The 42891-nt window shown below is 41.4% G+C and carries 35 protein-coding genes; 25 read left to right on the top strand and 10 right to left on the bottom strand.

Annotated elements, in window-relative coordinates:
- The first annotated feature begins 168 nt into the window (after positions 1–168).
- The 4 genes from Q0058_RS05280 to Q0058_RS05265 all read left to right on the top strand — a co-directional run bounded on the left by Q0058_RS05280 (position 169) and on the right by Q0058_RS05265 (position 3013).
- Complete coding sequence (locus Q0058_RS05280; protein ID WP_298221700.1) at positions 169–726, top strand: fibrobacter succinogenes major paralogous domain-containing protein; 558 nt, start codon at positions 169–171, stop codon at positions 724–726.
- A gap of 245 nt (positions 727–971) precedes the next feature.
- Positions 972–1562 carry a TetR/AcrR family transcriptional regulator gene (locus Q0058_RS05275; RefSeq protein ID WP_298221699.1) on the top strand — a complete coding sequence of 197 codons (591 nt, stop codon included), beginning with the start codon at positions 972–974 and terminating at the stop codon, positions 1560–1562.
- Positions 1563–1622: 60 nt separating this feature from the next.
- Positions 1623–2510 carry a hypothetical protein gene (locus Q0058_RS05270; RefSeq protein ID WP_298221698.1) on the top strand — a complete coding sequence of 296 codons (888 nt, stop codon included), beginning with the start codon at positions 1623–1625 and terminating at the stop codon, positions 2508–2510.
- Between the two features lie 2 nt (positions 2511–2512).
- Positions 2513–3013, top strand: coding sequence for an acyl-CoA thioesterase (locus Q0058_RS05265; RefSeq protein ID WP_298221697.1), 501 nt, complete (start codon positions 2513–2515; stop codon positions 3011–3013).
- Positions 3014–3026: 13 nt separating this feature from the next.
- Here Q0058_RS05265 and nth read toward each other — a convergent pair whose 3' ends face one another.
- The 3 genes from nth to Q0058_RS05250 all read right to left on the bottom strand — a co-directional run bounded on the left by nth (position 3027) and on the right by Q0058_RS05250 (position 5086).
- Positions 3027–3668: an endonuclease III gene (gene nth, locus Q0058_RS05260; protein ID WP_298221696.1), complete on the bottom strand. Its 642-nt coding sequence runs from the start codon at positions 3666–3668 to the stop codon at positions 3027–3029.
- A gap of 168 nt (positions 3669–3836) precedes the next feature.
- Complete coding sequence (msrB, locus tag Q0058_RS05255) at positions 3837–4226, bottom strand: peptide-methionine (R)-S-oxide reductase MsrB (RefSeq protein WP_298221695.1); 390 nt, start codon at positions 4224–4226, stop codon at positions 3837–3839.
- Positions 4223–5086: an alpha/beta hydrolase gene (locus Q0058_RS05250; RefSeq protein ID WP_298221694.1), complete on the bottom strand. Its 864-nt coding sequence runs from the start codon at positions 5084–5086 to the stop codon at positions 4223–4225. The genes msrB and Q0058_RS05250 overlap by 4 nt, the downstream gene beginning before the upstream one ends.
- A 74-nt stretch (positions 5087–5160) precedes the next feature.
- Between Q0058_RS05250 and Q0058_RS05245 the strand changes: the two genes are divergently transcribed.
- The 6 genes from Q0058_RS05245 to glgB all read left to right on the top strand — a co-directional run bounded on the left by Q0058_RS05245 (position 5161) and on the right by glgB (position 14379).
- On the top strand, positions 5161–7095 hold the full coding sequence (locus Q0058_RS05245) for an alpha-1,4-glucan--maltose-1-phosphate maltosyltransferase (RefSeq protein ID WP_298221693.1): 1935 nt from the start codon (positions 5161–5163) through the stop codon (positions 7093–7095).
- 1 nt (position 7096) lies between these two features.
- Positions 7097–8734: a phosphotransferase gene (locus Q0058_RS05240; RefSeq protein WP_298221692.1), complete on the top strand. Its 1638-nt coding sequence runs from the start codon at positions 7097–7099 to the stop codon at positions 8732–8734.
- Between the two features lies 1 nt (position 8735).
- Positions 8736–10067 carry an APC family permease gene (locus Q0058_RS05235; RefSeq protein ID WP_298221691.1) on the top strand — a complete coding sequence of 444 codons (1332 nt, stop codon included), beginning with the start codon at positions 8736–8738 and terminating at the stop codon, positions 10065–10067.
- 116 nt (positions 10068–10183) lie between these two features.
- The gene (locus Q0058_RS05230) at positions 10184–11722 is read left to right on the top strand and encodes a T9SS type A sorting domain-containing protein (RefSeq protein ID WP_298221690.1); all 1539 of its coding nucleotides are present in this window, start codon (positions 10184–10186) and stop codon (positions 11720–11722) included.
- Between the two features lie 21 nt (positions 11723–11743).
- Entirely contained in the window at positions 11744–12406 is a 663-nt protein-coding gene (locus tag Q0058_RS05225; RefSeq protein WP_298221689.1) for a hypothetical protein, read from the top strand.
- A 68-nt stretch (positions 12407–12474) separates the two neighbouring features.
- Positions 12475–14379 carry a 1,4-alpha-glucan branching protein GlgB gene (gene glgB, locus Q0058_RS05220; protein WP_298221688.1) on the top strand — a complete coding sequence of 635 codons (1905 nt, stop codon included), beginning with the start codon at positions 12475–12477 and terminating at the stop codon, positions 14377–14379.
- A gap of 48 nt (positions 14380–14427) precedes the next feature.
- Here the strand turns inward: glgB and Q0058_RS05215 are convergent, their stop codons facing one another.
- Positions 14428–14586, bottom strand: a complete 159-nt coding sequence (locus Q0058_RS05215) for a hypothetical protein (protein WP_298221687.1) — start codon at positions 14584–14586, stop codon at positions 14428–14430.
- 277 nt (positions 14587–14863) lie between these two features.
- Here Q0058_RS05215 and Q0058_RS05210 point away from each other — a divergent pair, with 277 nt between their 5' ends.
- Together Q0058_RS05210 and Q0058_RS05205 are read left to right on the top strand one after the other, a co-directional pair.
- Positions 14864–17260: a glycoside hydrolase family 31 protein gene (locus tag Q0058_RS05210; protein WP_298221686.1), complete on the top strand. Its 2397-nt coding sequence runs from the start codon at positions 14864–14866 to the stop codon at positions 17258–17260.
- Positions 17261–17349: 89 nt separating this feature from the next.
- Positions 17350–18162 carry a M48 family metallopeptidase gene (locus Q0058_RS05205; protein WP_298221685.1) on the top strand — a complete coding sequence of 271 codons (813 nt, stop codon included), beginning with the start codon at positions 17350–17352 and terminating at the stop codon, positions 18160–18162.
- 53 nt (positions 18163–18215) lie between these two features.
- Here Q0058_RS05205 and Q0058_RS05200 read toward each other — a convergent pair whose 3' ends face one another.
- Both Q0058_RS05200 and Q0058_RS05195 read right to left on the bottom strand, forming a co-directional pair.
- Positions 18216–20705, bottom strand: a complete 2490-nt coding sequence (locus Q0058_RS05200) for a T9SS type A sorting domain-containing protein (protein WP_298221684.1) — start codon at positions 20703–20705, stop codon at positions 18216–18218.
- A gap of 119 nt (positions 20706–20824) precedes the next feature.
- A complete protein-coding gene (locus Q0058_RS05195) occupies positions 20825–22123 on the bottom strand; it encodes a serine hydrolase (RefSeq protein WP_298221683.1) in 1299 nt (432 codons plus the stop codon).
- Between the two features lie 161 nt (positions 22124–22284).
- Here Q0058_RS05195 and Q0058_RS05190 point away from each other — a divergent pair, with 161 nt between their 5' ends.
- The gene (locus Q0058_RS05190; RefSeq protein ID WP_298221682.1) at positions 22285–23613 is read left to right on the top strand and encodes an MFS transporter; all 1329 of its coding nucleotides are present in this window, start codon (positions 22285–22287) and stop codon (positions 23611–23613) included.
- A 33-nt stretch (positions 23614–23646) separates the two neighbouring features.
- Here Q0058_RS05190 and Q0058_RS05185 read toward each other — a convergent pair whose 3' ends face one another.
- Genes Q0058_RS05185 through Q0058_RS05170 form a run of 4 tightly spaced genes read right to left on the bottom strand, consistent with a single transcriptional unit; the run spans position 23647 to position 26557 of the window.
- On the bottom strand, positions 23647–24375 hold the full coding sequence (locus Q0058_RS05185) for a head GIN domain-containing protein (protein ID WP_298221681.1): 729 nt from the start codon (positions 24373–24375) through the stop codon (positions 23647–23649).
- 23 nt (positions 24376–24398) lie between these two features.
- On the bottom strand, positions 24399–25454 hold the full coding sequence (locus tag Q0058_RS05180) for a hypothetical protein (protein ID WP_298221680.1): 1056 nt from the start codon (positions 25452–25454) through the stop codon (positions 24399–24401).
- Positions 25438–25977: an anti-sigma factor gene (locus tag Q0058_RS05175; protein WP_298221679.1), complete on the bottom strand. Its 540-nt coding sequence runs from the start codon at positions 25975–25977 to the stop codon at positions 25438–25440. Before Q0058_RS05175 ends, Q0058_RS05180 begins: the two co-directional genes overlap by 17 nt.
- A 25-nt stretch (positions 25978–26002) precedes the next feature.
- Positions 26003–26557: an RNA polymerase sigma factor gene (locus Q0058_RS05170; protein ID WP_298221678.1), complete on the bottom strand. Its 555-nt coding sequence runs from the start codon at positions 26555–26557 to the stop codon at positions 26003–26005.
- A gap of 128 nt (positions 26558–26685) precedes the next feature.
- Here Q0058_RS05170 and Q0058_RS05165 point away from each other — a divergent pair, with 128 nt between their 5' ends.
- The 12 genes from Q0058_RS05165 (at position 26686) to Q0058_RS05110 (ending at position 42889) form a co-directional block, all read left to right on the top strand.
- On the top strand, positions 26686–28053 hold the full coding sequence (locus tag Q0058_RS05165; RefSeq protein WP_298221677.1) for a DUF6252 family protein: 1368 nt from the start codon (positions 26686–26688) through the stop codon (positions 28051–28053).
- A 206-nt stretch (positions 28054–28259) separates the two neighbouring features.
- On the top strand, positions 28260–29324 hold the full coding sequence (locus Q0058_RS05160; RefSeq protein ID WP_298221676.1) for a hypothetical protein: 1065 nt from the start codon (positions 28260–28262) through the stop codon (positions 29322–29324).
- A gap of 10 nt (positions 29325–29334) precedes the next feature.
- The gene (locus Q0058_RS05155) at positions 29335–30300 is read left to right on the top strand and encodes a hypothetical protein (RefSeq protein WP_298221675.1); all 966 of its coding nucleotides are present in this window, start codon (positions 29335–29337) and stop codon (positions 30298–30300) included.
- 177 nt (positions 30301–30477) lie between these two features.
- The gene (lon, locus tag Q0058_RS05150; RefSeq protein ID WP_298221674.1) at positions 30478–32928 is read left to right on the top strand and encodes an endopeptidase La; all 2451 of its coding nucleotides are present in this window, start codon (positions 30478–30480) and stop codon (positions 32926–32928) included.
- 89 nt (positions 32929–33017) lie between these two features.
- Entirely contained in the window at positions 33018–34043 is a 1026-nt protein-coding gene (gene porQ / locus Q0058_RS05145; RefSeq protein WP_298221673.1) for a type IX secretion system protein PorQ, read from the top strand.
- A 42-nt stretch (positions 34044–34085) separates the two neighbouring features.
- Positions 34086–34781, top strand: a complete 696-nt coding sequence (gene cmk, locus Q0058_RS05140; protein WP_298221672.1) for a (d)CMP kinase — start codon at positions 34086–34088, stop codon at positions 34779–34781.
- Between the two features lie 44 nt (positions 34782–34825).
- A complete protein-coding gene (locus tag Q0058_RS05135) occupies positions 34826–35605 on the top strand; it encodes a T9SS type A sorting domain-containing protein (RefSeq protein WP_298221671.1) in 780 nt (259 codons plus the stop codon).
- A 26-nt stretch (positions 35606–35631) separates the two neighbouring features.
- Positions 35632–36609 (top strand): protein-glutamine glutaminase family protein, encoded by a 978-nt coding sequence (locus Q0058_RS05130; RefSeq protein ID WP_298221670.1) that lies wholly within the window; start codon positions 35632–35634, stop codon positions 36607–36609.
- A gap of 124 nt (positions 36610–36733) precedes the next feature.
- The gene (locus Q0058_RS05125) at positions 36734–37987 is read left to right on the top strand and encodes a nucleoside permease (protein WP_298221669.1); all 1254 of its coding nucleotides are present in this window, start codon (positions 36734–36736) and stop codon (positions 37985–37987) included.
- A 94-nt stretch (positions 37988–38081) separates the two neighbouring features.
- Positions 38082–38522, top strand: coding sequence for a VOC family protein (locus tag Q0058_RS05120; protein ID WP_298221668.1), 441 nt, complete (start codon positions 38082–38084; stop codon positions 38520–38522).
- Positions 38523–38945: 423 nt separating this feature from the next.
- Positions 38946–40718: a 30S ribosomal protein S1 gene (rpsA, locus tag Q0058_RS05115; RefSeq protein ID WP_298221667.1), complete on the top strand. Its 1773-nt coding sequence runs from the start codon at positions 38946–38948 to the stop codon at positions 40716–40718.
- Positions 40719–40795: 77 nt separating this feature from the next.
- Positions 40796–42889, top strand: coding sequence for a T9SS type A sorting domain-containing protein (locus tag Q0058_RS05110; RefSeq protein WP_298221666.1), 2094 nt, complete (start codon positions 40796–40798; stop codon positions 42887–42889).
- Positions 42890–42891: the final 2 nt, after the last annotated feature.

Below are 42891 nucleotides of genomic sequence, written 5' to 3'. Positions count from 1 at the left end.
TACTTTTATAAAACCATAAAAACACTGCCATGAAAAAATACTACTTCACCATAGCGTCAATCTTAGTTTTAGCCAGTGGGATAACTTCATGTTCTAACGAAGAAACCAAAACCCAAAACACAAACTGATACGTCTTTAAGGCCAACCAAGCCTATATTTGATAATTCGATGGTACAGATTGGCACCCAAATCTGGATGACGAAAAACTTGAATGTGAGTAAGTATCGCAATGGCGATCCGATACCGCAAATAACCGACATGACACAATGGAGATATGCCACTACCGGAGCTTGGTGTTATTACAATAATGACCCTGCCAATGGAGCCAAATATGGCAAGCTTTACAATTGGTATGCTGTAAACGATTCACGGGGTTTAACTCCCGAAGGATGGCATATCCCTAATGATGACGAATGGAATGTCTTAAATACCTTTTTGGGAGGATCATCGATTGCAGGAGGTAAGATGAAAGAGGTAGGTACCACGCATTGGCTTAGTCCAAATTCTGGAGCAACCAACATCAATGGTTTTACGGCTCTTCCAGGAGGTAGTCGAGGAATCTGGGGAGAGTTTCAATACATTCGTGAAAAAGGGTGCTGGTGGAGTACGTCAACTTTTGGAACTGTTAACACTTATCGTTGGGAATTGGTATACCAGTATCAATTTTTTAACAAATACATTGGCAATAGAAGTACTGGTTTTTCAGTACGTTGTATCAAGGATTAAATTACTTTGCGTGAGGGATTACTTCGTCAGTTCGCTAAGCTCGGGTGAGCGATTGTCTGAGCTCTTTTTCAGTGACGTGTAACGGCGCTGAAAAAAGCGAGTGCGAAAGCCCGACGGCGCGCAATGATGTTCCTTTAAAGCCAGATGTTCTTGCGCCGGCACGCCCAAAAAAATAAAAAAAACACCAACAAACAATATACCGTTCGGTATTTTTATTTACATTAGCGTCAAAATTATCTTTTAAAATGTCGAAAGCAGAACGTACGAAACAGTTTATCATCGAGAAAACCGCGCCGGTATTCAATGCAAAAGGCTATGCTGGAACGTCAATCAATGATTTGACAGAGGCGACCGGACTCACAAAAGGGAGCATTTACGGCAATTTTGAGAATAAGGATGAAGTCGCACTCTTGGCATTTGATTATAATTTTAAGCAAGTCATTTCTTATATAAAAAATAAAATGGATCAACATGATTCTTCGATTGATAAGTTGCTCGTTTACCCTGAAACGTACCGTAATTTTTTAAAAAATCCCATTTTGCATGAAGGTTGCCCGATCAACAACACCGCAGTAGAATCGGATGATACCCATCCTTTATTGAAAGCAAAAGTGGCCAAGGCTTTGGAATTCTGGCGTGAAAGACTCGAGTACAGAATCAAAATAGGCATTGAGAATAACGAAATCAGACCCGATGTTGATACCAATGAATTTATTTCAGTACTGATCTCCCTGATTCAAGGCAGTGTCATGCAAGTCAAAGTCACCGGAAAAACCGCGCCTTTGAATGCCACAATGGACTTCCTCGAACAACTAATCCTCGACCTTAGAAAATAAAAAATTTTGAATAAAAATATACCAATCGGTATTTTATATATAAACCTTAATTTTAAAATCATGAAAAAAAATTATCAATGCTCACTTTTATTTTGCGTGTTCTTAGCATGGAATGGCATGGCTCAAATGACCAAAACGATTACAGGATTCCACCATGTGGAAAGTATCGCAATTGAAGGAAAATTTTTATACGCAGCTGATATCGGTAACGCATTAAATCCAACCGCCAAAGATGGTGACGGGCAAATTATCAAGCTCGATAAAAAAGGAAACATCCTCGATGCCTCTTTTGCAAAAGAAAAACTCAATGCTCCGAAAGGTCTGTCGATCAATGACGGCATTCTTTTTCTTAATGATATTGATAGGGTTGTCGCCATCGATTTAAACTCCGGAAACAAATTATACGAAATCGATTTTAGTAAAGACACTTCATTTTTAAACGATAGCGCCGTTTGGGACGACACCACTTTATTCGTTTCGGCTACCGATAAAAGCAAATTGTTTAAAATCAACTTAACCGACAAATCATACATTGAAATTAAAACCGACACTACCATTGCAGGCATTAACGGTTTGTTTTGCTACAAAAAAGCGAGTCGATTATACGTGAATGGTTTCGGAAGTGACAACCAGCCTAATGGCGTCGTGGGCTACGTCAATCTAAAAGACAACACGTTTACAAAACTCACGAATCTCGAAGGTTATTTCGACGGCTTGTTCATTAGCAAAGACATACTGTATTTCAGCAATTGGGTGGCCTTTGAAAAGAAAGGCGTCATCATGGGCATCAACCTGATCAACAACCACTGTACGAAAATCAAATCGATTGAACCCATCGCCGGCCCCGCAGATTTCACCATCAAAAACGATCAATTGATCTTGCCGGCCATGCTCAGTGGCGAAATTCATTTCATCAAACTCGACAGTGACCTGTCCTTAAAACTATAGCCATGGAAATTAATAAAACACCGAACTCCGTTTATAAAATCCGCTTCAGCGACTGTGACCTGTTGGGCCATCTGAACAACGCGCGGTATATCGATTATTTCATGAATGCGCGCGAAGATCATTTAAAAGAACATTATAAACTAAGCTTAGTCGAGTATTATCAGAAAGGCCTCGCTTGGGTGGTTACCGGTCATGAAATTGCCTATTTGCGAGCGTCGGTTTATGATGAAATGGTGACTATCGAAACAAGCTTATTGTCAGCCGAACCTGATGAACTTTGCGTAGAACTCATCATGATGAACGAAACGAAAACACATTTAAAAGCGATTATGCGCACTCTATTCACACCAATCAATCCTAAAACAGCAAAAAGGGAACCGCATACGCCCGAATTTATGGAATGGGCGAAAAGCATCGAAAACACTGCGGTCGACAAACATAAAAGTTTGCAAGACAGAATTAAGGAATTGCGCCCGATACTAAAAGAAAGGGAATCGGCCTAGCTTTTATTGAACATTAAGAATGTGCCTTACAATACGCACAAACCTTATTCATCACGCATTCGATGTGTTTCGGATTCGTAGGTCTACAAGTTTCCCTTCCTAAAAACGAGATCGCCATACCGACTTCGCCCCAGAGTTCCTGCGGAATCGCCGCCATCAGATCCTTTTCCATTTTGGTACCGTCTTTAGCTTGTGAAATACCTAATCTCGGAACGACACGCAAAACATGCAAATCACACATAATGCCTTCCGCTTTAACTTCGGCTTCGCGCATGATCACGTTCGCCGATTTTCTGCCGACACCTTTAAGCGCTGTAAGTTCAGTCATTGTCGTTGGAATGTTTTTGTCGTCTTGGAGTTCGCGTGCGATGTTGATGATCCAATCCGTTTTGGTGTTTGAATTCCGGACTTTTCCGATAAAAGGTTCAAGATCGGCGGGTTCCGCTTTGGCCAACGCTTTTAAGTCAGGGTATTTTTCAAACAACGCAGGTGCCAGTTTATTAATGTGCGCGTCAGAATCCTGAGCAGACAAAATCACCATAATGAGCAATTGATACAAATTCTGGTAATCGAGGGGATGCTTCTTGTCTTTATACTGGGCGATGAGCGGCTTGAGCGCCTTGCCCCAATCGGTATTTTGCATAAATAAATCCATTGCGTTGTTATTTTTTTTAGGAGCCGGGAACCTGCTATCCGTTACAATCTTTTGCTTCGAACCCCGAAGCAAAAGGATTTTCACTGCTATCAGGGCTAGGGCTCAGATTTCAAAGGAACGAATTATAAAATTAGGAAAATTACGGCTCGACTTCTGTTAAATTAAAAACTATTTTTTAAAATCAACCGACAGCGAATTCACACAATACCGTTGTCCGGTTTCCGTCGGACCGTCCTCAAACACATGTCCGAGATGGCTGCCACAATTCGCACAAAGGATTTCCACCCGCAGCATGCCATGCGATGTGTCGCGGATATATTCCACTTTTCCCGGAATTGATTCGTCAAACGATGGCCAGCCGCAATGCCCGTCGAACTTCGAACTGCTTTCAAATAAAGGTTCGCCACAAGCGCCGCAGCAATACGTTCCTTTTTCAAAATGCAAATTGTATTGCCCCGAATGCGGGAATTCCGTTCCTTTCTGGCGTAAAATTTTATAGCGTTCCAAGCCAAGTTGCGCTTTCCATTCGTCTTCGGTTTTTTCTACAGGATATTTCATGAGGTAATAAAATTAATCGTTTTTTGGATGACTTTCGCATCACCCAGAATTTTGCGATGGCCGAGATTTTGGGTAATCATCAGTTCGCCATTTTTAAGATTTTGATGAATGTGATGCGCACAACTTACAGGAACTTCATCGTCGTTTTCATCGTGAATCACCAACACAGGAATATCAATGATTTTAGCCGCGTGATAAGCCGAAAAACTATCCATCGAAAGCGCGTGTTTGTTTTCAAAATGTAGCCTAAGCAAGTCATTGTATTTTGGGTCGAGTTCGAGTTTATGCACAAATTCATTGATGATATCCTGCACTATATCGCCACTTCCGATAATGGTAAGCCGGTTGATCTTGAGCCCACTTTTAATAGCATTCAACAAAGACATGCCACCCAACGAATGCCCGATAGCGGCTTCAAACGGGCCAAATCGTTTGTCTATTTCGATAATGCTGGCGATGAATTCGGGCATTAAAGTCGTATTTCCCGGAGATTTTCCATGTGCCGGAGCATCAAAACTAATCGTCGAATAGCCCAGCTTTACTAATTCTTCCGCGAACTTCACGAGTTGCGTGCCTCTTCCGGACCAGCCGTGAACCAAAAGTATTTTCCTCGGACTTTCCCCAAAATGATACAAAACAATATTCTTATTGATTTCTGGGACAAGCATTATTTCCTGCCGGCTTCTGGCATCCATGTCGAGTTCGCGTTTTGGAATCTTATATTTTATTGGGGTGGTGAACAATCGGGCCGCAAATAACACCGTCAATTTTGTAGAAATAAACGACAAAAATTTACCGGTGATGAGTATTATCTCAGGAATTTTCAATGTTTGATTCGGTTTTCCGGATTTCTTTGCCATTTCGATAAATTTTACTGCAAGGTATTGTATTCTATATTTTTTACTAAATTTAGAAGTCATAAAATAAACTTAAAATGCAGCGTCAAACCCGAATCGTAATCGAAAATGTATTGCCACAACTCGACGGTGGCGCCTTTGCCATCAAACGAATTATCAACCAAAAAGTGACTGTCACCGCGGATGTTTTTTCAGACGGTCATGACGTTATCGAATGCCAAGTCCAATACAAACATGAAAAAGACAAGAAATGGCAGCAAGTGCGTATGCGACCTACGGAGAATGATGCCTGGACCGCCGAATTTATCGTCGATAAACAAGGAACTTACACTTATTTTGTAGAAGGTTGGGTCGATTACGCCCTGAACTGGCAACACGGAACAGAAAGAAAAATTCAGGATAACCAACACGTCAAATCGGAACTGCTTGAAGGCGCCGAATACGTCAAAGCGGTTCAGAAATTAGCCGACGCCACTGAAAAAGAATACCTCAAAAAAGTCGCGTCGTATTTCACTTCAGAAAAACAATACGACCAAGCCATTGAAGCCGCTATGTCGCACGAATTGACGGCTATCTTTAAAAAATATCCCATCTTATACATCGAAAACAAATCGCACGAACTTCAGGTTTATGTCGATCGTAAAAAGGCTTTGTTCAGTACTTGGTACGAATTTTTTCCGCGTTCCGCCTCTGAAATTGAAGGCCAGCACGGAACGTTTAAAGACTGCGAAAAATTGCTGCCACGCGTAGCTGCGATGGGTTTTGATACTTTGTATTTTCCGCCGATCCACCCTATTGGTGAAGTCAACCGCAAAGGAAAAAACAACGCGACTAATGCGCAAAAAGGCGATGTCGGTTCCCCTTGGGGCATCGGTTCCAAACATGGCGGGCACAAAGCGACACATCCCGATTTGGGCACTATTGAGGATTTCAAAAGGCTCGTCAAAAAGGCAAAAGATCTAGGCATCGAAGTCGCTATGGATTATGCTTTGCAGGCAGCGCCCGATCATCCGTATGTGAAAGATTTCCCGCAATGGTTCAAGTGGCGTCCGGACGGAACCGTGCAATACGCCGAAAATCCACCCAAAAAATACCAGGACATCCAACCGATTTATTTCGAATCGACCGACTGGAAAAACCTCTGGAAAGAACTGCTCGACGTAGCCTTATTCTGGATTGAAGAATGTGGCATCCGCGTTTACAGAGTCGATAATCCGCACACCAAACCGTTTTATTTCTGGGGCTGGCTTATTGCCGAAATCAAGAAAAAACATCCTGATGTGTTGTTTTTGGCCGAAGCGTTTACACGTCCGAAAATCATGAACGAACTCGCCAAACAAGGCTTCAGCCAATCGTATACTTATTTCACCTGGCGTGATTCCAAAAAGGAATTGACCGATTACGTGACCGAACTTACCCAAACCGAACAGAAAGAATTTTACCGCCCGAACTTCTGGCCGAATACGCCTGATATCAATCCGTTTTCTTTGCAAAGCGGTAATGAATCGGTGTATCTGCAAAAGTACTTTCTTGCCGCAACGTTGAGTTCCAGCGTTGGGATTTACGGACCGGTTTTCGAGTATCGTGTTTGCGAACCGATGGCAGCAGGAAAAGAGGAATACCTCAATTCTGAAAAATACGAAGTCCAGCATTGGGATTGGAGCATTCAGAATAAGTTGATTACTTTAATTACAAGAATCAATACAATTCGTAACGAGCAAACGTCATTGCAACAAACGAATAATGTTGTTTTTTGCCAAATGAATAACGAACAAGTCATGGCGTATTACAAATTTGATGATGCGCGCGATAATGAAACATTAATGGTCGTGAGCCTCGATGCGTTTAATAATGCGCAGGCTATGGTTCGCATCCCAATTGAAGAAATAGGCAATCAGCCTTTGAAAGTCGAAGACCTGATTACCGGAAATACTTACTATTGGGACAAGGAATGGAATTTCGTCGAACTCTCGCCTGCCTTGCCGTTCCATTTATTTAAAATCATACGTTAAGATGGAAAGTAAAATCAATGAAGACGGATTTCAAAATCCTTTCGTATTCAAAACAGACTGGAAAAATGCTTTCGAGGACAGCGATTTTGTCAAAGTATTCTCTTCAGACATTTTAGAAAATTACATCATCAACAAACGTTGGTACGGCGGAAAGGCAAGTACCTTAAAATATATCGAAGTCGTCGATTTCTTCAAGATCACTTCTAAGAAAAACACTTATTTCGGCGTCTTGCTCGAAGTCAATTTCAAGGAAGCGTTTTACCAGCATTACTTCATGCCAATCGCTTTCATGGCGCAGGAAGAACTCGATACGAACACGATTATTGCGCCTGTCAAAATGAACGGACAGCATGGTTTTCTCGTCGATGCGTTGCACCAGGAAGATTTCAGAAAACTGATTTTTGATAAGATTGCCCATGCGTCGAATGAGAAAAATGAAAAGGTAAAATTCCACAAAGGCGAAAAATTTGAGGACAAAGAATACAAGTCTTCTAAATTTATGGGCGTCGAGCAGAGCAATACTTCGATTATTTACAATGAAACCCAAGTATTAAAAATATTCCGCCGGATTTACATCAGCACCAATCCCGATTACGAAATCAGCCGCTTCCTGACCGAGCGCATGGATTTTCCGAGTTCCCCGGCTTACACCGGAAGCATCAGTGTAGCGCTTTCAGAAGGTAATATCACTCTTGGTATGATGCAGGAACTTGTGCCGAACCAAGGCGATGCGTGGCAATTTATGTTAGAAGAAGTCGATCGGATTTTCGAGAACCTAAAAACCAAGAAAATCAAGATTGGCAAACTGCCCGACATCGAATTGTTCCAGCGGTTGAAAATCAACGAAGTGCCACATGAAATTATCGATTGGGCCGGATTGAGCATTTTTCTTCGCATCAAAACTTTAGCGACGCGCACGGCTGAAATGCACATTGCACTTGGCGGCGACATCCACGATACGGCTTTCACGCCAACGACATACAACGGCGATTATACGGTTTGGCTTAAAAACCGATTAACATATCAGTTCCAGAACCGACTCAACATTCTCGAAAATAACTTGCACAAACTCGACGGTTTGGCGCTTCAGTTGGCCAACGAATTCCTCGACAACAAAAAAGAAATCCGAAAACTATTCCTAGATTTTGACTGGACGAAGATGAAATCCGAGCGCATCCGTATCCACGGCGATTACCATTTGGGGCAAGTTTTGGTCAACGGCGACGATTTCTACATCCTCGATTTTGAAGGCGAACCCGAAAGTACAATCCGTGACCGAAAAGTCAAACAACCGCCGCTGAAAGATGTGGCTGGCATGTTCCGTTCGTTCCATTATTCAATCTATGCGACGATTTTCAACAACAAAGACAAATATCCGTTTGAGCAGAAAGAGTTGTTTCAGGCTGGGGAAATTTTATTCAAATATTTCGTAGGCGTGTTTCTTCAAACTTATACTGAAGTAGCTCAGGCCGGCAATCTCAACATCGGTTATCGCAAGGAAATTGACTTTCTGTTGAAATATTGCATCCTCGAAAAAGCAGTCTACGAGCTTGGTTACGAACTCAACTCACGTCCGCGTTGGGCTGTCATTCCATTAACGGGAATTTCGAGCATCATGCAATTCAACAAAACCCTCTAACATGGAACAGCTCGCGCCGAAAACCAACCCGCTTCGCAAAGTTTTAGGCGTAGTCTTCGGACTTGCGGTGGTTGTGGGAAGTACCATCGGTGTTGGCATCTTGCGCACGCCGGGAACCATTGCAACCTTAATTCCCAATACTGCTTTAATCATGACTTGTTGGGTGGCGATTGGTTTATACATCATTCTCGCGGCGAGTTCTTACGCTGAATTGACGACGATGTTTCCTAAAGCTGGCGGCGCTTACAATTACATCAAGATTGCTTTTGGAGATTATCTTGGTTTTGTCAATGGTTGGTTTGATTTCTTGACTAATGCCATCGCTCCGGCGTATTTCTGTATCGTGCTCAGCGAATATTCGATACTGATGTTTCCGGAATTGGCGACAAGCAAAACCCTAATTGCGGTTGCTTTTCTAACCTTTTTTACGGCCATCAATTTGCCCGGCATTGCCACGGGAAGTTTCATCCAAAAAGTAACCAGCGCGATCAAAGTCGTTTTGTTTTTGATTCTGATTATCGGCTGTTTTTTGTTCAAACCAACAACTCAAATTCCCGCCCAAGAAACCATAATCACCGGCGGATTGCTGCTCGGTATTTTCAAAGCCTTGCAACTCATCATGGGCACTTACGACGGCTGGATGTCAGTCTCGTTTTTCGCCGAAGAAGACAGCAATCCCAACAAAAACATTCCAAAATCTTATCTGCTTGGCGCGTCCATGATTGCGGTGTTATACATTTTGATCAATGGCGCTATTCTATATGTTTTGCCTGTTGAAACCATTGCAAAATCACCACTGGCGGCTTCCGATGCTGCAAATATTGCGTTCGGCGGCTGGAGCGGCACTTTGATGACGGCGGTTGCGATTTTCTCGCTCGTGAGTATTCTCAACGCTTATATGCTGATTCCTTCGAGAATATTGTTCGGTTTAGGCCGAGATGGTTTTTTCATGAAGCAAAGCACTGTCGTTAATAAAGGCGGCACACCTTATTATTCGTTGTTAATCTGTTACGTTTTTGCATTAGTGCTGACGGTTTACAGTTCCTTCGAGCAACTTTTCGGACTCGCGACAATCATGATGACACTCGTGACCGGATTCGCTTTTGCCTCGCTGATCCGATTGCGCAACACAAAACCTGATTTTCCGCGCCCTTACAGAACTTTCGGTTATCCTTTTACGAGTTATCTTGCCTTGATTGTCACTATGGCTTTGTTTGTGGCGTTTGCCTTGAGTGACTTGCTGAGCCTTTTCATTATCATAGGAATTATTGCCGTGTCATATCCGGCGTATAAAATGTTTGTAAAACCCAATAATAATGATACTTTTGATTAGGAGCTGGTTCCCGCTGTCCACTATATCTTTTGTTCTGAACCCCAGAACAAAAGGATGTCGTTGCCATCGGGGCTAGGGTTATCGATTAAATGGAAATCAGGTTTAAAAACATTGAGATGAAAAAATTACTACTATTGATTACAGTACTTTCGACTATAATGTCGGCGGCCCAAGCCCAAGCTCCCGGGATACAATGGACAAAAGCATTAGGCGGCACCAATGCTGAGGAAGCCTATAGTATTCTGCAAACTGCAGATGAAGGTTACATTTTGGTGGGTAATACCAAATCGTACGACGGTGATATTATCGGGAACCACGGTGGTTATAGTGATGCTTGGGTAGTCAAACTGTCGAATTCGGGTGATCTGGAATGGCAAAAAACGCTCGGGGGTTCAGCTGAAGATGGTATTTATAGTATTCAACAAACAACAGATGGCGGTTATATCGTGGCAGGTTATACCACATCAAACGATGGCGATGTTATTGGAAATCATGGGCAATTTGATGCCTGGGTAGTAAAACTTTCTTCATCAGGTGCTATTGAATGGCAAAGGGCATTCGGAGGAACGGCCGATGAATGGATTAGTAGCATCCAACAGACGACTGACGGAGGCTATGTTTTTGCAGGTTATTCGTGGTCCATCAGCGGTGACATTCCAACATATATCGGAAATACAGCAGCTTGGGTGGTCAAAATCTCTGCTGCGGGAATTATTGAATGGCAAAAAGCTTTGGGAGGCGTTGCTGGCGACAGACTCTACAATATCCGGCAAACAGCAGATGGCGGGTATGTGACAGTGGGATATACAAACTCTGTTCACGCCGACGGATCGGCTGCCTATGGAGATTTTGATTGCTGCGTAACCAAACTATCCCCAACTGGTACAATCGTGTGGAAAAAAGGATTTGGAGGAACCGCAGATGATTATGCATATGATATTCAGCAGACTTCCGATAACGGTTACATTGTAGCAGGTTCTACCGAATCCAACGATTTTCAAGTATCCGGGAATCACGGTTATGAAGATATATGGATTTTCAAAATTTCCGATACCGGTGCATTGCAATGGCAAAAGACATTTGGAGGCACAGATCATGATCGTCCTTACAGCATTCAAAAAATAACTGAAGGCAATTATATTTTTGCAGGACAAACCTGGTCCGCCGACGGAGACATATCACTCAATCATGGGGCACAGGATGGATGGATTGTGGAAATTTCAGATTCGGCCGACATCATATGGCAAAAAACAGTCGGCGGCTATAGTATGGATATCCTTCAAAGCATACAGCCTACTGCAGACGGGAGTTGTGTTGCGGTTGGTTATGCCGCCTCATTAGATGGTGATGTGGCAGGAAATCATGGGTCATTTGATTCATGGGTGGTTAAACTGGATCCGAAATTAGCAACAGAAACATTTAATAATCAAGCTTTCAGGTTATTTCCAAATCCGGCGAACCAATTTCTTAACATCCAAAACCCAAACAATGAATTCATAGAGAAAATAACGGTTTCTGATTTGACAGGTAAGATTCTAATCGAGCAATCGGGAAATCTTTCAGAAATCGATGTGCTATTTTTACCGCAAGGAATGTATTTTATCCAAATACTATCCCAAGGAAAAACCACCACGCAAAAATTCATAAAAGACTAATCATAAAACCATTTCAACAATATGAAAAACGCAGTCTACTCTTTAATCTATTTATTGTTTTTTGCCAATGTCAATGCTGTCAATATTTCATCAGCAAAAGATCTGATTCCAATAACGATAACTATGAATGACGGGCAAATCAAAAAAGGAAGCGTCAATAACAAATTCGATCCCGAGAAAAAAATAACACTCATTCTCGACGATGGAAACGAAGAAACCCTTGCCAGTGGAGATGTGAAAGCGTTTACCATAACCAATCCAGACGGCGCACTAATTACTTATGAAAACGTACCATATTACAAAAACAATCGCAAGGATATCGCTGCCAAACCCATGTTTATGATGGTAATCATGCCCGCTCCGAGCCCATTGATTATGTATTATCGCCTACCATGGAAAGTTGCATACGGCGCAGGAGCAGCAGCTTCTATGTATAACACCACCGATTTCTACGCCAAAAGGGATGGCGAACCCGCAGCCACTTTGTTGTCCTCAGTGATGCAGGGCCAAGTCAACCCCAATTCGGTGTTCATACACGCGGCGCCCCAATATTTCTCAGACTATCCTGCGCTCGCCAAAAAAATCGAAAACAAGACCTATACTTACGCAGAAATTATGAATGTTGCCATCGAGTATGTCAAATGGAAAGTCGGCGAAGAAAATTTTAAAGAAGTCAAAAAATAAAACAACCATTAAAATCCGTTTAAATCCGCGCTGGCCATTCGTGTCATCTGCGTTCAAAAAATAAAACCATGAGCAAAGTACAACCTTATTCCTTATTCACCGATTTCGACATCAGCTTATTCAAAGCCGGAAAACATTTCCGGTTATACGAAAAACTAGGCGCGCACCTCACCGAAGTGGACGGTGTCAAAGGCGTTTATTTCGCAGTCTGGGCGCCGTCGGCAAGATCGGTTTCCGTGGTCGGCGATTTCAATTACTGGATCCAGGGCGAACACCAACTTCACGTGCGCTGGGACGCTTCAGGCATTTGGGAAGGATTCATTCCGGGTGTTGAAAAAGGATCGACCTACAAATACAAAATCCAATCGAACAACGGCGGCATCATCACTGAAAAAGCCGATCCGTTTGCTTTATACTGCGAACATCCGCCACACACCGCTTCGATCATTTGGGATTTAGAATACAAATGGAAAGATGACAAATGGATGAAATCCCGAAAAGATTCCAATGGGCTCGACAAAGCTTATTCCGTTTATGAAGTGCATTTAGGTTCTTGGCGCCGCAATGCGGAAGGTAAATTCCTAACTTATGTTGAGCTAGCCGACCAACTGGTCAATTACGTCAAAGAAACCGGTTTCACGCATGTCGAATTCATGCCGATTATGGAATTCCCTTACGATCCGTCGTGGGGTTACCAGCTCGTAGGCTATTTCGCGCCAACCTCGCGTTTCGGAAAACCGCAGGATTTTATGTTGCTCGTAGACAAACTGCACCAAGCCGGAATTGGAGTCATTCTCGATTGGGTGCCGTCGCATTTCCCAGATGACGCTCACGGACTAGGTTTCTTCGATGGTTCCAATTTATACGAACATCCCGACCGAAGAAAAGGCTATCATCCCGATTGGAAAAGTCTAGTGTTCAATTACGGACGCAATGAAGTGCGCTCGTTTCTGATCAGCAATGCGATTTTCTGGTTGCAGCAATACCACGCTGACGGACTACGCGTAGATGCGGTGGCTTCGATGTTGTATCTTGATTATTCGAGAAAAGATGGCGAATGGGAACCGAACATTTTTGGCGGACGCGAAAACCTCGACACGATCAGTTTCTTAAAAGATTTCAACGAAGCTGTCTATTCCAATTTTGAAGGCGTGCAGACGATTGCAGAAGAAAGCACTTCGTTCCCTATGGTGTCGCGACCAACCTTTGCGGGTGGTTTGGGCTTCGGCATGAAATGGATGATGGGCTGGATGCACGATACTTTACAATACTTCCAGAAAGAACCAGTTTACAGAAAATACCATCAGAACGATTTGACGTTTTCGATGACTTATGCGTTTTCGGAAAACTTCATGTTGCCGTTGTCGCACGATGAAGTTGTTTATGGCAAGAAATCCATCGCGGGAAGAATGCCAGGAGATGAATGGCAGAAATTCGCGAACCTAAGATTGCTTTACGGTTATATGTTCTCGCATCCGGGAACCAAACTTTTGTTTATGGGCGCCGAGTTCGGACAAAGCGGTGAATGGAATTTCGAAAGCAGCCTCGACTGGCATTTGTTGCAGTTCGATTACCACAAAGGCATCAAAAAACTCATTACCGATTTGAACGCTTTATACAAATCAAACCCGGCCTTGCACGAAAAACAATTTTCTCCCGAAGGTTTCGAATGGATCAATTATTCCGACCATCAGAACGCCGTGATGTCGTACATCCGGAAAGGAAACAACCCGAAAGAAGATTTGATTGTAGTCTGTAATTTCACGCCAGTGGTCAGAGAAAATTACAGAATCGGTTTGCCGAAAAAAGGCAAGCTCACCCAGATTTTCAACAGCGACGAAACCCAATATGGCGGCAGCGGCGTATCGAACCCGAAAGCCATCAAAATTGAAGCAGAACCTTGGAATGGACGCGAATTTTCAGCAGCATTAGTATTGCCACCGCTGAGCGTTGTGGTGTTTAAAATAGGATAACAGATATCATAAAGGATTAGGATAAAAACTTAATCCTTTATGATTTTATCAAATTCCGAAATCGGGATAGTAATCGTAATTGTCCTGAATGTCAACAGATTCTTTTGAATGTAGTACGTGAAGTTCCGTGTCTTCAAAAGCCGGATCGTGGTGCGGTTTTTCAATCAGCAGTCGGTGAACGACTTTTAGGTTTGGATTTGCATTCATAATAATAAGGTTTAAGATTTTGGTTAATCCAAATATAGAAATCATTTTTTCTGACGTGTTATTTTATCGATACAAAACCAAGATTTCAGATAAAAGGACTGGTTTTAAGTATTCTAGCCTTTTTTCGGGCTGAATTCACCATACTTTTGAACGATTTTATTAACGATAACGTTTGCGTGAAATTCCTGTTTTTTCATTTCCACAAATGAAATCATTTTGTAAGTTTGAAACCTTTGTGGCTTGCCAAATCAGCCACGACCAACCTATATAAAAAAGTATGATTACAAATACCGAACTGGAATATAAAGGCGATTTATATCCCTCGAATATCGTCGAGTTTAAAAAAGATGCCGACAGCGTTTATTTCTCCACCGACAACAATGTCATTCTCAAAATTACCGTATTGCGCGACAGTTTGATCCGTTTTCGTTATACGACGAAAGGCTATTTCAGCAAGGATTTTTCGTATGCCATCGACAAAACCCAATCGCATGGTTATAATTTTCTCGAAGTCACCGAAGAAAAAACTTGTTATAAAATAAAAACCAGTAAAGTCATCTGCTCGATCGATAAAGTCGATTTGCGCGTTGCGATCACCGACCTCGAAGGCACTTGCATTTTAGAAGACGAACTCGGTTTCCATTGGGAAGAAAGTTATCATTTCGGTGGCAATATCGTCAAGATGAGCAAAGCTTCCAAAGAAGGCGAATGTTTTTATGGCATGGGCGACAAGGCTTCGCACGCCAATCTTAAAGGCAAACGCGTCGAGAACTGGGCCACCGACCAATACGCTTTCCACAAAGATCAGGAACCGTTATACAAAGTCGTTCCGTTTTATATCGGCTTGCAAAACAAACAGGCTTACGGTATTTTCTTCGACAATACGTTCAAAACCACTTTCGATTTCTGTCATGAAAAAAGAAACGTGACGAGTTTTTGGGCGGACGGCGGTGAAATGAACTATTATTTCGTTTATGGCCCGCAAATGAATGATGTCGTGACGACTTACACGCATTTAACTGGAAAACCCGAATTGCCGCCTTTGTGGGCGCTCGGTTACCACCAATGCAAATGGAGTTATTACCCTGAAAGCAAAGTCAAAGAAGTCACTTCAAAATTCCGCGAACTTCAGATTCCTTGCGATGCGATTTATCTTGACATCGATTATATGGAAGGTTTCCGTTGCTTCACCTGGAATAAAGAATATTTTCCCGATCCGAAAAGAATGGTCGCAGAACTTGCCGAAGACGGATTCAAAACCGTGGTCATCATCGATCCGGGCATCAAAATCGATAAAGAATATTGGGTTTATAAAGAAGCTCTAGAGAAAGATTATTTCTGCAAACGTGCCGACGGACCTTATATGAAAGGAAAAGTCTGGCCGGGTGAATGCAATTTTCCTGATTATACCAATCCTGAAGTCCGCGAATGGTGGGCCGGATTGTTTAAAGAACTGATTTCAGATTTCGGCGTCAAAGGCGTTTGGAATGATATGAACGAACCTGCCGTAATGGAAGTTCCCGGAAAAACATTCCCGATGGACGTGCGTCACGATTACGACGGAAACCCTTGCAGCCACCGAAAAGCACACAATATTTACGGAACGCAAATGGCGCGCGCGACTTACGAAGGCGTGAAGCAGTTTGCGTATCCAAAACGACCTTTTATCATCACGCGTTCGGCTTATTCCGGAGCGCAGCGTTATACTTCATCCTGGACTGGCGATAATGTCGCGTCTTGGGAACATTTATGGATTGCTAACATTCAAATGCAAAGAATGTCGATTTCAGGCATGGGATTCACCGGTTCTGATATTGGTGGATTTGCCGAACAACCATCGGGTGAATTATACGCGCGCTGGATTCAACTTGGTGTGTTTCATCCGTTTTGCAGAACGCATTCTTCGGGCGATCACGGCGATCAGGAACCTTGGTCGTTTGACGAGGAAGTCATCAACATTACGAGAAAATTTGTGCAGTTGCGTTATCAATTGTTACCGTATTTATATACAATGTTTTGGGAATACATCAACGATGGCGTACCGATGCTGAAGCCTTTGGTTTATTTCGATCAGGAAGATCCGCAGACGCATTACCGCACCGATGAATTCATTTTTGGAAACCAGATTTTGGTTTGTCCGATCTTGGAGCCGAATGCACAAGGCAGAAGAATGTATTTGCCGGTAGGAAATTGGTACAACTACTGGACCGACGAAGTGGTTTCAGGCAGAAAAGAACTTTGGGTGAAAACCGATTACGACCAGATTCCGATTTTTGTCAAAGAAGGCGCGATCATTCCAAAATATCCGGTACAGCAATATGTTGGGGAACTCGATTTTGAGGAAATCAGCCTCGATGTTTATTTCAAAATTGGCAAAGAAAAATCAGTGTTGTATGAAGATGCGCAGGACGGCTATGATTACAACAAAGGAAGATTTAGTTTGGCAACTTTTACACTTAGAGGAAAAGAAACCGATTTGATCATCCAACAGCATAAGGAAGGAAAATTTGTGACGAATTATTCCAAATTCAAAATCAACCTGCATGGTTTGCCGTTCAAAATCAAAAAGATTGAAATCGACAACGAAGCCATCAGTTTTGATAAAGTTTCGTTTGATGGAAAAGGCAGCCTGACGATTGATAAGGATTTTTCAGAACTTCACATTATCGGATAACCGACTTTGTTTTGGAAACTATTATAGTAATTTTATAAGTCATAATTTGATATTGTATTGTACTTTTGTTACCATCAAAAATTGAGGCAATGAAAAAACATGTTGTATTCCTAGGTGTTACCTGCTTATTTTTGGCGTGTGCTACCAACCCATTTACAGGAAAAAAGAGTTTGAATTTCGTTTCGAACAGCGAAATATTCCCAGCCGCATTCCAACAGTATGGTGAGTTTCTCAAGACCAATAAAGTCATCACCGGAACCACGGATGCCAAAAGGGTAGAAACGGTCGGGATTAAAATCAAAAACGCCGCCGAACGCTGGCTTAAAGCTAACGGACAAGACCATTATCTCGATGGTTACCAATGGGAATACAAATTGGTAGAAAGCCCTGATGTGAATGCCTGGTGTATGCCCGGTGGAAAAATCGTTGTCTATTCCGGAATTTTACCGATTACACAAGATGAAGCTGGTTTGGCCACGGTTATGGGGCATGAAGTATCTCACGCCTTAGCCAACCACGGAGCACAACGTATGAGTGCGGCGCAGTTACAACAACTTGGCGCTGTAGGCGTTCAGGTTGCCGCAGGAGGTAAAAGCGAACAAACACAACAGATTTTGCAACAAGCATATGGTTTAGGATCGCAAGTGGGAGTGATGCTACCTTTCAGTAGAAGCCACGAAAGCGAAGCCGATCAGATTGGTTTGACGCTCATGGCGATTGCAGGCTATAATCCGGATCAGGCCGTTAATTTCTGGCAAAGAATGTCTGCGAAATCCGGAGGCAATGCACCGCCGGAATTTATGAGTACACACCCATCGGATGCTACAAGAATTGCCAACATCAAAAATTTGGTTCCCGAGGCGAAAGCCGAAGCCGCTAAGTTTGGTGTCAAATTCAAATAAGACTATTTCACGGATATTAAAAAAGCCACTCGTTTTGAAGTGGCTTTTTTATTTTAATTCTTAATCAGTTTCTTGGTAATGGTTCGATTTCCCTGATTGATGGAAATGAAGTAAACGCCTTTAGTCAAACCAGAAACATCAATTAGGTTACTGTTGTTTTTTTGCAGGATGACTTTGCCTAAGAGGTTGCTAATCTGAACTTCAAATTCCGGATCAGCTACATTCGAAATCTGAATCATGTCGTCAGCAGGATTCGGCGTAATAGTGATCGTATTTCCGAATTCGAAACTGTCATCGGCCAAAAGTTGCACCGCGGTGACCGCAGGTTCGGTATTAATCGGAGCATTAAAGTCAAAATAAATGCTGGCCGAATTGCTGAACGAATCTCCGGCACTAATCGTCGGATTGGTTTTGATTTTGAATGCTATGAAACCATCATTGTTCGCATCATCAAAAGGAAGGTTGATGTTTTCGAAGATAAATTCCACTTTGTTGGTGTCTGAAATTTTAGTGACAAACGGATGACTTCCTGCGATTGGAACCAAACTTGAGACATCGAATTTAGTAGTGTCAATTTTATCCTTTACGACAATGTTTTCGGCATTCGCGTTGCCGGTATTTTCAAAATGAATGACGTAATGCACATATTTACCAATCATTTCCGGGCCAATGGTATTGCCTTCGAGACAAATTTTATCGTTAGGGTCAAAAGAGTTCACGACGGTTTGATGCAGTACGAAAATGTTATCCGCCGGCGTTTCGTCGGTTGATGCGGAATTGATGCAAAGCGTATAATTTAATACGAAACCGCCATTTACTGGAGGCGTTTCAACGGGTGAATTGACATTGAATGTGATAAAAAATTCTTTGGTTTCAAAAGGTTGTAGATTGGTGAAATTCCAATTGATGTAATTCATAGGTTGACTTGAAGGCGCAATGCTTGCACTAACAAAATCTATAACCGCATCGTTATAAGCCAAACTTACGGTTCCGGATTGCGTTTGATTGCCTTTGTTTTTATAGACAATTTTATACTTCGCATCAAAACCTGGTCTGGTTTGGTTCATCGGGATGATATTCACCTCTAAATCGTTGTGGATGCCGTTGGGTGTGATGCAAAAATTTTGATTAAAAGGAGAAGTTTCCGCAGGAAAAGTTACGGTAGCACTTTCTGGAGAAACCAGAAAATAGCTTGGGTTTTCGAATATTGGTGTGACTGTATAAGTGTCAGCTTGCACAGGTATCGTATAATTTCCTGAAGTGTCGGTAATGATATTTGTTGTCGCTGTTCCGTCGTTAATGTCGAATTTCAGGAGTGGAAAATTGATGTCGCCAACATCACAACCATTTGCATCAGCGTCGAATTTCGCATGGCCTTCAATAGTATAAAAAGTACCTCCGGGGTTGAAAGAACAATACCCATTGGTGTGGCAATTCGCATAACCATATTGTGCTATTTTCCCTTGCACGTAGGTCGTTTCGATGTCATCCAGACAAATATATTGAAGGTTAGGATTGTCGTTAAACTCTAACTCGCCATACGTTGAGCCATGACTGCCCTGATGCACTTCGCCATCATAGAAATTATTTTTGAGATTCATCGACACCAAATTGTTCGCATTGCAGCGGATACTCAAGAAATTGGCGTTGCTGAAATCCAAATCCGTCAAATGGTTTTCTGAACAATACAAATAGGAAAGATGGGTATTGGCACTAATATCAAGTGCAGTCAATTGATTATTATCGCAAGCAATTCGGGAAAGGTTCGTATTCGTGCTTACATCGAGTGTAGGAAGCAGGTTGTCTTCGCATCTTAAATCCTCAAGATTAATAGCTCCATTGACATTCAGTGAAGTAAGGAGATTGCCGTTGCAAACTAAATCCGTTAGTAATGTCATGCCGCTGACATCTAATGTAGTAAACGAATTATTGATTAGAAACAATGTCTGCAGCGTATTGGTGAGCGGGCTTACATTGATTGAAGTTAGCAACGGGTTATTGGCTAGAAATATGTTTGTAATAGTGGTCGATACGCTCAAATCTATTGAGGTGAGTGCACATTCATCAAGGCTCAATACCTGAAGATTAGGCAACCCAGAGAGGTTTATAGTACCAAGCCTAAAGCCACGGACACTTATTTTCGTAAGATTGCTGAGGCCATTAACAGTCAGCGTGCCTGTCGTATAGGCGACACAGTTGAATGATTTGAGATTGGGCAATACGCTAATGTCGATATTGGCGGGATCGGTCATGTTTCCGTTGATGTGTAAAGTAAATTCTTCAAGATTAGTGAAATACTCAACACCTGATATCGATCTGATTGGAGCAGTGTAGGGGGAAACATATAAGCGTTGTATCTGTTGCGCTTCACTGACTTCTATTTCGCCGTTATTATTGGCATCAATGCTGATGAATTCCCCGGAGAAATTCCGCCCTAAAGACGATAATATTTCTGCTTTAAAATTGGCATCGGCAAAATTAATGCTCTGACTTTGGGTTGTCAGTGCGAAACAAAATGCGATGAAAAGATAATAATTCTTCATGGTAGATGGAGTTTAATTTTTTAAAGTTATAAATTAAACTTCCGTCACAATGAAAAGTAAAATTATTTAGATGTAACCTACTTTTTTATCGTTGAGAAACACCAATTCGCTGGCTAAAATCAATTTTTAAGGAACTTTTTGGTTTGAATTTTACCACCTTGAATGACTTTGATGAAATAAATTCCACGAGCCAGATTTGAGATGTCAATCGCATTTTCATTGCTTTTTTCGAGCATCAGTTTTCCGATGAAATTGAAGATTTTTACTTCATATTTCTCGTCGGACAAATGCGCAATCTGGATGGTATGATGCGCCGGATTCGGATAAATCGAAATCGGTTCTGAGGCATTTTCATTCACAGCAAGATTGCAATCAAAATTGTTGATGTACTGCCAAATCTGGTTGCATAAAATGAAAGGCACTTCCGAAGAATCCGGAGCGTCGCCCATACGAATCACGACAAGCCCTTTACTTGGAGCGATGCTAGCAATTTGTCCGTTTTTGCCAATAGCCGCAAACATATCGGCTGGGGCGTCAGGCGCGTAAGAACCCGGAAAAACGATTTGGCTCGTGGGCACCATAAAACTCTGTTTTCCGTTGAGCCACCAAAGATAGCCATACGATTTGTTGAGATCCTGCGAAGTGTTCAACATCGCATTGAAATAAGCGGTGTCATTCATTAAAGACGTTCCGTTCCATACTCCTTGACCTTGAATCAATAACCCGAAACGCGCCATGCTTCTGACATTGCTGAAATACACGTTGTCATAATCAATGGTTGTCCAAAATCCGTTCATCCCCGTAGGCGTTTTTAATTTTGACTGTGTGTAATTGTTGATGGTTTGCCCTGTGGCATTTTCCAAAACGCCTTCAAGTAAAGTATAAGGCGCGTTGTGATAAGCCCAGCGCGTTCCTGAATCTGCGAGATAACTGAGGCAGGTATTTGTCGTGCAATGGTTGTCGGTCACGCCATCGTCGAGTCCGGTGGTCATCGTCAATTGGTTTCTGACCGAGATGTTGTTTTCCTGCGCCAGCGTGCAATTGGTCCAGCCTTCGCCTAAATAAGTTGAGGTTTTGTTGTTGATTGACAGCAAATTTTCTTCCTGCGCTTTTCCGACCAAGAATGATGTAATCGTTTTTCCTGCCGACGCCCAATACCATAAACTTTGCGCGGTGAAAGTTCCGAAATAATGTTCCAGTACGATTTTCCCATCTTTGAGGATGATGAAACCTTTGGTGTTTTCCTGCTCCAGAAAAGTATATAGATTGTTGATGCGTTCCGGGCACCAACCTAACGAAGCCGGATCCGTAGTTTCCCATGTCGCATTATTGTCGACAGGTGGATAATAGAGACTTTGCGCTCGAATATTTAGATTCAAAAGCAAAATCAGTAGCGGAAGTAAACAGGTTTTTTTCATCATCAACTTTTTTAAATTTAGGCTAAGACCAAAAGACGTCCATTTCGTTTAACGGCAGCGGTCATAATCTTTTGATGTCCTAAATTTAATTTTAAAATAGCCATGATTTCACTTTTCATTTAAAAAAATGAATAAATTCGCCTAAACGAAAACCAAACAACATGGCTGACTTACCAAAAGGCGATAAGAAACTGCTGAACGCATGGGCGTTTTATGATTGGGCAAACTCGGTGTATCCGTTAGTGATTTCCTCGGCGATATTTCCGATTTTCTATGAAGCGTTGTTCAGCGACAGAAACCATTACATTCATCTATTTGGCACTGAAATCAAGAATTCAGCACTCATCAGTTTCGTTACGGCTGCTGCTTTTTTGGTCGTGGCTGTGATTTCTCCTTTGTTGTCGGGCATCGCAGATTATGTCGGAAATAAAAAGGATTTTATGCGTTTCTTTTGTTACTTGGGCGCGTTGTCTTGTATCGGTTTGAATTGGTTCAGCCTCGATTCGCTATATCTCGGGTTACTTTTTTATTTTTTGGGATTGATCGGTTTTTGGGCGAGTTTGGTTTTCTACAATTCGTATTTGCCTGATATTGCGTTTCCCGAACAACAGGATCGTGTGAGCGCCAAAGGATATTCTTTAGGATATATCGGAAGCGTCATTTTGCTGATCGTCAATTTGGCGATGGTCATGAAACCGCAACTGTTCCATATCACAGGAACGGAAGGCGAGGCTGCGATGAAAGCAATGCGTTATTCGTTTGTGATGGTCGGCATCTGGTGGATCGTCTTCAGCCAGTACACCTATTATTATTTGCCCAAAGGAAACAAAAGCAATGACCGAAAAGTATCCAAGCATGTCATTTTTAACGGATTCAAGGAACTCAAAAAAGTGTGGCATTTGCTCTCTGAAAACATAATTCTTAAAAGATATCTTTCAGGTTTTTTTGTCTATAGCATGGCGGTTCAAACCGTGATGCTGATTGCGACTTATTTCGGCGCGCAGGAAATCCAGTGGGAATCTAAAGCCCAAAGCACAACAGGTTTGATTATTTGCATTTTGTTGATTCAGCTTATAGCGATTGCCGGCGCGGTTTTGACATCGAGAGCTTCTGAGAAATTTGGCAACATTCCGACTTTGATTGCGATCAATTGCTTCTGGATTGTGCTTTGCATTCTGGCGTATTTTATGGTTTTGCCGATTCACTTTTATATTATGGCGGCGCTTGTCGGTTTGGTCATGGGCGGCATTCAGGCTTTGTCGCGCTCAACTTATTCCAAATTATTACCCGAAACCGAAGACACAGCTTCGTTCTTTAGTTTCTATGACGTTTCCGAGAAAGTTGGAATTGTGATTGGCATGTGCGTTTACGGCATCATCGACCAGATTACCGGAAGCCCGCGGTTTGCGATTGTTTTCCTTGCATCATTCTTTATTGTCGGCGTGATTTTACTACGCAGGATTCCAAAAAAAAGTGCCCTAAACCAATAGCGCACTTTTTAAATTAATAAAAACCTTTTCCTTTTATCCTTTCGAAATGTCACCCGAACCGGTCACTTTCGTATCTTTTTTCTTCGGATCACCATAATAATGGATGTCGCCCGAACCCACGACTCTCGCTTCGAGATTTTCGCTACAGTATACTTGGCAATCTCCGGAACCCGTTACTTTCGCTGAAACAATGTCGCTTTTTAAAGCCGAGGCGTTCATATCGCCCGAACCAACCACGCTGCATTTGAAATTATCCGCTGTACCTTTTAAGGTCATGTCGCCCGAACCTGTAACTTCGCTACTGACTTCTTTGGCATTCACTTCAAGATGAAGATCGCCCGAACCCGACAGTGTCGACTTGAATTCGCTCGCTTTGATGGCATTTCTGGTATTGATATCGCCCGAACCTGCGAGAGAAACTTCGTTGATGCTTTCAAAAGGAACCGTAATCAAAACTTTATAACCGCGGCTTGTGGCAATATTGAAACCTTTTTCGACGCCTATTTTCAAAGTGTTATTATCAACTTTGATTTCGATGTATTCGACTAAATTTTCTTCGGCTTTGAGCGTGATTTTTCCTTCTTCGCCCGAAACGAGTTCCACATCGAAAAAGCCACTGACGCGAATCGCATCATAATTTGCCGTTGAGATGTTTTTAGTAACCATCTTGCCGTTGCCTTTAATTCTGTCTTTTGAATTCCATTGCGCATTAACAAACAAAGGGAGAAGTAATGCGATTAAAATGATTTTTGTTGTTTTCATGTTGATTGATTTGATGATTGAAACTATTTTTTAAATAAAGAAACATTGCCATATTCCGAACGGATACTGATTTTATTGACGCCGCTTTTCTTGTAATAACCTTGATAATTTTTGGAAAAAGAGGTTTCCTGTTTGTTGCTGAACTCAAAATCGCGGTCGTATTTTAAGTTGGCGTATTTAAGGCTGATGTCAAAATTGAAGTAAAAATCCGGTGCGAAACCTATATCTACCGCAGTGTAATCGGAATCGATACTGACGTAATTGGCTTTCGCATCGATTTCATCAATATTGATTTTGCTGTAATCACCACTGATTCTGAGCGTATTCGAAACCTGTTTTACACGAAACGTCAGGTAATCGCCGTTGCCTTCCACAGTATTGATGTTGCCCAAATTCAGTTTGCCATAACTGCAGTCGTATTTGATGTCATTGCCGTTCCCGATGTTACAATCGGTATAATCGGCGTTGAGACTTATTTTGCCGAATTCGTTGAGTGTCAATCCTGAATAATCGGCGGAAATCGCTGCCGTTTTGAGATATTCAATCGTAGATTTCTGGCAATAATCGAACGAAATGACATTCGAGTTTCCGTTGAGTCGGCCTAATGACAATCGGCCGTATTCGCAGTTGAGGTTGGTGTTGGCATACAAATCTGTCGTAGTAATCGTGCCGTATTTGTTGTTGATTTTAACCGAACCGTTTTTCGGGATTTTGACTGTGTAATTGATCTCGAAATTGTTGTCTTTTCCGTTGAAGGAATACATCGATTTGGTCAGTTTGGTCTCGGCGGTCACCATCGATTTTAGCGCTTCGATGGTAACATCGATGTCATCGATTCTTTTTTGGACCCATTTTTCGTTGTCGCCGCTGACTTTGATGACGATATTCAATTCGATTTTGTCTTCATCCCAGGTTGTGACATACACGTTTCCGTACGAATTTTTGATCGATATTCCCGCGTCGGAATTGACGATGTAGGCTTTTTTGATTTCCTTTTGTTTGGTGAATCTGCCTAAGTCGATGTTGTTGCCGATGACCATCAAAGGCAATAGCAGCAGTAAATTATATAGTTTTTTCATCAGTAATGGTAATTAGTTTTTCAGTGTTATTGATTTGATCTAGCACATTTTCGAGGAATGAGATTCTGGTTTTGAGGTTTCGAATCATCGCAAAAATGATTTGTTTGTTCTCGCCATTTTTGTGCAGTTCCTGTTTGATTTTTTCATAATCGGCATCGAGTATTCTCATCTGCGCCATCGCATCGGCAATGATTTTTTCGTTGACCGGCGATTTTTTTTCTTTGATCTTATCGAGTTCCATTTTGATCATGCAGCTGAAAATCGAATCCGTTTGCTGCGTTTCCCGGGAGGCGAGCGATAAATTTTTCGCAGGTTCGTTTTTGTGGTTCAAAAAAGTGAAACAACCAATCAAAACTACAATTGAGGCCGCTACCGACAACGAATACCAATATTTTTTCTTGCTTTTTTTTGCGGCTCTTTTGGCGATAAACCGGTCGTAATGGTTTTCATCAAGGTCTTCGATGTCCCATTGGTGTTCGAGTTTTTTAAAAACGTCTTCTAACGTGTCATGCTTCTTTTCCATGTTCCTTTCTAAATTTATTGTCTTTTTAATTGAGTGTGACCATCACTTTCCGCAAACTTTCTTTGGCCCTGCTGATTGTAGTGCGGCAATTGGCGTGACTGATATTCAATATCTCAGTGATTTCCTCATGGTCGTAACCTTCTATGAAATGTAAAGTCAAAACCATACGGTAATTGTCTTTGAGCTGGTGCATGGCGTTTAATACCTGAGCCGCTTTGAGTTGGGTGAAATCTATTTCGTCGTTCTGAGGCGCATCGTCTTCCACTTTGTACAAAACCCTATCGATTTCGTCTGGCCGGAACGCGCTGTTTTTTTTGTAAAAATCAATGCTGTAATTGATGATGATGCGCTTGAGCCAGGCGCCGAAAGCCACTTCTTGGCGGTAATCGTTGATTTTGGTGAAAGCCCTCAGAAACCCTTCCTGCATCACATCTTCGGCATAATGTTCATCCTTTACAATACGGAAAGCCACGTTATACATCGCCTTGCAATAGCGGTTGTATATTTCGAATTCTGCCTTTTGGTTCTTTTGTTTGCAAAGGGCAATCAGATCTTCGATATTTTGGTGGGCTAGACTCAATATATATTTTTGATTTTAAACAAGGACAAGATCTTTTTTGATGTGTTACAGTTTCGGTAAAATAATATTTATTTTTTATGATTTTTCAATATAGTAATAATTATATTTGGCACTAAAATTAAAAACGGATGAAACATCTAAAATTTATATACGTCTTTTTTCTTTTCTCCATTGCCTTTCTAAATTCCTGTAGTGGTGACGATGAACCTATCGATCCGGCACTATTGACTCCTCAACCTGTGGGATGTGCGAAACCTTCCTTTTTTAATGTAAGCAACTTCATCAACGGCAATACCGTGAGAATTGATTGGGACAAAACCTCCGCTGATGCTTGGGAAGTGCAATACGGAACACGTGGGTTTGCTCCAGGTAGCGGCACCACGGTAGTCTTCACACCGACAAGCAGCTTAATTAGTGGTTTGGTTTCAACGACCAATTATGATTTTTATATCCGTTCCAGATGTAGCGATACTAATTTCAGTGGATGGGTAGGGCCGGTTTCTCCGGGTTCGAGTATTGCGGTTTGTGTAGATCCTACTAATGTGAGTGCCATCAGAATGGTTACAGATCCGACAAAAGCCACCGTAACTTGGTCTGCCAATGGCGATGAAAATTCGTGGCAAGTGCAGTATGGCCCTTCAGGATTTGTGATCGGAAGCGGAACGATACTGGCTTCATCAACGGTTACGAAAGAGATTTCGAGTTTGGTGGCAACGACCGGTTATGATGTTTATGTACGTTCGAATTGTTCAGCCAATCAGAATAGTGACTGGGTTGGCCCCGTAGTAATCAGTCCTGTTGGAGTAGTTATAGGGAGCTGTAATACGCCGACGAATCTATCAGCAGTAAGAAGTCAGAGTACACAGGCATTGCTGACATGGAATGCGGGAGGAACAGAAACTTCATGGGAAATTCAATATGGAAATGTTGGTTTTACAGTGGGTGCCGGTACTTCGGTAACTTCAACGGCAACAACAAAAACGATCACTGGTTTAGCCACTACGTCTTATGATTTTTATGTACGTGCCAAATGTTCGGCTACGCAAAACAGTGCTTGGTTTGGGCCGATTAATATGGCAGCGGAATCATCATCAGGAACTTATTATCTGAGGATGAAAGTGAATGGAGTCTTAGTGAACTTTCCGACAACGAATGTCACGGCATCTTATAATGCGCTCGATTTTATGGTGATGGCTCTCATTGTATCTCCTACTGATAATACGTCATTTCAAATGCAAATTGCTGATCCGCAGGGTATGGGTACCTATACTTATGCAGACCCTAATGTGGATGCTTTTTGCGTATACATCGAAAATAACCTTGCGAGTTTTTCTTCAAGCTATGATGATTTAACCGAGAGTCCGGGAGCTATTATTATCACGCAGCTTGATACTGCCAATCGTACCATTAAAGGGACGTTTAGTTTCATAGGTAAAGATGATACGATGACACAGTCCAGAACCATTACAGAAGGCGAGTTTTATTTGCCCTATTAACATAGTAAAGTATTGCTAGAAAACACTTCAACTTCATTAAAGATGCTGACGATAAAACCTAAATTCATGATTTAGGTTTTTTGTTTTTTCAACCAAGGTGTTTGGTGATTTGAATACAATAAATTTTATTTCGCCAAATTAATTTCATTTAGAATATTGGATTAAATATATTTGTTAACTGTCTCAAAAAAAATAAATTTCAAATCATGAATGCAAATAAATTCATTCTTTTCTTAGCGCTGTTCACCACATTTATTTTCACTTCTTGTGAAGACGAACCGATTGATCCGTTGTCAGCCACCGACCAACCCGTTGCCTGTGCAGCACCATTGTCATTCAGCGTAAGCCCTTTCATCAATGGCAATTCGGTCAGAATTGATTGGGATAAATCATCGGGAACAGGAGCTTGGGAAATCCAGTATGGCATTGATGGTTTCGCCATTGGCACAGGAACTACGGTTAATTTTTCTAACACCAGCAGCCTGATTGGCGGATTGGTGGCTACCATAAACTACGATTTTTATATCCGTACCCGTTGCAATGACGGTTATTATAGCAATTGGGTTGGGCCTATTTCTCCAGGCAGCGGCGTTTCGAGTTGCGCGAATCCTACCAATGTGACTGCCGTTCGTTCCGCTACAGATCCTACCACAGCTACGGTAAGCTGTACTTTAGCCGCAGATGGAAATTCATGGCAGGTGCAGTATGGACCAGCAGGTTTTACTGTGGGTTCAGGAGCGCAATTGTCTTCATCATTACCGACACGAATCATTTCTGGTTTGATCGCTACGGAAAGTTACGATGTGTATGTTCGTTCGAATTGCGACGCCAATCAAAATAGCAATTGGGTAGGGCCGATCAATATTCCTGCAACAGGTGCCAGTAATGACAATACGTTTTTTGCTTTGGTTGATGGCGTTGAGTTTGTGGATGTCGGACCGATTAGTGTGAATCCTAATGCCACTTTAAATAGCGCGCCCTCTATATATATTATCGCCACGGACGCCCAGAATAATGTCATTGAGATAAACATCAGCAATGATGCAGTTGTCGGGACGGAATATTTCAATAACAACTTACCGACGGATCTGTTCCGATTTGTTTATTTCAGACCTTTGCCTACCGAATTGGAAGTCGATACTGATGGATCGCTTACCATTACAGAGCGTACGGGAACGAGAATCAAAGGAATGTTTTATTTCAGCGCTACTGACGCCTTGAATAATCATAGCGATATCACGAGTGGCACTTTCGATGTAGCGATACCTTAAAAAATCTTTTATGACTGCAATGAATTTCCTGCGTACGTTGATGATCGCGATGACGATGGTGTTTTTTTCGTGCGAGGACGAACCTGTAGAGCCGCAACCTGCACAACCCGTATCTGCAGGAACCTGCAGCGAGCCGGAAAATGTTACAGCAACCCGATCAACAAACACCTCCATGGCTACCGTACTTTGGGACACGAACGCCGATCAGCATTCCTGGCAAGTGCAATATGGAAATTCGGGATTTGCTTTAGGTTCTGGAACTACATTTTATTCGAATGCGGCTTCCAAAATTTTTACAGGGTTGTCTGAGAATGCAGGTTATGATTTTTATGTGCGTTCGGTTTGTTCAGCAAATCAGTACAGCGAATGGATCGGTCCCATCACTATCCCGCCATTAGGAGTCATCACTACAGATGAATACTGGCCGATGGCGCTGCAGAACCAATGGATTTTTTCCATTGATAACAACAATGAATTGCCTTGGAAGATTGTTGGAACTGAAATTATTAATGACAACACCTATTATATTTTTCAATTGATTGATGGTGAACCCAGAAGGAAAATAAGAAAATCAGCAGTGGGTGATTATTTCGATTTATACGAAGATTACACAGGATTAGATTATACCATTTCAGGTAATGAAACTATTATATTGAAAGATTATTTACCAATCAACAGTTCCTGGACCAACACTTATATCGAAACTACCACAGAGATGGGCTTGCCGCCTGAAAATTCCAATGTAGAAATTGTCTCTACCATTACCGAAAGAGATGCAAGTCTTACGGTTCCGGGCGGTACTTTTAATAATGTAATTGTTGTCAAAAGGGTGAAGACCGTGACGAGTCTTTCGGCTCCAACAGCAATCACGGTTACCAAGTATTGGTTTGCCAAAAATCACGGACCCATACAGATTGAAACCGATGAAGATGGTGTCATTACCACCGAGAAACTGACGGCTCACATTCTTTATTAAGCCAAAGTCGATAGACCAAAACCATGACAAACAGGTTGAATGGCACAAAAGTTGACTTTTTAAAACAGCCAACGAGTTAATGTGTCGTACATCGATTTTATACCAATTTGTCGTTTTGTTCTGCTACATTTGTTACTCCAATTACCAATTTAATGTCATTTTGACCTACTAAAATATATGTCACATCGCAATATAATTTCCTTTGACAATTTGTCATTACAAGAATTCGACACCGATGCGGAATTAATCCCATTATTGACTCCCGAGGATGAAGAGGAAATGAATAATGAGGAATTGCCTGCTTCATTACCAATTCTCCCTTTACGTAATACCGTATTATTTCCGGGTGTCGTAATCCCGATTTCTGCGGGTCGTGACAAATCGATCAAGCTGATTAATGATGCCAATGCCGGCAATAAAATCATCGGCGTGGTGGCGCAGAAAAATGAAGGTGACGAAGATCCGACCAAAAACGATATCCATAAAATAGGAACTGTTGCCAGAATTCTTAGGGTTTTAAAAATGCCTGATGGCAATATTACCGTAATTCTCCAAGGGAAAAAACGTTTCGAAATCGATGCCGTCACTTCCGAAAAACCTTATCTCAATGCGATGATTAAGGAAGTCGAAGAGAAAAGACCGGGCCATCACGATTCTGAATTTCTAGCGATTTTAGACTCTATAAAAGAGTTGGCCATCCAGATTATCAAGGAAAGCCCGAACATTCCGACCGAAGCTACCTTTGCCATAAAAAATATCGAAAGCCAGTCTTTCCTGATCAATTTTGTACTGTCGAATATGAATTTGTCGGTCAGCGAAAAACAAAATTTATTAGCCATCAATGCTTTGAAAGAACGCGCACTCGAAACCTTGCGTTTCATGAATGTAGAGTTGCAAAAGCTCGAACTCAAAAACGACATCCAATCGAAAGTTCGTTTTGATCTTGATCAGCAACAACGCGAGTATTTCCTTCACCAACAGATGAAAACCATCCAGGAAGAATTGGGCGGCGTTTCGCAGGAAGAGGAAATCGATGAGATGCGCACCAAAGCCAAAGCCAAAAAATGGGACGAAAAAACGCAAAAATATTTCGATAAGGAATTGTCGAAAATGCAGCGCATGAACCCACAGGCGCCTGATTTTGGAATCCAGAGAAACTACCTTGAACTGATTCTCGATTTGCCGTGGAATGAATATTCCAAAGACAATTTCGATTTAAAAAGAGCCCAAAAAATTCTTGACCGCGACCATTTCGGACTCGAAGACGTCAAGAAAAGAATGATCGAACACCTCGCCGTTTTGAAATTGCGCAACGATATGAAATCGCCGATTATTTGTCTTGCCGGACCTCCGGGCGTTGGAAAAACATCTATCGGAAAATCGGTGGCGGAAGCTTTAGGCAGGGAATATGTCAGAATTTCATTAGGCGGTTTGCGCGACGAAGCAGAAATTCGCGGCCACCGTAAAACTTATATCGGCGCGATGCCCGGAAGAATTATTCAGAGTTTGAAGAAAGCGGGAACTTCCAATCCTGTTTTTGTTTTGGATGAGATCGATAAATTATCAAACAGCAACCAAGGCGATCCTTCATCGGCTTTGCTTGAAGTTTTAGATCCCGAACAGAACAATGCTTTTTATGACAATTTCCTTGAAATGGGATACGACTTATCAAAAGTGATGTTTATCGCGACTTCGAACAATATGCAGGCGATCCAACCGGCGCTTAAAGACCGTATGGAAGTGATTAAAATGTCGGGTTATACAATTGAAGAAAAAACTGAAATCGCCCGCCAGCATTTATTTCCAAAACAATTGAAAGAACACGGATTGACTTCAAAAGACGTCACGATTGGCAAAAAGCAATTGGAAAAAATCGTTGAAGGTTATACGCGAGAATCCGGAGTTCGTGGCCTCGAAACCAAAATAGCGCAAGTCATCCGAAATATCGCTAAGTCGGTTGCGATGGAAGAAGACTACAACAAAAAAATCACAGACGAAGATATCGTTAAAATTCTTGGTGTCCCAAGAATGGAGCGCGACAAATCCGAAAACAATGAAGTCGCCGGGGTTGTTACAGGTTTGGCCTGGACAGCCGTCGGCGGTGATATCCTTTTTATAGAATCGTTGCTGTCACCAGGAAAAGGAACCATGACGATTACCGGAAATTTAGGCACGGTCATGAAAGAATCCGCAACCATTGCACTCGAATACATCAAAGCCAACGCATCGTTATTAGGTTTAGATTCTGAAATGTTATCCAAATACAACATTCACTTACACGTTCCGGAAGGTGCTACACCTAAAGACGGGCCAAGTGCAGGAATTGCGATGTTGACTTCCTTAGTTTCCTTGTTTACGCAAAAGCGTGTGAAGAAAAGCATTGCGATGACCGGAGAAATCACGCTTCGCGGAAAAGTACTTCCGGTAGGCGGCATCAAAGAGAAAATTCTTGCGGCCAAACGCGCCAACATCAAAGAGATCATCATGTGCCACGAGAACAAACAGGATGTGGATGAAATCAAACCTGAATATATCGAAGGACTGACTTTTCATTACGTCAAAGAAATGAGCGAAGTCCTCAAATACGCACTCACCGACCAGAATGTCAAGAACGCTAAAAAACTATAACAAAAAACGGTTCATTTAATGGGCCGTTTTTTTATTAAAAATAATATCTTCGCATTTGCGTTATAGATACAGCAATAGCGACAGCCGATATGATCAGACCTTTCCTTTATTTTGCTTTTTTTTTATGTAACACTTTTGCATACAGCCAAGTAGGAGGTAAGTCGGTATACCAGTTTTTGAATCTAGTAACTTCGCCGAGGCAATCTGCTTTGGGAGGGAAAACACTTACGATATACGATCAGGATGTCAACCAAGGCCATTTCAATCCCGCAACCATCAATCCGGAAATGGACAATCATATGTCATTGAATTACGGAAGCTATTTTGGGGAAGTCACCTACGGAACCGCGGCCTACGCTTACACTTATGACCGTCACCTTCAAACTTTGCACGCCGGAATCAATTACGTTAATTACGGGAAATTTGACGGTTATGATGAAAACGGAACGCCGACTTCCACTTTTACGGGAAGTGATATCGCTTTGTCTGTCGGTTATTCCTATAATATTCCCAATACTGATTTTCATGTAGGTGCCAACGCCAAACTGATCAATTCCGCTTTGGAAAGTTACAATTCTTTCGGTGGTGCGATTGATTTGGGCATGATTTACATCGATGACGTCAACGCGATCAATTATGCTTTCGTGATCCGGAATATCGGAACCCAGTTTACGACTTATTCCGGAACGCAGGAAAAGTTGCCCATGGAAATTATGGCCGGGATTTCACAACAGATTCAAAATGTTCCGATTCGTTGGCATCTGACTTTGGAAAACCTTCAGCAATGGAATGTCAGTTTCTCGAATCCGGCACGTGCCCAGAATTCTATTGACGGCAGTTCCACGCCTGAAAAGACTTCCTTTTTCAACAACGCTTTGCGCCATGTTATTTTTGGAGCTGAATTGTTTCCCGATCGAGGCTTCAATTTAAGATTGGGTTATAATTTCCGCAGGGCCGAAGAACTTCGTTTGCTCGAACAAAGAAATTTCTCGGGAATTTCACTCGGTTTCGGTTTGAAAATGGGCAGGCTCAAATTTGATTATTCTTATTCAAGATATACTTTGGCGGCGAATACCAGTTTGTTCGGACTCACCATCAATTTTCAGGAACAATAAAAAACTAAACTTTGTGACTTAGCGCCTTTGTGGCATATCAATATGAAAAAAATCACCATTGCCATCGACGGTTATTCATCAACCGGAAAAAGCACTTTAGCCAAACAACTCGCGAAACATTTAGGTTATGTTTATGTCGATACCGGCGCCATGTACCGCGCAGTGACTTATTTTGCGATGCAGCACGGTTACATCAATGCCGAATCTTTCGACAAGCAAAGTTTGATTCTGGCTTTGCCTTCTGTACAACTCGAATTTCATTTCAATGCTGATTTGGGGTTTGCAGAAATGTATCTCAACGGAACCAATGTCGAGCATGAAATCCGAACCATTGAGGTTTCCAATTTCGTGAGCAAGATTGCTGAGGTTTCCGAAGTGCGTTCCAAATTGGTCGAACAGCAACAGCAAATGGGCAAAGGCAAAGGCATCGTGATGGACGGCCGCGATATCGGAACAGTGGTTTTCCCCAAGGCGGAACTCAAAATATTTATGACCGCAAGCCCCGAAACACGTGCGCAACGCCGTTTTGATGAACTCCAAAGCAAAGGACAAAACGTGCCTTACGAAGATGTTTTAAAAAATGTGCAGGAACGCGATTATATCGATACGCATCGTGAAGATTCACCACTCTTGATTGCCGAAGATGCGGTTGAAATCGACAATTCTTACCTGACCAGAGAAGAACAATTTGAGGCGGTTTTATCGCTTGTGAATGAGTATTTGCAGGACTTAAATTAGAATTCGCATGCCTAAATCATAAAAATTAAAGTTATATTTGATTTATGAGAATAGGGATACTTACATTTTTACTTGTTTCATTCGGTTTTTGTCAGGCCCAGATTGCTTTATCTGAAAATTTTGATGGTGTTCAATTTCCGCCTATCGGATGGGAAGTGATAAGCTCAAACCCTACCAACTCATGGAAACGAACCACTACCGCCATTAACGGAACCAGTTCAGCCACAGTAGACTGGATCGCAGAAGACCAAAGCGAACAACTCATTACACCTTTGATCAATTTAACGAATTACGCTACGGCCTACTTAAATTTCAAGATCAAACTGAATTACCGTTTTATGGTATCGCCGTTTCAGAATGGCAACTTTTATGTTTTTATCAGCAACGGTTCTTCCAATTATCAGTTGTGGGTTGAGGAAGATTATGGTTTTTTTGTGGATGAAGCCACTTTGGATATTCATGTTGACCTGCATAACTACGTGAATCAAACGGTAAAAATCAGATTTCATTATATTGCCAATGATGCTGATGCTGTGACCATCGATAATGTGGTTGTAGGTCCGAATATGAATACCGAAACTTTTGATTTGAAAAGTAAAGTCATCGTTGCGCCAAATCCTGTGCAGGATATTTTTAAAATACAGTTTAGTGATGGTTTGATTCCGGGAGATTGTGAGGTTTTCATCACTGATGTGAGAGGTATGTTGATTAAAAAAATCGATAAAGCCAGCTCGTATGATATTTCCGATCTTGAAAAAGGAATGTACTTTTTAAACATTGACTCGGATGCTGGCAGATCGACTTTTAAGATTATAAAAGAATAACCTTTGTTTAATTTAAGATTAGCAATATGAAAAAGCACTATGCAAACTTGAGATGGCTGTTGGGATGCATTTTTATGTTATGGCTCTTAAATTCCTGTAGTTCTGAAACCGCTTATGTCAGAGAAGACGTTAAAGAGGTTGAAGAAATTGCAAAATTTGCTCCATTCAATATTACCATTGATCACGCTAAAGCAAGGGTTAGTTTTGTGCAAACACCGATTCCTTTTGAAATGGATTTGTCGACCGACAAGCACACAAGCGATATCAGATTGATTGAAGAAGTCATAGGAAAGGACATTCCCTTAAAAGTATTTGTCTACAAGGGAACCAACCAAATTGCTAAAGTGCTTTTGGGCACCGAACAGGATATCCTCGACTACAGAAAAGATTTGGTAAGTATCGATAGTGATATCATGAATAGGCCTGATCCATCACTTATTTCAATTTTCCCAGACGAGGCCACGCTGATGAGTGTCTTTAATATGATTGTCAATAATTCTTGTAGTAATAACAACCAAGCGGGCTGTTTGACTTTTCAATTCGCTACGGACGGCTGTAATGCGAGAGCGCATAAAATGAAGCAAATCCTCAATTCGAATGGTTACAATTGTCAGAAACACTATATTTTTGGTGATTTATTAGCCTCTGCAAATTCCTGTTGCACGCAATGGATCTATCACACGGCACCCTTAGTATTGGTTAGGAATAGCAACAACGTCGTTGAAGAGCGTATCATAGACCCTTCGCTATTTAGCGCGCCAGTAACCCCGGAAGTTTGGAGGGCAGGATGTCAGAATTCGGTTTGTGTTTTTAATCCTAATTTTGAATTTGGCCCTACTTCATACAAAACGGTTCCGGGAATTGTCTTTAATTACGACCCGATGAGTATGAGTTTTCGTTTAGATTCGGATTATTTCAGAACAGATTGTACGCTGGGAGTATATCAAAATCAATCAGGATGCAGTTTTCCTAATCCTTTACCACCCGAAAATTGTCAGAATTAATAGGTTACTACTTTTCATTTTGAGCTGTTAAAAATCACTGCTCGAAAACGTTGTAAATTTTTGCTTTTGTCATTTTTAATGTTAGATTTACAATCAATTTACATTAAAAACAAAACGAAAATTTATGAGTATCAAGTTCAGATTGACAGTGATGAGTTTCCTGCAGTTCTTCGTTTGGGGAGCGTGGTTGATTACCGTTGGGAATTATTGGTTTGCCACAAAACAATGGAGCGGTGCCGAGTTCGGTGCGATATTTTCAACGCTCGGGATTTCTTCGATTATCATGCCTGCACTGACAGGAATTATCGCCGATAAGTATATTAATGCCGAAAGGTTGTATGGGTTTTTACATATACTGGGCGGTCTTGCGTTGCTTTATATTCCTCAGGTCAACGATCCGATTACTTTCTATTGGGTGATTTTTGCAGCGATGCTTTGTTATATGCCGACGATTTCATTGTCGAATTCTGTGGCTTACAATATCCTTAAAAACAACAATTTCGATGTCGTGAAAGTATTTCCACCGATTAGGGTTTGGGGTACGATTGGGTTTATTGCTGCGATGTGGCTTACCAATTTGTCAGGCAATAAGGCTTCTGCGAATATGTTTTATATTTCCGCGATTTCAGCTTTTGTACTAGGAATTTATTCATTCAGCTTGCCAAAATGTCCGCCTCAAAAACTCATTTCTGAAAAGGCAACTTTAGCTCAAAAACTGGGTTTGGATGCGTTCAAATTGTTCGGGACTTATAAAATGGCGTTGTTCTTTTTGTTCTCGATGTTTCTCGGAGGCGCTTTGCAACTGACCAATATGTATGGCGATGTGTTCTTGTCCGAGTTCGGAAAAATGCCCGAATATGCTGATAGTATCATCGTAAAAAAATCAACGCTGATCATGTCGATTTCGCAGATTTCTGAAACGATTTTTATTCTAGCGATCCCATTTTTCTTAAAGCGTTTCGGTATCAAACAAGTCATGCTAATCTCGATGTTTGCTTGGGTATTGCGTTTCGGTTTGTTTGCTTACGGAAATCCTGCTGATGGATTATGGATGATCATTATGTCGTGTATTGTCTACGGAATGGCTTTCGATTTCTTCAACATTTCAGGTTCCTTATTTGTGGAAACCACTACAGATTCTAAAATACGTTCGTCTGCACAAGGTTTGTTTATGATGATGTCGAACGGGTTCGGTGCATTTTTCGGCGGTCTTATCAGCGGGATTGTTATTGATACTTTCTTTACTTCCGATGGGGTAAGGGATTGGCACGGCATCTGGTTGTCGTTTGCGGCTTATGCTTTGGTGATTGCCATTTTGTTCGCGTTCATGTTCAAGCACAAACACGATCCGAATGCAGTTGAGAATGTAAGTCATTAATTCTATTAATAAAAAATCAAAAGAACCTTTGCAACTTAAAAGAGCGAAGGTTTTTTAATTTGTAAATTTGAATGTAACAATATAAAAACCAAAAATGACACAAGTTAATCCTTATTTAATTTTTAACGGGAATTGCGAAGAAGCTTTCCTATTTTACCAATCGGTTTTTGGCGGTGAGTTCCCATACATCGGAAAGTTTAAAGATATGCCGCCATCCGATGATCCAAATTGCCCGCCACCTTCAGCCGAAGAAGGAGAAAGAGTCATGCATGTTTCTTTACCAATAGGCAATACAATTATCATGGGCAGCGACAGCACGAGTAAAACTGGCGATGTTCCTGCTTTTGGCGGTAATTTTTCTATTTCGATCAATGCCGACAGCACAGCGGAAGCGGATAGATTTTTCAACGGGCTTTCGGCCGGTGGCAATGTCATCATGCCGATGGAGAAAACTTTTTGGGGCGCTTACTTCGGCATGTTTGCCGATAAGTTCGGTGTGCATTGGATGGTGAATTTTGATGAGGTTCAGCAGTAATTTCTAAATAGTAATTTGGAACCCGATATGTGAAAATGTATCGGTTTTTTTTAGATTGTAATACTTTGAGACTGTAAGGTTTTAAGATACGCTCTTGGATAATCATACAGTCTCACAGTCTAGTATTCGATTGCCCTAGCCCCGATGGTAATGGAAATCCTTTAGCGGCGGGGTTCGGCGCTAAAGATTGTATTGGACAGCGGGATTAGCTGCTGAACAAAAAACTTTACTTTTAAAATTGCCTTCTTTTAACTTAAATTTCTCGTCGTAAAAGTTTGCATTTCAAAAAAATAGCCTTACTTTTGCGCACTCTTTTGGTGATAGGGTTTCCATTGGAGATGAACAAATTATAAAAAAAACAACTTCTGTTTTTGGTCACGTCAGAAGCCCGCGGGAACAGAATACAAATTTTTATCAGAACATATGTCTGAATTATTAAAATCACAAACGGAATTTTTAGAGAACTTCAACTGGCACAATTTCCAAGAAGGAATTGACGCTGTAGACGAGAAAAACCTTCAGGAATTTGAAGCATTGGTATCGAAAACTTTTATCGACACCGATCAGGAAGAAGTAGTGGAAGGTGTTGTTGTCAGAATTACTGACCGCGACGTTATCGTTGACATCAACGCGAAATCGGAAGGTGTTATTTCTTTGAATGAGTTCCGTTACAACCCAGCTTTAAAAGTGGGTGACAAAGTAGAAGTATTGATTGATGTTCGTGAGGACAAAACAGGTCAATTGGTGCTTTCACACAGAAAAGCAAGAACTATCAAATCATGGGATCGTGTTATCGCTGCTAATGAAACAGGTGAAATCGTAAACGGTTTTGTAAAATGCAGAACTAAAGGCGGTATGATCGTAGACGTTTTCGGAATCGAGGCGTTCTTACCAGGTTCACAAATTGATGTGAAACCAATCCGTGATTACGATGTATATGTAAACAAAATGATGGAATTCAAAGTGGTGAAAATCAACCACGAATTCAAAAACGTTGTCGTATCGCACAAAGCGTTGATCGAAGCGGACATCGAAGTACAGAAAAAAGAAATCATCGGTCAGTTGCAAAAAGGACAAGTGTTGGAAGGTGTTGTGAAAAACATTACTTCTTACGGTGTGTTCATTGATTTAGGTGGTGTTGACGGATTAATTCACATTACAGATTTATCTTGGAGCAGAATCAATCACCCAAGTGAAGTGCTTGAATTAGACCAAAAATTGAACGTCGTAATCCTTGATTTCGATGATGAGAAAACAAGAATCCAATTAGGATTGAAACAATTAAACGCACACCCATGGGATGCTTTGGATGCTAACCTAAAAGTGGGTGATAAAGTAAAAGGTAAAGTAGTTGTAATCGCTGATTACGGTGCCTTTATCGAAGTGGCTGAAGGTGTTGAAGGTTTGATCCACGTGTCTGAAATGTCATGGTCTACGCACTTGCGTTCGGCTCAGGACTTCGTAAAAGTAGGGGATGTTGTTGAGGCAGTTATCCTTACTTTAGACAGAGAAGACAGAAAAATGTCTTTGGGTATCAAACAATTGAGTCAAGATCCTTGGACAGACATTACAGCGAAATATCCTGTTGGTTCTAAACACACAGGTATCGTTCGTAACTTCACCAACTTCGGAATTTTCGTAGAATTGGAAGAAGGTATCGACGGATTGATCTACATCTCTGACTTGTCTTGGACTAAGAAAATCAAACACCCATCTGAATTCGTAAACGTTGGTGAAAAACTTGACGTTGTAGTTCTTGAGTTGGATGTTGAAGGACGTAAATTGTCATTAGGCCACAAACAAACGACGGCTAATCCTTGGGATCAGTATGAGGATTCTTTCGCTGTGGGAACCATCCACAAAGGAACGATCTCTGAAATCGTTGACAAAGGTGCTACCGTAGAATTCGGTGATGATATCGTGGCTTTCATACCAACACGTCACCTTGAAAAAGAAGACGGAAAGAAATTGAAAAAAGGCGAAGAAGCGGATTTCAAAGTGATCGAGTTCAACAAAGAATTCAAAAGAGTAGTAGCTTCGCACACTGCGATCTTCCGTGAAGAAGAAGAGAAAAATGTGAAAGCCGTTGCTGAATCAGTATCGAACAACAACAATGCACCAGCTGCAACGTTAGGAGATAACAATGATATTTTGGCTGACTTGAAAGCTAAAATGGAAAAGAAAGAGAAAAAATAATTTTCCTTCTGAATAGTAAAAAGCCTCGTAGTGATACGGGGCTTTTTTGTTTATATTTGAAACTTAAATGGAATGATATGAAAAAATTTTGCTATGTTTTCGTTTCTTTTTTTACGGTGCTTTCTGTTTGCGGGCAAAATGTCAACATTCCTGACAGCGTGTTTAAATCTAGGTTGCTTTCCGCGACCGTAGCCAACCAAAGAGCCAAAGATTTAGCCGGAAACTGGACGAAACTTGATGCTAATGCAGACGGCAATATACAGGTTTCGGAAGCGCAAAATATCAGCTACCTCAAACTAGGAACCACTTATGCGTATAGCCTCGTTGGTATCAATGCATTTTCAAACCTTACTTATTTCTCACTACTCGACGCGACTCTTTTCAGTCTCGACATCCACGGACTCCAGCATTTAGAATTAATTGACGTCACCTATTCAGGTTTAAATGAAATTATCCTATACGATCTGCCGGTACTGAAAACGCTTTCTGTATGGTACAACGATTTGGATTCATTGGATGTTCATACATTGACTACCATTGAAAACCTTAATTGTTATGAAAATAATCTTACAAGTTTAGATCTTTCCAGTCTGACTCATTTGCATTTTCTGGATTGCCATGCCAATGATATTCAATATCTCAATATAAAAAATGGTAGTATTGAAACGATGAGTCGGATTGAGCAGGGATCTTTCGGAAATACGACCCAAAGGTTTTTTTGTGTTGATGATGCACAGGCGGCACAGGTCGAACAGTTGAATGATCCGGCCTTTGGTAACGTCGTTATCAATGATTACTGTACATTCACGCCCGGAGGCGAATATTATACGATTAATGGGCATGCTTCATTTGATCAGAATGACAATGGATGTACCAACGATGACTTGGTTATTAATAATGTCAAAATTGAGATTACCAACGGAATCGTGACTGGAGATTTTGCCAGTGATGCCAGTGGAGTATATACGATTCCTATTCAGGCAGGAACCCACACAATTACCCCAAAATTGGAACACCCTAACTATTTTAATGTTTCACCGCCTTCAACAACAGTTGTATTGCCAAATGCATCAAATCCCGTTGTGCAGAATTTTTGCTACAGTGTGAATGGAGTTCATGCTGATTTAGAAATTGCATTATTGCCATCCGAAGATTCTAGACCCGGCTTTGACTCAACCTACAAAATCATCTATAAAAACAAAGGAACCCAAACGCAATCCGGTACTATCAGTTTTGCTTATAATGATGCTGTCTTAGATTTGGTAAATTCAAATCCAACTTTTTCTTCTCAAGTTATCAATTACTTGAATTGGGATTTTACCAATTTGCAACCTTTTGAATCAAGAGAGATTTCTGTCACGCTAAATGCAAATTCACCCATGGAAAACCCACCGCTTACTGGTGGTGATGTTTTAAATTTCACAGCTTCAGTCAACAGCACATTAATAGAAGAAACACCTGATGACAATGAGTTTATCCTCAATCAGACCGTAGTAAACTCCTTCGACCCCAACGACAAAACCTGTCTCGAAGGCAACACCATCACACCCGAAATGGTCGGAAAAGAAGTGCATTATATGATCCGTTTCGAAAATACTGGAACGGCTAATGCTGAAAATATCGTGGTGAAAGATATGATTGACACGACCAAATTCGATATCAATTCCTTAATTCCAATCGATGGAAGTCATTCGTTTGTCACGAAAATTTCCGGCACGAATAAAGTGGAGTTTATCTTCAAAAACATCAACCTTCCTTTCAGCGATGCGAACAACGATGGTTACGTAGCGTTTAAAATCAAAACCAAACCAAGCTTGGTTCTCGGCAATACATTCAGCAACACGGCAAGTATTTATTTTGATTATAACTTCCCGATCATTACCAATACAGCTACTACAACAGTATCACTTTTAGCCAACAAAGATTTTGATTTTGAACAGTATTTCAAACTCTATCCAAATCCAGTGAAGGACGTTTTGAATATAGAAACCAAGAAAACTATTGAAGTGACTTCCATAAATGTTTACAATACTTTAGGGCAATTGATATTGGTTATTCCAAACGCACAGCAAACCAAAACTATTGATGTTTCAAGTCTGAAAACCGGAAATTATTTTTTGAAAATCAATTCGGATAAAGGAACTTCAAGTGTGAAGTTTGTGAAAATGTAGTG

The sequence above is a fragment of the Flavobacterium sp. genome (genome assembly GCF_027484705.1).
In the GTDB taxonomy this organism is placed as follows: domain Bacteria; phylum Bacteroidota; class Bacteroidia; order Flavobacteriales; family Flavobacteriaceae; genus Flavobacterium.
The sequence above is the reverse complement of the archived record's forward strand: the minus strand, read 5'-3'. Positions and strand labels throughout refer to the sequence as shown.

Bases quoted from the DNA above. Each gene is read 5' to 3' on its own strand.
- Q0058_RS05280 (WP_298221700.1), top strand. From the start codon at position 169: ATGGTACAGATTGGCACCCAAATCTGGATGACGAAAAACTTGAATGTG.
- Q0058_RS05275 (WP_298221699.1), top strand. From the start codon at position 972: ATGTCGAAAGCAGAACGTACGAAACAGTTTATCATCGAGAAAACCGCG.
- Q0058_RS05270 (WP_298221698.1), top strand. From the start codon at position 1,623: ATGAAAAAAAATTATCAATGCTCACTTTTATTTTGCGTGTTCTTAGCA.
- Q0058_RS05265 (WP_298221697.1), top strand. From the start codon at position 2,513: ATGGAAATTAATAAAACACCGAACTCCGTTTATAAAATCCGCTTCAGC.
- nth (WP_298221696.1), bottom strand. From the start codon at position 3,668: ATGGATTTATTTATGCAAAATACCGATTGGGGCAAGGCGCTCAAGCCG.
- msrB (WP_298221695.1), bottom strand. From the start codon at position 4,226: ATGAAATATCCTGTAGAAAAAACCGAAGACGAATGGAAAGCGCAACTT.
- Q0058_RS05250 (WP_298221694.1), bottom strand. From the start codon at position 5,086: ATGGCAAAGAAATCCGGAAAACCGAATCAAACATTGAAAATTCCTGAG.
- Q0058_RS05245 (WP_298221693.1), top strand. From the start codon at position 5,161: ATGCAGCGTCAAACCCGAATCGTAATCGAAAATGTATTGCCACAACTC.
- Q0058_RS05240 (WP_298221692.1), top strand. From the start codon at position 7,097: ATGGAAAGTAAAATCAATGAAGACGGATTTCAAAATCCTTTCGTATTC.
- Q0058_RS05235 (WP_298221691.1), top strand. From the start codon at position 8,736: ATGGAACAGCTCGCGCCGAAAACCAACCCGCTTCGCAAAGTTTTAGGC.
- Q0058_RS05230 (WP_298221690.1), top strand. From the start codon at position 10,184: ATGAAAAAATTACTACTATTGATTACAGTACTTTCGACTATAATGTCG.
- Q0058_RS05225 (WP_298221689.1), top strand. From the start codon at position 11,744: ATGAAAAACGCAGTCTACTCTTTAATCTATTTATTGTTTTTTGCCAAT.
- glgB (WP_298221688.1), top strand. From the start codon at position 12,475: ATGAGCAAAGTACAACCTTATTCCTTATTCACCGATTTCGACATCAGC.
- Q0058_RS05215 (WP_298221687.1), bottom strand. From the start codon at position 14,586: ATGAATGCAAATCCAAACCTAAAAGTCGTTCACCGACTGCTGATTGAA.
- Q0058_RS05210 (WP_298221686.1), top strand. From the start codon at position 14,864: ATGATTACAAATACCGAACTGGAATATAAAGGCGATTTATATCCCTCG.
- Q0058_RS05205 (WP_298221685.1), top strand. From the start codon at position 17,350: ATGAAAAAACATGTTGTATTCCTAGGTGTTACCTGCTTATTTTTGGCG.
- Q0058_RS05200 (WP_298221684.1), bottom strand. From the start codon at position 20,705: ATGAAGAATTATTATCTTTTCATCGCATTTTGTTTCGCACTGACAACC.
- Q0058_RS05195 (WP_298221683.1), bottom strand. From the start codon at position 22,123: ATGAAAAAAACCTGTTTACTTCCGCTACTGATTTTGCTTTTGAATCTA.
- Q0058_RS05190 (WP_298221682.1), top strand. From the start codon at position 22,285: ATGGCTGACTTACCAAAAGGCGATAAGAAACTGCTGAACGCATGGGCG.
- Q0058_RS05185 (WP_298221681.1), bottom strand. From the start codon at position 24,375: ATGAAAACAACAAAAATCATTTTAATCGCATTACTTCTCCCTTTGTTT.
- Q0058_RS05180 (WP_298221680.1), bottom strand. From the start codon at position 25,454: ATGAAAAAACTATATAATTTACTGCTGCTATTGCCTTTGATGGTCATC.
- Q0058_RS05175 (WP_298221679.1), bottom strand. From the start codon at position 25,977: ATGGAAAAGAAGCATGACACGTTAGAAGACGTTTTTAAAAAACTCGAA.
- Q0058_RS05165 (WP_298221677.1), top strand. From the start codon at position 26,686: ATGAAACATCTAAAATTTATATACGTCTTTTTTCTTTTCTCCATTGCC.
- Q0058_RS05160 (WP_298221676.1), top strand. From the start codon at position 28,260: ATGAATGCAAATAAATTCATTCTTTTCTTAGCGCTGTTCACCACATTT.
- Q0058_RS05155 (WP_298221675.1), top strand. From the start codon at position 29,335: ATGACTGCAATGAATTTCCTGCGTACGTTGATGATCGCGATGACGATG.
- lon (WP_298221674.1), top strand. From the start codon at position 30,478: ATGTCACATCGCAATATAATTTCCTTTGACAATTTGTCATTACAAGAA.
- porQ (WP_298221673.1), top strand. From the start codon at position 33,018: ATGATCAGACCTTTCCTTTATTTTGCTTTTTTTTTATGTAACACTTTT.
- cmk (WP_298221672.1), top strand. From the start codon at position 34,086: ATGAAAAAAATCACCATTGCCATCGACGGTTATTCATCAACCGGAAAA.
- Q0058_RS05135 (WP_298221671.1), top strand. From the start codon at position 34,826: ATGAGAATAGGGATACTTACATTTTTACTTGTTTCATTCGGTTTTTGT.
- Q0058_RS05130 (WP_298221670.1), top strand. From the start codon at position 35,632: ATGAAAAAGCACTATGCAAACTTGAGATGGCTGTTGGGATGCATTTTT.
- Q0058_RS05125 (WP_298221669.1), top strand. From the start codon at position 36,734: ATGAGTATCAAGTTCAGATTGACAGTGATGAGTTTCCTGCAGTTCTTC.
- Q0058_RS05120 (WP_298221668.1), top strand. From the start codon at position 38,082: ATGACACAAGTTAATCCTTATTTAATTTTTAACGGGAATTGCGAAGAA.
- rpsA (WP_298221667.1), top strand. From the start codon at position 38,946: ATGTCTGAATTATTAAAATCACAAACGGAATTTTTAGAGAACTTCAAC.
- Q0058_RS05110 (WP_298221666.1), top strand. From the start codon at position 40,796: ATGAAAAAATTTTGCTATGTTTTCGTTTCTTTTTTTACGGTGCTTTCT.